This window comes from Rhodospirillaceae bacterium, assembly GCA_028819475.1.
GTDB lineage: Bacteria > Pseudomonadota > Alphaproteobacteria > Bin65 > Bin65 > Bin65.
Genome location: JAPPLJ010000042.1, coordinates 1 through 56309, shown reverse-complemented (window position 1 = coordinate 56309; position 56309 = coordinate 1). Strand labels below are relative to the sequence as shown.

The 56309-nt window shown below is 66.3% G+C and carries 58 protein-coding genes and 2 tRNA genes; 32 read left to right on the top strand and 28 right to left on the bottom strand.

The window, feature by feature from the left end; genetic code table 11:
- The first annotated feature begins 25 nt into the window (after positions 1 to 25).
- Complete coding sequence (locus OXM58_13410) at positions 26 to 262, top strand: hypothetical protein (protein MDE0149361.1); 237 nt, start codon at positions 26 to 28, stop codon at positions 260 to 262.
- Between the two features lie 663 nt (positions 263 to 925).
- Here OXM58_13410 and OXM58_13405 read toward each other — a convergent pair.
- The 4 genes from OXM58_13405 to OXM58_13390 all read right to left on the bottom strand — a co-directional run bounded on the left by OXM58_13405 (position 926) and on the right by OXM58_13390 (position 3927).
- The gene (locus OXM58_13405; protein MDE0149360.1) at positions 926 to 1147 is read right to left on the bottom strand and encodes a hypothetical protein; all 222 of its coding nucleotides are present in this window, start codon (positions 1145 to 1147) and stop codon (positions 926 to 928) included.
- A 142-nt stretch (positions 1148 to 1289) separates the two neighbouring features.
- Positions 1290 to 2342 (bottom strand): ankyrin repeat domain-containing protein, encoded by a 1053-nt coding sequence (locus OXM58_13400; GenBank protein ID MDE0149359.1) that lies wholly within the window; start codon positions 2340 to 2342, stop codon positions 1290 to 1292.
- A gap of 105 nt (positions 2343 to 2447) precedes the next feature.
- Positions 2448 to 3110 carry a hypothetical protein gene (locus OXM58_13395; GenBank protein ID MDE0149358.1) on the bottom strand — a complete coding sequence of 221 codons (663 nt, stop codon included), beginning with the start codon at positions 3108 to 3110 and terminating at the stop codon, positions 2448 to 2450.
- A gap of 97 nt (positions 3111 to 3207) precedes the next feature.
- Positions 3208 to 3927 (bottom strand): SIMPL domain-containing protein, encoded by a 720-nt coding sequence (locus tag OXM58_13390; GenBank protein MDE0149357.1) that lies wholly within the window; start codon positions 3925 to 3927, stop codon positions 3208 to 3210.
- Positions 3928 to 4257: 330 nt separating this feature from the next.
- On the opposite strand from OXM58_13390, the gene OXM58_13385 reads away from it, so the two are divergent.
- Positions 4258 to 4608, top strand: coding sequence for a hypothetical protein (locus OXM58_13385; GenBank protein MDE0149356.1), 351 nt, complete (start codon positions 4258 to 4260; stop codon positions 4606 to 4608).
- Here the strand turns inward: OXM58_13385 and OXM58_13380 are convergent.
- Entirely contained in the window at positions 4577 to 5029 is a 453-nt protein-coding gene (locus OXM58_13380) for a hypothetical protein (protein ID MDE0149355.1), read from the bottom strand. The genes OXM58_13385 and OXM58_13380 overlap by 32 nt on opposite strands.
- Before the next feature lie 686 nt (positions 5030 to 5715).
- Between OXM58_13380 and istA the strand changes: the two genes are divergently transcribed.
- The 4 genes from istA to OXM58_13360 all read left to right on the top strand — a co-directional run bounded on the left by istA (position 5716) and on the right by OXM58_13360 (position 9780).
- Positions 5716 to 7230, top strand: coding sequence for an IS21 family transposase (gene istA, locus OXM58_13375; protein ID MDE0149354.1), 1515 nt, complete (start codon positions 5716 to 5718; stop codon positions 7228 to 7230).
- The gene (gene istB / locus OXM58_13370; protein ID MDE0149353.1) at positions 7217 to 7945 is read left to right on the top strand and encodes an IS21-like element helper ATPase IstB; all 729 of its coding nucleotides are present in this window, start codon (positions 7217 to 7219) and stop codon (positions 7943 to 7945) included. Before istA ends, istB begins: the two co-directional genes overlap by 14 nt.
- A gap of 221 nt (positions 7946 to 8166) precedes the next feature.
- Positions 8167 to 9159, top strand: coding sequence for an ankyrin repeat domain-containing protein (locus tag OXM58_13365; GenBank protein ID MDE0149352.1), 993 nt, complete (start codon positions 8167 to 8169; stop codon positions 9157 to 9159).
- A gap of 273 nt (positions 9160 to 9432) precedes the next feature.
- Positions 9433 to 9780 (top strand): hypothetical protein, encoded by a 348-nt coding sequence (locus OXM58_13360; protein ID MDE0149351.1) that lies wholly within the window; start codon positions 9433 to 9435, stop codon positions 9778 to 9780.
- Between the two features lie 18 nt (positions 9781 to 9798).
- Here the strand turns inward: OXM58_13360 and OXM58_13355 are convergent, their stop codons facing one another.
- Positions 9799 to 10470, bottom strand: a complete 672-nt coding sequence (locus tag OXM58_13355) for an SH3 domain-containing protein (protein MDE0149350.1) — start codon at positions 10468 to 10470, stop codon at positions 9799 to 9801.
- A gap of 134 nt (positions 10471 to 10604) precedes the next feature.
- On the opposite strand from OXM58_13355, the gene OXM58_13350 reads away from it, so the two are divergent.
- The gene (locus OXM58_13350; protein ID MDE0149349.1) at positions 10605 to 10892 is read left to right on the top strand and encodes a hypothetical protein; all 288 of its coding nucleotides are present in this window, start codon (positions 10605 to 10607) and stop codon (positions 10890 to 10892) included.
- Positions 10893 to 10998: 106 nt separating this feature from the next.
- Positions 10999 to 11766, top strand: coding sequence for a glycosyltransferase family 25 protein (locus OXM58_13345; GenBank protein MDE0149348.1), 768 nt, complete (start codon positions 10999 to 11001; stop codon positions 11764 to 11766).
- Between the two features lie 94 nt (positions 11767 to 11860).
- On the opposite strand, the gene OXM58_13340 is transcribed toward OXM58_13345, so the two are convergent.
- The 6 genes from OXM58_13340 to OXM58_13315 form a co-directional block, all read right to left on the bottom strand.
- Positions 11861 to 12376 (bottom strand): IS66 family transposase zinc-finger binding domain-containing protein, encoded by a 516-nt coding sequence (locus OXM58_13340; GenBank protein ID MDE0149347.1) that lies wholly within the window; start codon positions 12374 to 12376, stop codon positions 11861 to 11863.
- Between the two features lie 74 nt (positions 12377 to 12450).
- The gene (tnpB, locus tag OXM58_13335) at positions 12451 to 12798 is read right to left on the bottom strand and encodes an IS66 family insertion sequence element accessory protein TnpB (protein ID MDE0149346.1); all 348 of its coding nucleotides are present in this window, start codon (positions 12796 to 12798) and stop codon (positions 12451 to 12453) included.
- Complete coding sequence (locus tag OXM58_13330) at positions 12795 to 13139, bottom strand: transposase (protein ID MDE0149345.1); 345 nt, start codon at positions 13137 to 13139, stop codon at positions 12795 to 12797. The genes tnpB and OXM58_13330 overlap by 4 nt, the downstream gene beginning before the upstream one ends.
- A gap of 1998 nt (positions 13140 to 15137) precedes the next feature.
- A complete protein-coding gene (locus OXM58_13325; GenBank protein MDE0149344.1) occupies positions 15138 to 15407 on the bottom strand; it encodes a hypothetical protein in 270 nt (89 codons plus the stop codon).
- On the bottom strand, positions 15404 to 15964 hold the full coding sequence (locus tag OXM58_13320) for a hypothetical protein (protein ID MDE0149343.1): 561 nt from the start codon (positions 15962 to 15964) through the stop codon (positions 15404 to 15406). The genes OXM58_13325 and OXM58_13320 overlap by 4 nt, the downstream gene beginning before the upstream one ends.
- A 574-nt stretch (positions 15965 to 16538) precedes the next feature.
- Positions 16539 to 16670, bottom strand: a complete 132-nt coding sequence (locus OXM58_13315) for a hypothetical protein (GenBank protein MDE0149342.1) — start codon at positions 16668 to 16670, stop codon at positions 16539 to 16541.
- A gap of 891 nt (positions 16671 to 17561) precedes the next feature.
- On the opposite strand from OXM58_13315, the gene OXM58_13310 reads away from it, so the two are divergent.
- The 3 genes from OXM58_13310 to OXM58_13300 are packed head-to-tail and all read left to right on the top strand — an operon-like array spanning position 17562 to position 19524.
- Positions 17562 to 18230, top strand: a complete 669-nt coding sequence (locus OXM58_13310) for a hypothetical protein (protein ID MDE0149341.1) — start codon at positions 17562 to 17564, stop codon at positions 18228 to 18230.
- A complete protein-coding gene (locus tag OXM58_13305; GenBank protein ID MDE0149340.1) occupies positions 18227 to 18535 on the top strand; it encodes a hypothetical protein in 309 nt (102 codons plus the stop codon). Before OXM58_13310 ends, OXM58_13305 begins: the two co-directional genes overlap by 4 nt.
- Positions 18532 to 19524, top strand: a complete 993-nt coding sequence (locus OXM58_13300; protein ID MDE0149339.1) for a tyrosine-type recombinase/integrase — start codon at positions 18532 to 18534, stop codon at positions 19522 to 19524. The genes OXM58_13305 and OXM58_13300 overlap by 4 nt, the downstream gene beginning before the upstream one ends.
- A gap of 70 nt (positions 19525 to 19594) precedes the next feature.
- Here OXM58_13300 and OXM58_13295 read toward each other — a convergent pair.
- From OXM58_13295 to ilvC, 7 genes are all read right to left on the bottom strand, one after another.
- Positions 19595 to 19670: transfer RNA gene (locus tag OXM58_13295), tRNA-Lys, on the bottom strand.
- Positions 19671 to 19813: 143 nt separating this feature from the next.
- Complete coding sequence (rodA, locus tag OXM58_13290; protein MDE0149338.1) at positions 19814 to 20956, bottom strand: rod shape-determining protein RodA; 1143 nt, start codon at positions 20954 to 20956, stop codon at positions 19814 to 19816.
- A gap of 13 nt (positions 20957 to 20969) precedes the next feature.
- Entirely contained in the window at positions 20970 to 22904 is a 1935-nt protein-coding gene (gene mrdA, locus OXM58_13285) for a penicillin-binding protein 2 (protein ID MDE0149337.1), read from the bottom strand.
- 16 nt (positions 22905 to 22920) lie between these two features.
- Positions 22921 to 23436 carry a rod shape-determining protein MreD gene (gene mreD / locus OXM58_13280; protein ID MDE0149336.1) on the bottom strand — a complete coding sequence of 172 codons (516 nt, stop codon included), beginning with the start codon at positions 23434 to 23436 and terminating at the stop codon, positions 22921 to 22923.
- A complete protein-coding gene (mreC, locus tag OXM58_13275; GenBank protein MDE0149335.1) occupies positions 23433 to 24362 on the bottom strand; it encodes a rod shape-determining protein MreC in 930 nt (309 codons plus the stop codon). Before mreC ends, mreD begins: the two co-directional genes overlap by 4 nt.
- A 24-nt stretch (positions 24363 to 24386) precedes the next feature.
- A complete protein-coding gene (locus tag OXM58_13270; protein ID MDE0149334.1) occupies positions 24387 to 25427 on the bottom strand; it encodes a rod shape-determining protein in 1041 nt (346 codons plus the stop codon).
- Positions 25428 to 25838: 411 nt separating this feature from the next.
- Entirely contained in the window at positions 25839 to 26858 is a 1020-nt protein-coding gene (gene ilvC, locus OXM58_13265; protein ID MDE0149333.1) for a ketol-acid reductoisomerase, read from the bottom strand.
- 253 nt (positions 26859 to 27111) lie between these two features.
- Here ilvC and OXM58_13260 point away from each other — a divergent pair, with 253 nt between their 5' ends.
- On the top strand, positions 27112 to 27420 hold the full coding sequence (locus tag OXM58_13260) for a DUF1778 domain-containing protein (GenBank protein MDE0149332.1): 309 nt from the start codon (positions 27112 to 27114) through the stop codon (positions 27418 to 27420).
- Entirely contained in the window at positions 27410 to 27973 is a 564-nt protein-coding gene (locus OXM58_13255; protein ID MDE0149331.1) for a GNAT family N-acetyltransferase, read from the top strand. Before OXM58_13260 ends, OXM58_13255 begins: the two co-directional genes overlap by 11 nt.
- Positions 27974 to 28021: 48 nt before the next feature.
- Here the strand turns inward: OXM58_13255 and ilvN are convergent, their stop codons facing one another.
- The 3 genes from ilvN to miaA all read right to left on the bottom strand — a co-directional run bounded on the left by ilvN (position 28022) and on the right by miaA (position 31563).
- Positions 28022 to 28519 (bottom strand): acetolactate synthase small subunit, encoded by a 498-nt coding sequence (ilvN, locus tag OXM58_13250; protein MDE0149330.1) that lies wholly within the window; start codon positions 28517 to 28519, stop codon positions 28022 to 28024.
- 61 nt (positions 28520 to 28580) lie between these two features.
- A complete protein-coding gene (locus OXM58_13245; GenBank protein ID MDE0149329.1) occupies positions 28581 to 30341 on the bottom strand; it encodes an acetolactate synthase 3 large subunit in 1761 nt (586 codons plus the stop codon).
- Positions 30342 to 30573: 232 nt separating this feature from the next.
- Entirely contained in the window at positions 30574 to 31563 is a 990-nt protein-coding gene (gene miaA / locus OXM58_13240; protein ID MDE0149328.1) for a tRNA (adenosine(37)-N6)-dimethylallyltransferase MiaA, read from the bottom strand.
- A 64-nt stretch (positions 31564 to 31627) separates the two neighbouring features.
- Between miaA and serB the strand changes: the two genes are divergently transcribed.
- Complete coding sequence (gene serB, locus OXM58_13235; GenBank protein ID MDE0149327.1) at positions 31628 to 32539, top strand: phosphoserine phosphatase SerB; 912 nt, start codon at positions 31628 to 31630, stop codon at positions 32537 to 32539.
- 50 nt (positions 32540 to 32589) lie between these two features.
- Here the strand turns inward: serB and OXM58_13230 are convergent, their stop codons facing one another.
- Both OXM58_13230 and OXM58_13225 read right to left on the bottom strand, forming a co-directional pair.
- The gene (locus OXM58_13230) at positions 32590 to 34104 is read right to left on the bottom strand and encodes a Do family serine endopeptidase (GenBank protein ID MDE0149326.1); all 1515 of its coding nucleotides are present in this window, start codon (positions 34102 to 34104) and stop codon (positions 32590 to 32592) included.
- Positions 34105 to 34739: 635 nt separating this feature from the next.
- Positions 34740 to 35618: a TIGR01459 family HAD-type hydrolase gene (locus OXM58_13225; GenBank protein ID MDE0149325.1), complete on the bottom strand. Its 879-nt coding sequence runs from the start codon at positions 35616 to 35618 to the stop codon at positions 34740 to 34742.
- 329 nt (positions 35619 to 35947) lie between these two features.
- On the opposite strand from OXM58_13225, the gene dksA reads away from it, so the two are divergent.
- Both dksA and OXM58_13215 read left to right on the top strand, forming a co-directional pair.
- Positions 35948 to 36313 (top strand): RNA polymerase-binding protein DksA, encoded by a 366-nt coding sequence (gene dksA / locus OXM58_13220; GenBank protein MDE0149324.1) that lies wholly within the window; start codon positions 35948 to 35950, stop codon positions 36311 to 36313.
- Positions 36314 to 36684: 371 nt separating this feature from the next.
- A complete protein-coding gene (locus OXM58_13215) occupies positions 36685 to 37383 on the top strand; it encodes an AbiV family abortive infection protein (protein MDE0149323.1) in 699 nt (232 codons plus the stop codon).
- A gap of 749 nt (positions 37384 to 38132) precedes the next feature.
- On the opposite strand, the gene OXM58_13210 is transcribed toward OXM58_13215, so the two are convergent.
- The 3 genes from OXM58_13210 to OXM58_13200 all read right to left on the bottom strand — a co-directional run bounded on the left by OXM58_13210 (position 38133) and on the right by OXM58_13200 (position 40112).
- A complete protein-coding gene (locus tag OXM58_13210) occupies positions 38133 to 38573 on the bottom strand; it encodes a hypothetical protein (protein MDE0149322.1) in 441 nt (146 codons plus the stop codon).
- A 164-nt stretch (positions 38574 to 38737) separates the two neighbouring features.
- Positions 38738 to 38812, bottom strand: a tRNA-Val gene (locus tag OXM58_13205).
- A gap of 856 nt (positions 38813 to 39668) precedes the next feature.
- Positions 39669 to 40112, bottom strand: coding sequence for a MucR family transcriptional regulator (locus OXM58_13200; protein ID MDE0149321.1), 444 nt, complete (start codon positions 40110 to 40112; stop codon positions 39669 to 39671).
- Between the two features lie 435 nt (positions 40113 to 40547).
- Here OXM58_13200 and rpiB point away from each other — a divergent pair, with 435 nt between their 5' ends.
- From rpiB to OXM58_13150, 10 genes are all read left to right on the top strand, one after another.
- Positions 40548 to 40994, top strand: a complete 447-nt coding sequence (gene rpiB, locus OXM58_13195; protein MDE0149320.1) for a ribose 5-phosphate isomerase B — start codon at positions 40548 to 40550, stop codon at positions 40992 to 40994.
- A gap of 33 nt (positions 40995 to 41027) precedes the next feature.
- Positions 41028 to 42338, top strand: coding sequence for a serine hydroxymethyltransferase (locus OXM58_13190; protein MDE0149319.1), 1311 nt, complete (start codon positions 41028 to 41030; stop codon positions 42336 to 42338).
- 114 nt (positions 42339 to 42452) lie between these two features.
- Positions 42453 to 42929 (top strand): transcriptional regulator NrdR, encoded by a 477-nt coding sequence (gene nrdR / locus OXM58_13185; GenBank protein MDE0149318.1) that lies wholly within the window; start codon positions 42453 to 42455, stop codon positions 42927 to 42929.
- Positions 42926 to 44074 carry a bifunctional diaminohydroxyphosphoribosylaminopyrimidine deaminase/5-amino-6-(5-phosphoribosylamino)uracil reductase RibD gene (gene ribD / locus OXM58_13180; protein ID MDE0149317.1) on the top strand — a complete coding sequence of 383 codons (1149 nt, stop codon included), beginning with the start codon at positions 42926 to 42928 and terminating at the stop codon, positions 44072 to 44074. Before nrdR ends, ribD begins: the two co-directional genes overlap by 4 nt.
- Positions 44056 to 44682, top strand: a complete 627-nt coding sequence (locus OXM58_13175) for a riboflavin synthase (GenBank protein ID MDE0149316.1) — start codon at positions 44056 to 44058, stop codon at positions 44680 to 44682. The genes ribD and OXM58_13175 overlap by 19 nt, the downstream gene beginning before the upstream one ends.
- Positions 44683 to 44720: 38 nt before the next feature.
- Positions 44721 to 45860: a 3,4-dihydroxy-2-butanone-4-phosphate synthase gene (ribB, locus tag OXM58_13170; GenBank protein MDE0149315.1), complete on the top strand. Its 1140-nt coding sequence runs from the start codon at positions 44721 to 44723 to the stop codon at positions 45858 to 45860.
- 14 nt (positions 45861 to 45874) lie between these two features.
- Positions 45875 to 46309, top strand: a complete 435-nt coding sequence (locus tag OXM58_13165; protein MDE0149314.1) for a 6,7-dimethyl-8-ribityllumazine synthase — start codon at positions 45875 to 45877, stop codon at positions 46307 to 46309.
- Between the two features lie 4 nt (positions 46310 to 46313).
- Entirely contained in the window at positions 46314 to 46991 is a 678-nt protein-coding gene (nusB, locus tag OXM58_13160; protein ID MDE0149313.1) for a transcription antitermination factor NusB, read from the top strand.
- A 4-nt stretch (positions 46992 to 46995) separates the two neighbouring features.
- Positions 46996 to 47991, top strand: coding sequence for a thiamine-phosphate kinase (gene thiL / locus OXM58_13155; protein MDE0149312.1), 996 nt, complete (start codon positions 46996 to 46998; stop codon positions 47989 to 47991).
- A 244-nt stretch (positions 47992 to 48235) separates the two neighbouring features.
- The gene (locus OXM58_13150) at positions 48236 to 50323 is read left to right on the top strand and encodes a sodium-translocating pyrophosphatase (GenBank protein ID MDE0149311.1); all 2088 of its coding nucleotides are present in this window, start codon (positions 48236 to 48238) and stop codon (positions 50321 to 50323) included.
- Between the two features lie 77 nt (positions 50324 to 50400).
- Here the strand turns inward: OXM58_13150 and bamE are convergent, their stop codons facing one another.
- Positions 50401 to 50898 (bottom strand): outer membrane protein assembly factor BamE, encoded by a 498-nt coding sequence (bamE, locus tag OXM58_13145; protein ID MDE0149310.1) that lies wholly within the window; start codon positions 50896 to 50898, stop codon positions 50401 to 50403.
- Positions 50899 to 51126: 228 nt separating this feature from the next.
- On the opposite strand from bamE, the gene OXM58_13140 reads away from it, so the two are divergent.
- The 6 genes from OXM58_13140 (at position 51127) to OXM58_13115 (ending at position 56131) form a co-directional block, all read left to right on the top strand.
- Positions 51127 to 51684, top strand: a complete 558-nt coding sequence (locus OXM58_13140; protein MDE0149309.1) for a ubiquinol-cytochrome C chaperone — start codon at positions 51127 to 51129, stop codon at positions 51682 to 51684.
- A complete protein-coding gene (locus tag OXM58_13135) occupies positions 51681 to 52253 on the top strand; it encodes a hypothetical protein (GenBank protein MDE0149308.1) in 573 nt (190 codons plus the stop codon). Before OXM58_13140 ends, OXM58_13135 begins: the two co-directional genes overlap by 4 nt.
- A gap of 150 nt (positions 52254 to 52403) precedes the next feature.
- The gene (rpmF, locus tag OXM58_13130; GenBank protein MDE0149307.1) at positions 52404 to 52586 is read left to right on the top strand and encodes a 50S ribosomal protein L32; all 183 of its coding nucleotides are present in this window, start codon (positions 52404 to 52406) and stop codon (positions 52584 to 52586) included.
- A 96-nt stretch (positions 52587 to 52682) separates the two neighbouring features.
- Positions 52683 to 53777: a phosphate acyltransferase PlsX gene (gene plsX / locus OXM58_13125; protein ID MDE0149306.1), complete on the top strand. Its 1095-nt coding sequence runs from the start codon at positions 52683 to 52685 to the stop codon at positions 53775 to 53777.
- Entirely contained in the window at positions 53774 to 54751 is a 978-nt protein-coding gene (locus OXM58_13120; GenBank protein MDE0149305.1) for a ketoacyl-ACP synthase III, read from the top strand. Before plsX ends, OXM58_13120 begins: the two co-directional genes overlap by 4 nt.
- Positions 54752 to 54799: 48 nt before the next feature.
- Entirely contained in the window at positions 54800 to 56131 is a 1332-nt protein-coding gene (locus tag OXM58_13115) for an FAD-binding oxidoreductase (protein MDE0149304.1), read from the top strand.
- The last annotated feature ends 178 nt before the right edge of the window (positions 56132 to 56309 follow it).

Genomic DNA, 56309 nt, shown 5'->3' with positions numbered 1-56309 from the left:
TCGGGAACGCGCCATGCACAGGGGCATGACCATTCTTCTCGCGAACCTGATGCTCGCGCACATTGCAGCGGGGCCCATTTCATGGAGCTTGCCGGACGAATATCTCTCGCTTTCGGTCGCCACCATGTTGTTCCACGTCGTGGCGGCCTGCCTGCCGTGGTTTGTGTGGCGATGGTACCGCCACAGACCGCGCATCCTGTTGCCGACGTCCATCCAGGCGTTGCTGAGCGGCGGGTTCGTATTCGCGTTCTGGTGGCCCTGAACGCTTCTTCCGGAGAAGCCGGTCACCCGGTGCAGACGGGCGAGCCCGCACGCGGCCACATCGTGTTCGACGGATCGGTCGGACGGCCCGCTCAACCCAGGCTAACCCTTCCCCCTGGCCGTCCATCACCCCCAGCTGACCACGGCCAAGGCGTTTTATGTCGAGAAATCGCGCGCGCGACAACGCGGAGCTCGTGACCAACGACGCGCAGGAGCCCGAGCAGTTCACCCGAAGGGCCGTAGCGGACTCGACGACGACCACTTGCACCGCACCACCTCCGATTCACCAGCTTCGGAGTAGCCCCTGCGCAATAATCGACCAGGCCAGCAAGTGCCCGGAACTGAAGAACGCACACTCGCGCCATACGCGCCAGCCGGCACAGCGCGTCCGCATGGAACGACCGGTGCGCCATGCCATTTGCCGGAAAATGGACACAGAGGGTCCGTACAGTAACCCGATCCGGCCGATTGCGAGCAGCATCCGAGCGAATTACGCTATGTCGTCAATTGCGAGGGCAGCGTCCTGGTTGTCCACAGCCCCTGTCATCCCGGCTTCAGGGCGTCGGTCGTTCCTGCCGAGCGACGACGCCCGCTGAGCAAGAAGCGCCAGGGGTCAAGAACGAATATCGGAACTATCGCACACCTCCCGAAAACAATCACCGGTTCAGGCCCATTCGATGACCAGAAAGTTCAACGCGCCGAAGAGTGCCACGAGTCCGACTTGCCCCGCCATGCGCAGCCGCTGGTTCCTGCATGATTTGCGGAACCACAATTGCAGAAAAAAGAATGTAGACGACAGGCCCCATCCCGCAAACAGCCCCAGCGCAATGTAGGTCTCCTTGAGGTCCTCGAGCCTGGTCAGAAAATCCTTCGCAGTGTCTTCCATCGGATCGTCACCCTTCTTGCGCACGTCCCGCCGATCGGATTGCGAAATCGAGTCCGGGGGACATCGGCCGCGATGAGCGGTAGCCAGGACCGCAGATGCCGCATTGCCGTCCGATGCCCGGCCGGCGCCGGACGCAGATCCCTCACTCCCGCGCGCCGGTCCCCGCCAGTGCGTCGAGCAGGGCCTTTTCCACGATCGCGTTGCCCGACGCCCGCGCCGCCTGGAGCGGAGTCCGGCCGTCCCGGTCCCTCGCGTCGGTCGTCGCGCCCGCCGCAAGCAGGACCTTTACCGATCGCGCGCGGTACAGATGGTCATAGACGGCCCAGTCCAGGTCCGCCACCCGTGCGGCGGCGTGGAGCGGGGTGCCGCGGCGCTTGTCCCGCGCCTCGACCTGCGCTCCGGCGTCGATCAGGGCCTTCGCCACCATCGCATTGTCCGATGCCGCCGCGACGTGAAGCGGCGTCCGGCCGCCGCCGTCCCGCGCCTCGACCTGCACCCCGGCAGAGAGCAGCAGATCCACGATCCTTTCGAGGTAGGCAGCGTCCCAGCGTGTCCCATCCGTGCCCCGCGCCAACGCATGCAGCGGTGTCTCTCCGCGACGGTCCCGCGCATCGGGTCTCGCTCCGGCGGCGATGAGAAACCGCACTGCCGAGGCGCCGGCAAACTCTGCGGCGCGGTGCAACGGGGTCATGCCGCGCCGGTTTCTTGCCTCGATGTCCGCACCGGCGGCCAGCAGCACGGCCGCGGTATCGGCCGCATCCGAGATTGCCGCCGAGTGCAGGGGGGTGTCGCCGTCCTCGTCCTGCGCTCCGACCGCCGCTCCGGCCGCGAACAGCAGCCTTGCGGGCGCGGTATCCGGGTTCGTCGCCGCCCAGTGCAGGGGGGTGCCGCCGTCTTCGTCCTGCGCGCTTATGTCGGCCCCGGCCGCGAGCAGGATCTTCACCGTCAGCGCCGGATGCCGCCCGGCCGCGAAATGCAACCCGGTCGCGCCCCATTTGCCCCGGAAATTGACGTCCCCGCCCGCGGCGAGGCAGCGCCGGACCTCGGACGGGGCCGTCAGGTGCCAGAAGTCGGGATGTCCCCAGCCCGAACAGGGCGCCTCGGCTTCGCCGGCCTGCAAGGCGCCCGGCGGAGCGGCAGCCAGCAGGACGGCGACGACCATGCCGCCGAGCGCCCGGCGCCCGATGCGCCGCACGGCGCTGCCGCACCATCCCGCGACACGGACGGAAGCTGTCGGGAATCGTATCATCTTGACCTCGCTTGCTCCCCGACCGATGGCGACGCGTCGACGACCGCCGGGCTACCCGCAGCGGCGCGCCGGCTTCCCGAACCGGTCGCGCTCCCGGTACGCCACGAGTTTCCGCGCCACCGCTTCGCCGAGGGGCCGGAAGATGCCTGCCGCCGAAGCCCGGTACATGGTCTTGAGACACACACCCGGCGGACAATAGGACGGGAGAGGAACTTCGGCATTGTCGGCGGCCTCGCCGATCCGCTCGCCCGAACCGGTGTCGTATATCCGGACCCACGGCTCGACATTGAGGTATTGCGGCCGGTTGTGCCAGATCCGGACATAGACCCTGGCGGTGACCAGGAAGGGAAAACAGGCGCCGGAACCGTCGGCGGAGAGGCGCTTCGCCCCGGCGACGAAGTCCGCGTCCAGCCACCGGCCCCAGGGGCCTGCCCCGCCGCGGTTCAGGTCGAACCTGCCCCGGAACGCTTCCTCGCCGACTGCACGGAAGCCGTGTTTCGCCAGGACCGATTCGAAATTGGCGAAGACGGTCTCGCGGAACAACGGCGAGTCGCGCACGACGAGATTCGGGTTGATGGCCGCTTCGTTACCCACGACGAGGACCGGAACCGCCGCATGTTCGTTGTCCGGAGCAAGGGCCGCGCAGGCGGACAGGAGAAACGCCAGCCCGATAATGGCCGCGGCAACAGAAGCGCATTGTCTTCGATCGGCCAATTCACGACCTCTTCACGAACATCCGCTCGGCCCGGCGGTTCGACGCGTTTCGGCGGGTCGGCCCATGCGATCCGCCGAATTCAGCGGCAGCCGGGGCTCAGCCGCTCCTGCCGATGGCAAAGCGTATCGTTACAGATGCCCCGAATTCCAGCGAGCCGGGCGCCACGGGGACCGCCGCCTTCTCTTTCCGGCCCAGATATCTCCGGTCCCGGACCGGCAGGCTCATCCCGGTTTCGGCGATATGAACGACCCGGCCGAGCGCGACGCCAGCCGCCTCTGCGTAAAGCGCCGCCCTGGCTCGGGCGTCGGCGACCGCGCGGCGGCGCGCCTGGCGCAGCAGCTTTTCCGGATCGCTCACCCCGAAACGAAGGCTGCCGATCCTGTCGGCGTCGGCGGCCGAAAGCCGGTCGAGAAGGTCGCCCAGCCGGTCCAGCTTCCGCACCCGGATCGTTACCGAGTTGGAGGCCCTGTAGCCGACGATCGCGGGCAGCCTGGAAGCGCCGCGCGTGTCCTCGTAAACCGGATGAACGGATACATCCTCGGTCCGAACGTCCGATTCCGCGACGCCCAGGGCCTTGGCCAGGGCAAGAATCTTCGCGACCTTTTCGCTGGTTTGCGCCAGCGCCGCGGAGACCTGCTCCGACTGGCTGACGGCGCCGGTCGAAACCATCGCCATGTCGGGCCGCGCTTCAACCGTTCCCGCGCCGTTGACGGTGATCGACGGCAGTTCTTCGGCGTTTGCAGTCGCGCCGATCCAGAACGGCGCCAGGAGCAGGGCGGACAGGAGGGCCGCGGTGCGCAATCCGGGAATCGTCATGTGTCGCTCGCTTTCAGGGTGGAGGATGCCGCGAACATTCCATCTCTTTTGGGCGATTCAGCGTCGGCATTGTGGAGAGGATGAGGCGCTTCGCGCGTCTTCACCGCGACTGTCCCCATCCCAAGTCACCGCCAGATCTTGGGCAGGAGTAAATACACTGAAATCGGTATTCTCAAGGCGTGAGCGTATCTGCGACCGTACAACCGGAGGCAGCCGCGACGAGACAAGCGTCGGTGTTCACCCGTCTCGCGCTGCCGGAGCAAGGCGCGGAGGTTGCATCGGAAACAATGCTCATACAGCAGCAGCCGGCGCGACGAGGATGCCGACGACATGCTGCGCCTGCTCGAGGATGTCGTGCAGTCGGGCCGCCATGTCGCGATCATGGCGCATTTCAACCACTGGCAGGAGTTGCAGACCAACGTGGTGCGCGAAGCGATCCGCCGGATCCGCGATACCGGCGCGGTCATCCGCGGCCAGGCGCCCTTGCTCGCCCATATCAACAACGATCCCGACATCTGGGCGCGCTTGTGGCGCGAGCAGGTCCGCCTCGGCATCATCCCCTATTACATGTTCGTGGAGCGGGACACGGGCGCGAAGCGGTATACGGCCACGGCAAGGAGCGCCGCGACCGCCAATATCGTTCCCGGTTTCATATGTCTGACTCTTCGTCTGGGTCGGTAAGGATCCGGGAAACCAGCTCGTTCAGCTTGTCGGAATAGCCTTTGACCGCGGTCTTGTTGGGCAAACTCCACTCCGACACCTTCGCATTATCGCGCGCCCACATCAGATCGTCGGTGAGGCGATCAATCGCGAGAAAATCGCTGCCGACACATTCAATGAAGATGTGGAGCATGGTGTCCGCTGCCTCTGCCTGGCCACGTAACCGGTCGTTCATGGCGCTGAGCAGCGCAAAGTCGATTGCCGGATCGTGCGGCGCCGGGTCGGACTTCTCCAGTTCCTTCGCCCTGCGCTTCGCCTTCTCCGCGAGCCGGATCAGCGCGCGCATTTCCTCCGGGTCCGACTCGATCTTGGCCTGGGAGCGGTACGCCTTGGCGAGCGCCCGGAGAACCCGCGCGTCCTTGTAGCTGAGGCCGCTGGTCATTTAAGCTGACACGCGTCGTCGTTCACGCGTAGGTATTCTTCGATAAAGCTTTCCACAGATAGTTCAACGATTCTCATGGCCATCGAGTAGTCTCCGCCATAATCCCAAACCGAAAATACTGGGTGGGCGTAGCCCAGCCCGTGTATCCGACGTTGAAGTTTTTGCCTTGTTTGCCTTGGCCGCGCTCATTATGGAGCAACTTGCCATCCGACAGTGCCTTGTAGAGAGCGACCCCGACCGCAAGAGCATGGCTGTGACACTTCACTCGAATTCGTAAGCGAGTAAAGGGACTGTCGGGAGAATACAGCCGTGCCAAGCGGAGCTTTCTAACAACCGCATCCAAAACATCTTGTTTGTTCGGCGGAGACCATCCTTCAGGGACTTTGCGGTGATTGACGCTGACAACGGGCGTTACCGGCGTGCAAAATGCTCCCATGCGAAACCGGTCTAGGGTCGTTACCTTTCTGTCCTCTGCTCTAGCTGGTGTGTACCAAGAGACAGCAAGCAGCATTGCCGCGGCCAACGCGACCGCGGGCACGCATATCCGAGTTTTCATGTCTTTCTCCCGCTGTAATTCGGCGTGGAATATTGACCCCCTTTCGGGGGTGATCGGCATCCAAAATTGACCCCCCGACATCGTTGTCCTTTGAACCCGCCTCTTTTTTGGATGGAGGGGTTGGGGGGAGATGTTGGTTGTGGAGACGATCGCGCGTATCCGTCGGGAGCATCTGGGCAAGGGTGTCCCGATCAAGAAGCTGGTCCGGGAGCTGAAGGTATCGCGGAACACGGTTCGCAAGGCGGTCCGGAGCGGGGAGACGTCGTTCAGCTACGGGCGGAAGGTTCAGCCGCGGCCGAAGCTGGGTCCGTGGATCGAGGTTCTGGACGGTTATCTGGAGGCGAACGAGAAGAAGCCTCGCCGGGATCGCCTGTCGCTGATGCGGATGTATGAGGAGCTGGCGGCGCTGGGTTACTTCGGCGGTTATGACGCCGTTCGTCGCTATGCCGGCGTCTGGAGCAGCGAACGCCGAGCCTTGCCGGCTTCGCAGGCTTTCGTTCCGCTGAGCTTTGCCCCCGGCGAGGCCTACCAGTTCGACTGGAGCCACGAATACGCGGTTCTGTCGGGCGTGACGACCCGGGTGAAGGCGGCTCACATGCGCCTTTGCCATAGCCGCATGATGCTGGTGCAGGTCTTCCCGCGCGAAGGCCAGGAGATGGTCTTCGAGGCGCACGAGCGGGCGTTCCGGTTCTTCGGCGGATCGTGCCGCCGGGGGATCTACGACAATATGAAGACGGCGGTGAGCGCGGTGTTCATCGGCAAGGAGCGCGCCTACAACCGTCGCTTCCTGGAGATGTGCTCCCATCACCTGGTGGAGCCTGTGGCCTGCACCCCTGGGGCGGCATGGGAGAAGGGCCAGGTCGAGAACCAGGTGGGTTACGCCCGTGGCCGCCTGTTCGTGCCGCGCCCGCGAGGCCGCTCCTATGAGGAGCTGAACGCGTGGCTCATGGACGCCTGCATCCGGGACGCCAAGCGCCGCGCGCATCCATCGATCGCGGGCAAGACGGTGTGGGAGGCGTTCGAGGAGGAGAAGCCGTTCCTGGTGGGGTATGGCGGCCCGTTCGACGGCTTCCACGCGGTTGAGACGGCGTTCTCGAAGACTTGCCTGGTGCGCTTCGACAACAACCACTACAGCGTCGCCGCCCGCGCCGTTGGCCGGCCGGTCGACGTGCGGGCCTACGCGGACCGGATCGTCATCCGCCAGGATGGCGAGACGGTTGCCGAGCACCCCCGGAGCTTCGCGCGCGGCACGGTCAGCTACGATCCGTGGTACTACGTGCCGATCCTGGCACGCAAGCCCGGCGCGTTGCGCAACGGCGCGCCCTTCAAGGACTGGTCGTTGCCCGACGCCCTCGGTCGGCTGCGAGCCCGACTGTCCGGCCATGACGATGGCGATCGGCAGATCGTCCGGATCCTCGCGGCGGTTCTGGAGGATGGGCTTGAAGCAGTCGAAGCCGCCTGCGCCGAGGCGCTCGCCAGTGGCGCCTGCAGCGCCGACGTCGTGCTCAACGTCCTCGCCCGGCATCGACAGCCGGCGCCGGTGCCATCCATCCCGACGCCCGAGGGCTTGCAGCTCCGCCATCAGCCGGTAGCCGGCTGCCACCGCTACGACCGTCTGAGGGAGGCCGACCATGGAGCGTCATGACGTGCTGGCGATGATGACCGCCCTCAAGCTGTCGGGCATGAAGGCCGCCTACGACGATATCCTCGCCGACGGCATCAAACGCCGTCATCCGGTGCCGAAGATCATCGCCGCGCTGCTGCAAGCCGAGATCGCCGACAAGACGGCGCGCTCGATCAAATACCAGATGGCGAGCGCAAAGCTGCCGATGGCCAAGGAGCTGGCGGACTTCGACTTCTCGGCCTCCCCGGTCAACGAGGCCCTGATCCAGGAACTGGTCACTGGCGCCTTCCTGGAGGGCAAGCGCAATCTCGTCCTGGTAGGCGGAACCGGAAGCGGCAAGACCCATCTTGCCGTCGCCATCGTGCGCGCCTGCATCCGGCAGGGCTGCCGCGGGCGTTGCTACAACACCGTCGACCTGGTCAATCTGCTCGAGGCCGAACATCGGGCCAGGCGCCAGGGGCGTATCGCCGAGCAGATCGCCCGGCGCGACTTCGTCGTCCTCGACGAACTCGGCTATCTGCCCTTCGCCCAGGCCGGAGGGCAGCTGCTGTTCCACCTGATGAGCCGGCTCTACGAGCGCACCTCGATCATCATCACCACCAACCTCGCCTTCGGAGAATGGCCCTCCGTGTTCGGCGATCCCAAGATGACCACCGCGCTCCTCGACCACCTGACCCATCATTGCGAAATCGTCGAAACCGGCAACGAGAGCTGGCGCTTCAAACATCGATCGTGACCCGGCGATGCCGTGCCGGCGGCCCGGTTGCCCAGGTGGGTCAACAGGCACCTCCCACGCGGCTCCGCTCCACGTATCGCGAGGCGCTACGCGGAGCCGCGCGGGGCCCTCCTGTTGACTACCGGGACAACCTCCAGAGGGGTCAATATTCGACGCCGATCAGGGGTCAACTTTGAACGCCGATTGACAAAGCAGCGGCGGAGCACGGCAGTGCGGAAGCGGTGAAAGCGCTCCTTGTGGGCGGTGCGGATTTTGCGGCGAGGACAGAGGATAACCGAACCGCGCTGAGCATCGCGCAGAAGAAAGGGAACGCCCGGACGGCAAGCGTCCTGATGGCCGCCGGCGCGAAGGCGCATGTCAGCTGCGAAGACTTGGACGGCATTGGTTTTGCTGGTGATTTTCGCGAATTCTGGAAGCGGGCCGGCGCAGCGGACGTGCGGCGCTGCCTCGCATACAGGGTGAAGAAATATCGCAAGAGCGGCATCCAGAGGTATACGCTGCATGTAGCGGCGGTTTACGGCAGGCCGGAAGCGGTGAGGGCGCTGATCGACGCCGGTGCGAAAGTCGATGCAAAGAGCGATTGCCAACGGTGCGGACGTATGCATCGTGACATGGGAACGGCGCTGCATTCGGCGGTATTGGCCGGAAAGATCGGAAACGTGGAGGCTCTTATCGCCGCCGGCGCGGACATTACCGCCCGAGATCGATACCAACGGAACCTACTAGAAATCGCAACGGCCAATGGCAACGCGGAGATAACCAAAATCCTGTCGGACGCCCGAAAGAAGCTGTATGAGCGGATGGGCTCCGTGGCGCGGGATTGCGCGAACTGGATGGAGAGGAATTTTTGGAAGTACGGGACCGCTGCCGACGTGAAACGCTGCGTCCGCAGCGGGAAGAAGGTCGACGCCCGCAGCGACAAAGGCTGGACCCGTCTGCATTTTGCGGCGGCTTACGGCAACGTCGAGATGATGAAAGCCTTGATCGCGTCCGGCGCCAAGGTCGACGCCCGCGAGGAGAACGCCGGGACTCCTTTGCACATCGCCGCGGCAGCCGGCACGCCGGGCGCGGTGCATGTCCTGCTCGATGCGAAGACGAACGCCAAGGCGAAAAGCAAGAACGGCCTTACGCCGTTCGACGTGGCAAAGAAGCGAAATAAGAGAATCCAGGGGACCGACGCCTACTGGCGGTTGAACGAGGCCTTGCACGAATAGGGGCGGCGCGCGGGCGAAAATCGGCGATCATGCCCTTGAGCGCGGCGGACGCCATCATCCGTTTTGCCGCCGCTCCGCCCGACTACCGGCAGCGAAGGTATCCTAAATCGGAGGATCTCCCTCGCATGGTAAGGCTGTTCGGGTTCCGAAACTCGATCGTGAGTCCCGAAGCAAATCTCCCGGTACTGTCCCCGGTGATTGTAAACGATATCACGCTGCGCCTCCCATCTCTGGAAAGGAAAAATCGAGCGGAAAGCCGCCGGACCGGACCGGGTGCTGGCCGTCGCCAACAAGACCGACCTCGCGCCGCCACCGCCCGGCGCCGATCTCGGCGTCAGCGCCCGGACCGGGGACGGCATCGGCGGGCTGCTGGCGGCGATCGGGGGCCGGGTGACGGCGGCGATGGGCGCGGCCGAACACCCGGCCCTGACCCGGCTGCGCCACCGGCAATGCCTGGAGGATGCGTCGGCCGCGCTGGAGCGCGCGCTCGCCGCCACCGAGGCCGAACTCACCGCCGAAGACCTGCGCCTTGCGCTCCGCGCCATGGACCGGCTGATCGGCCGGACCGACGTCGAAGACCTGCTCGACCTGATCTTCTGGGATTTCTGCATCGGGAAATAGCGCGCCGGGGCCGCGCGGTCAGCATTTGGAGGACCGCCCGCTGCTCTTGCCGTGGCTATAGCGATTGACCATGCAATCACCGTCGGGCCAGCGGGAGACCCACCGGCCGTGCGCCTGGCCGTTCACATAGGGACCTTCGGCGGTACTCCCGTCCTTGAAGCGGAAGACCCACCTTCCATGCCGCTTGCCGCGGACCAGCGTGCCCGTCAATTCGGTGAGATAGCCGCCGGATGGTTTCCATCTCCACGTTCCCCGTCCGACGGCGACGCCACCGGAACAGGCCCCGGAACAGGTCACCCTCTGCCCCGGCCTGTAAGAGCCAAGGAAAACACGGCAGCCGGGCTTGTTGGCGAGTTCGAGCCAGCACTTCGCGCCCTTGCCCATCCCGGCGCATTTCGGCGACGGGCCGGCGGCGACCCCGCGGCCCTGCTGCGCCGGGGCCTGAGAGCCCGCCGACGCGACCATGAACCGACCGTGCACGAAGGCGGCGCCCCCGCCCGGCCTTGCGATGCGCAGCCAGGCGCCGGTGCGGCCGGTCGCCTGCACCGCTTGGCCGGCTAAGAGCGACCCGACGACCCGGTGGTTCGTGCCCGGCCCGGCGCGCAGGTTGACGCGGGTGCGCGCCGCCATGCGCCGGTCCAGCGGTGCGATGCCCGGCCCGCCGCCGTCCTCGACCACCGTCTTCGTCACCGCGCAAGCTGTACCGGGACACTGAGTCCGGCGCCGCCAACGCCAAGGCGGCTTTCGACGCGGCGAAGGCGGCGGTCGAGGCTGTCAGCCCGCTCAACACGCCTGTCGTCACCTACGGCATCAGCGGCCGCACCGTGACGCTCCGCGCCGAGCACCCGGAAGCCGATATGGAGATTCCCGGCCCGGTCAGCGCCGACCACGGCATCGCCAGTTTGGACGGCTCGAGCCTCGTGGGTCAGGTGTTGGCCGCCAGCGTGCTCCCGGCCGACGATGAAGACCCCATGATTATCCGCTTCAAGTTTGCCGACGCCTACGCGGGCCGCGTGCAGCTGACGATAACGACGCGCAACCTGTGCGGCCCGACGGAATTTGCGGTCGATCTCGACGTGGCTGCGAACGGTTCAATCTCGGTCGAGACATAGAGGCCGCCGCGACCGCGGAAAAATATTGACCGCTCGTCGCGCGCCGTGTGAATTCGCGCGAACTGAGCGCAGCGGGGATGCTCAGCGGCTCGTTACGGCTGTCTCAATGCAGTTACCGGTATTTGTCATTAACTTGGAGCGCCGGCCGGACAGACTTGCGACCATAACCGGCGCCCTGGATCGGATCGGCTTGGCGTTCACCCGCATCCCGGCCATCGACGGACAGGCGCTTGATGGCGATCCGGCAATCCTGAGAATGGGGGCAGGCCACGTCGCCTGCGCGCGCAGCCACTACAAGGCAATGGCGGCCTTCCTCGATACCGGCGCAGCGGCGGCGCTTATTCTGGAAGAAGATGTTGAGGTCAGCCCCACCGTGTCAGCCCTGATTTTTTCGTCTTTGGATTGGTGGCCGAAGGGTCACGGCCTAGTGAAGCTGGACAGCACGATCCAGGAGCACAAGCGGATATGGTTGGGCCGCCCGGTCGGCTGCACACCGGATGGACGGGAGTTAAAGCCAATTTTACGCTCCCATCTTGGGGCCTACGGCTACATGGTCGACCGCCGCACCGCCGCAGAGGTCTCAGCCTTGGCACCGGAAACGCCGTTGCCGATAGACCACCTGTTGTTCAATCTGACGAACTCCGCCTTCGCGCGCCGTATTAAGCCGCTGCAAGCGGTTCCGGCCGCGATCCGGCATTTGCCTTATGAGCAGGTAGGGAGCGACACCGGGAGCAGCAGGGTTGACGGTGAGAAGCGCTGGAAAGGAAACAGGATTGCCCGCTTGTTGCCGACGCTCGGGGTAGTAGCGTGGGCGTTGGCAGGCCGAGCGCGTCGGCGCTTGGTATCGTTCGGCGCGCCTTTAAATTGGCGCTGATGCCGGACGATATTAAGCGCCGACGAAGATGGGCGCTGAAGCATCTTTCAAATGGACATTCACAGCCGCTTCCCACTCCAGGGTTTCGACTCGGTTATCTGCGATTCGCTAGCAACGACTCCAGGGTTTTGGCTTCCGACTCCAAGTATTTCGACTCGCTACACAGGCGCGGACGGACGATGCGCTTCACCACGAAGCGGCCGGGGATGTACTCCAGCTCCTCCGTCACGTCCTCGCCGAGCCGCTTGAGGCGGCCGCCGTAGTCGGTGCAGCGCTCGCCCGGCGCGAGAACTGTCTCCTCGCGCGGCAGGTGGTCCGGCAGGGGACGGCGCTTCGGTTGCTTCTTCGAGGCGGGAGTCGGCTCGGGCGGCGCCTCGGCCGCCCGCGCGATCTCCTCGTCCTCCGGCCCGAGCTCGAGCTGGTCGAGGGTCTCAGAGGCCGTCCCGAAGCGCTGGCGGCGCAGACCCGCAAGCTGGTGCTTGAGCTTCTCGATCAACAGATCGCGGTTGCGCAGCTCGGCGTCCCGCGCCGCCAGCTCGGCCCGCGAGGCCAGCACCATCGCCTTCAGCGCGGCGATGTCGTCGGGCAGGGAATGCGCCGCTTCGAGCATGGCCGCATCCTACCCGAAAGGGCTGCCGAAGGAAAGCCAAAATGACAGTCAACTCATTGTTATTAAACGATGAATCATCCCGCGGCCAATGGCCTCCAGGTGCGAACCGGCGCCCGCCAGTCGATCCCTTCCAGCAGCATCGACAGCTGTGCCGGCGTCACCGTCACCTTGCCGCCGGACGCCGCCGGCCACACGAAACGGCCGCGCTCCAGACGCTTGGCGAACAGGCACGCCCCCTGGCCGTTCCACCAGATCATCTTCACCAGGTCGCCCCGGCGTCCACGGAACGCGAACAGATGCCCGGAATAAGGATCCGCCTTGAGCACCCGTTCGGCCTGCGCCGCGAGGCCCGGGAAGCCCTTGCGCATGTTCGTCACGCCGCTCGCCAGCCATACCCGGGTCGAGGATGGGACCGGGATCATCCGCCCAGCGCCCGCACCACCCGGCACAGCGCGTCCACGTCGAACGACCCGCTCGCGCTCACCCGGTGACCGCTCGGCAGCGCAATCTCGATCGAACCGTCCGACGCCGGGTGCGGCGCCGCAGCCGGATCCGCCACCACCTCCACCGGCAGGAAGGATGGCGCGTTCTCGCCGCCTTCCATCGGCCGGTAGCACGGATCGCGGCGCCACTTGAAGATCAGATTGGCGTTGACGTCGTAGCGGCGCCCGACCTGGGATACCGAAACGCCCGGCGCATAGGTCTGCGCCACAATCCGGCGCACCTCATCCTTCGACCAGAAACGGCGTGTCCGACGCGCCACCGCAAAGCCTCCTCCGATAGTGTCCACTAACCGATGGTGGACACCATCGACCTTCGGAACATCCCATCGGAAACTGCGGCTTCGCATAGACCCGCCACAAGGCCAGTCAGGCCGGACGCTTACCCGGCGTCCATCTTCGGGACATCCTCGCACGAGGGGGGTCCTGGGGTGCACACCCCCGCAAGGTGTGCACTTGGAACGGGTGCAGGTGTGCACCTTGCGGGCGGGAGAATTTTTTGGTGGCGATAGGCTCTGACAGGACCCGGCTATCCTTGACGCTTCCGGCGGCGATGGCTTCTCGTCTTGAGGCGGAAGCATCGGGGTGTGGGGTCTCGAAGTCGGCGCTTGTTGAGGGGGTGCTGGCGGATCATCTGTCGGGGTTTGCGGCGTCGGTCCGGCGATCGGGCGGGGTCGTGCAAAAGGACAAATTGTCCGTTTCGGGGGAGAGCCGGGATGCTCGGACGGCGCGGTTACAGCGTGAGGGTCGGTAGGCTCAGGCGAGTCGGGATGCTTTGATCGGGGGCGGCAGTTGAGTTCGGTCCGGTCTTGGTCGGTTGTGACGGAGGTTGCGGAGGACGACCCGCGATCGGGTTCGGGTTCGCGGGGTGCCTGGGTTCCGGGCCGGGCGGCCCTCCGGAGGCGCAGCCCAGGCGGGAAAGAGGCGCGACCGCAGACAATGGAATCGAAACGGCGGAGAATTGCCGTTACCTGTTCGACCGGCGCTGGCCGTCGTTCTGCCGGACGTGCGGATCGCCAGCCTCGGGATCTTCGGAACCAGAGACCGCCCCGCCTATACGGGACACAATCCACGCACGGGCGAACCGGTGTCGATTGCGACGTCGACCCTTTCGGTGTTCAGGCCGCGCAGGACGTTCAGGGACGCCGTGAATGCGAGCGGCAGGTCGTGAACTCGGCCTGGCCGGTGGATGGCGACAGCCGGGAACACGGGCGGACCCGATGTTGAAACCGCGCGATTGCGGTGCGATGACGGCGGTCCGGTCCAGCGGTTTGAGTTGCCGGAAGAAATCAAGCGGCGCCAGCGGGTTGACGCGAGACCGGTGCTCCCGCTATGGGCGAGATGACGACACCCGCAGATACAGCACGCACGGGGTTCGGCCGGGATCCCGGGACATACGAAGCCAGCGAGGGACAGCAGGTTGAACTCACGCGCTTTCGGTGCGAATACCGGCGACGCCCGCCGCTTCTTCGGGCTGATCGGAGAATCGAGGCCCTGCCGAGGATTGCGACGGTCAGCCCGGCCGCGGACAAGGCGCCACGGCGGAACAGGCAGAAGCGCGACAGAGAGACTGTGAACAGTTGTATTTGGCATGAGCCGAGTCGACCTTGTGTCGGTTCCTGTGAGCACCGGATCGTTGTAGATCGGGATGGCCGACGCCTTGTACGCGGCAGACTTTGAATCCAACCAATTTCGACTCGATGGCGGACCAAGAATGCGCTGTCTTGTGACTAGCTAGGTAGCAGTATCCGATCCTGCGGCCGTATCGGCCTGTCTCTGGCTCGAAGTCGCACCGGACACCGCCAGCCGACATCATCAGCCTGAGCGCCGCTGTGGCGGTCGCCCCGCAGGGATACGAGCGATCCCGTGCGTTCCGACATGACTGGCCGGACTCCGGCGCGTCGATGCCCTGCAAGCGCACCGTGACGCCGTTGAGGGTGAGCGTGTCGCCGTCCTTTGCCCGCGTCGCGGGCCTAGCGCTCCGCTTCCCGTCCTTGGTCTTCCCGGCCGGCGCCGCCTTCCCGCAATCGCCCTGACCGCGCTTTGGGTGCCGGCCGCCGCTGTCCAGGCACGCCTTGACGGAATTGAACGGCGTGAAGCTCTTCGTCTTGCCGTAATACTGCCCGCCCGGGCAGTGGCAGATGCCCGACCTAGACTTCTTGACTGGGGCGCTTTCGGCTGCCGCCGGGGCGTCAAGGAGTAGGGCGATCGCCAGCATCGCGACCAGCCCGAAGGCTTGTCTTGTCATGAACGGCCTCCTCTCAGGCGTCCAACAGTGATTTAATGACTTTGGGGAGGAGCACCTCGATCGGGCACACGAGAATGGATAGTTTCTCAAGGGCATCCCGCTTCGCTTCCTCGTCCGACAAGAAAACATCCGGGCTCACAACGATGGATTCGGTGGACGTCATCGCAGAACCGACCGACGTCGTCCTGACGAGCACCCAGGCAGCGCCGAATCGCTTTTCGTCGCCCGGATAGATCCGCACATCGTTGACGATCTCGATGCGGTACGTCCAGTCGTCGATCATTGACTTGCGGAACCCCTCAGCTTCGAAACCCATGGTTTCGACGGTGCATCCCATTCCGTAAATCTCGCCTTGCATATCACGCCCCGAGAACGATTCCCCCCGACATCCCCGATGACCGTTGCTTCGACGAAAAACATTCTCGCCAATTTGGCCTCCAGTTCTTTATCCCGAAGTGTGCTTTGATATCCGACATGAGAAAACCAGTGGCGGATCGCGCCGTGCACTGCCGCTGCAAGTTCTTTGGGCGACGGGGCTGATGGGGGAGTGAGAATGGAAAAGAGCCAATTATTGCCTGTCAATTCGCCCAGGAAAAATTGGCGGACGGTATTGCAGATTTTGTGATCCGATGGTTTCGGTGGCTGCAATTCTGCGAAGGGAAAAAAATGTGTTCTCGTTTGGATCAAGATTTCATTGTTTTCCCAATTCAACTTTGTCGACCCAGAAAAATACACTTTCTTTCCAGGAAATTTGATGCCAAGGCGTCCGGTCAAACGCTGAGAACGATACTCCCCTAGACTGTCGGCAGCACGGTCTACTCCCTTGTCCATCCGTTCCATGCCGCGGTCCCAAAGGGAAACGGGCTGATTCATGAGCCACCTTACGACGGGGTTGAACTCTGCCTGTGCGGGCCAAGCCAACACAATCGCAACCGCCACTGCGATTACGGGCATGCATCTACGAATTGTCATTGGGACTCCGCTCCCCCGTGTGCGGTCCGGCTGGCCAGCGTGGCGCCGGGCCGTTGCAACTGCCAGCGCGTAGAGCACGGGAGTCCCGCCTATTCACCGGGCTGGGTAGCTACTCCCTGCCGGGTCTAAGGGCTGTTGTATTCAGCGGGCGACCCGACAGAGCGGGACGCGCTAACAGTTGCAAGAAACAGCGTGCGGCGGTTGCCACGGGGAGTCAAGCGCGGTAGGGCGCTGACCTAGCCTTTTCGGACAGCTTGGCGGCTCGGGTAGGGTGTGATCCGGTTGTCTCCCAGGCCGCCAGGATCCCCATGGACCGATCTTCCTGCTGCTGTGCCTGTGAGGATGTGGGCAAGGCTCGGAGCAACTTGTCCATCACATCCACAGGCGTCTCGATCTGGTAGGCCTCAGCCGGGGTCCTTCCGTCCGGCATTGTGTGCAGCCTTTAGATGTCGCAAAAGACGACCCGATCGCGGATCGGGCGCCGGCCCGTGAAGCCGACCGCGCTTCCATGCAGGGAGATCGCCTCGTATTTGAGCGAGAGCCACAACGGCTCGATGAGGATGCTGGAGCCCATCGGCTGGCCCGCAAACACATTCGGCAAGAGCCGGAACGGGTCAACCGCGCCGACCGCCTCATCGACGCGATCGTTCGAATTTCTTTTTCCGATCTCAGGAAGTCTGAATCCTAAGTTACCCCACCCTGAAAGAACACCTGCAAGTCGAGCGAAAACTGGGCAAATCACCGTAGAACACAGTGCTGGAGGGCTCTCACACGCGCGAGGCTGCCGATACCGAAATGCGCCACGGCCCGGTTGAGGCCGGCAGCTTATGCGGCCTGACGGCAGACACCACCTAAGGCGTTGTCGTTTCCCTCTGGCAGGACCGCGCCTACGGGATCGCCGTGCCGTCGCCCGTGTCGCCGTCCAAGGTCGCTGGCCTCGAACGGACAGGAACCGCCAACCCCGGCGAACGCGCCCAGCCAAGCCGCAACAGCCCGGACCCGAAGCGCCCACCGCGCCCGTACACCAACTGCGACCGGCGCTTCCGGCCGACATACCGCCGGCGGATGCTTTGCGAACCCTGTTTCGGCAGCGCGGACGACGACAAATGACCGTCGGCAAATCCACCATGTGGCGGATTTGGGAGGGATGGCCGCGCCGGCCTGTCCGACCCCAGAGGCCCACTTCGAAAGGGGGCAATTTTCCACGCCGAACAACATCAAGGATCGACACCCGGCGCTGGCGACCGTCGTCGCGGCGCCTTACCCGTGCAGCGGCCCGGCGGCAGGCATCTCCGGGGCCGCGCGTCGCGCCCGCCCGATCGCGTTCCTACGGGCGGGCACCCTGCGTTCCGGGAGGACTTGTCCACAAGAATTTGGTCTCGCTTGACAAGCGGCGAGATTTTGCAACGCTTGAAACGCGCGATATATAGGGATTAGCAGCCCCTTGGCCCACTGACCCGGGCATTTGACCAGCAGCAAGATACCTGGCCCGGCGCGCGGCGCAAGAAAATTTCTCCTGTGCCACCGAATTGGCGATGTTGACATTCTTGGAATACGAAATATTATTGTCCTGCCTGTTATCGAGGGCAAAATGACAGAAAAAAAGGCCAAACCATTCGCAATGCCGCTCGACCTGCACCAACAAGCGGTGCGTTTGAGTGGGCCCGCCGTTGAGCGCTTCGGAAAACCCGCGAATTTTCGCGGCATCCATGGACCGGGGGTTGCGGTCCGCGTCGGCATCGGGCTGCTGGACGACGTTATCGGAGACCGGAAGGCCGTCATCGCTGCGGATGAACTTCGGCGTTACGAAGCCGCTGTCGAATTGGTCGGCCGGCTCGAGACCGAGGTCGCGATCCTGCTTGACATCCTTGAGCGCTTCGCGCGTGAGATAGCGGCGGAAGACCCTTCGGGCAGCGTCGATAATACCGGGAAGCTGATAACGGGCGGCGTATTTTTCGAGGCAGTAGCCGCCGAGCCGGAGGATGCGTCGGCTGTCCGCATGGCGGCGTATAGCACCTTGGCCGGCAAGATCCACGACCGGCTTGCTCCGGTTCCGGCTGACCTGGAGGCACCCGAGAAGCCGATTTATGGCGCGGATGGCTCTGCCACAGCGGACGGGAAGACCGCGCCATGATCGAACTCAAACGGCCGTCGCCGCTCCGAAAGTACCGCGACCTGCCGGACTGGCCGGCCCTGCTTTCGCTAGACTTGGCCGCGGCCTTCGTCAGCCTGTCGACCACAGCCTTCGAGGCGCGGGTTGGCACCGACTTTCCTGAACCTATCCGGCTGGGCAGCCGGAAGCTCTGGCACAAGGAAGTGTTGCAACGCGCCATCGACCGCCTGAACGACCACACCGACGCCGACGTCGGCCAGCCGGCCGAATCTATCGGGGACCTGATAGCGGCGCACCGGCAGCACAGAAAGAGGCCGTCGCCATGATCGTGAAGCTGAAACACGTCCAGCGTATTCGGTCGAAAGGCCGAGCCTACTGGTATCACCGGCTCACCAAGGAACGGCTGCCCGATAACGAGGAGGAGCGGATCGCCCGGGTTTTGCACGTCAACGCTACCTTAGACGGGTGGCGCCGCGACACGATCCCCGGCACGCTCTCCGACATCATCGCGCGCTATTCCGCCAGCCCGGACTTCAAGCGGCTCGCACCGTCGACTCGCCGGTCATATCAGGCCCAACTCGACTTGCTGGATGAAACGGCCGCCGATACGCCGATCGCGAATATCGACGCCCGCTGGCTCTACGAGGTCCGGGACGCGATGGCCGACACCCCCCGGTCCGCGGACATGATGCTGTCGGTCGCGTCGATCCTGCTCAACTTCGCCGTCGCGCGCGGCTATCGCCAGGACAACCCGGCGCGCCACGTCAAGAAGCTGCGCGCCAGCACGTCTTACGAGCCGTGGCCGGCGGTCGCCATCGAGCGGTTCCGGGCCGACGCCAACCCCCGCCTGGTCTGGGCGATGGAGATCGCGCTCTATACCGGCCAGCGCCAGAGCGACGTGCTGGCGATGCAGTGGAACCACATCGCCGACGGCATGATCGAGGTCGCGCAACAGAAGACCGGCGAGCGGTTACAGATCCCGATTCACCCGGACCTTGCCGTTGTCCTGGAATCGATCCCGCGCGTCGGTATGCGGATCGTTCATCGCCGGGACGGCCGGGCCTACACACCCAGCGGTTTCCGGGCGAATCTCCGCAAGGAAATGAAACGCCTCGGCTTGCAGGGGCTTCAATTCCACGGCCTGCGCCACACGGCCGGCCAACTACTTGCCGAGGCCGAATGCAGCGACCGCGAAATCATGGCCATTCTCGGTCACCGGACGGCTTCAATGGTGACTCGCTACACGCGCCGCGCCGACCAGAAGCGGCTCGCCAAATCGGCCATCGTCAAGCTCAAACCGGGAACCAAAGTGTAAAACCCGGTGACCAAACTGTAAAACTCGGCGCTCAACAGACCATGAAAACCGGCCAACCCATTGAAATCATTGGAGGGCGATCGGGGACTCGAACCCCGGACCCGCTGATTAAGAGTCAGCTGCTCTACCAACTGAGCTAATCGCCCCTCCGGCGGGCGCCGCGCGTGCCCCTTGCGGGCTTCGCCGGCGCCGGCATTCGGCACGCGCAGATATGGGCCAGCGGCCGCGGCCTGTAAAGGCGCTGCCGGCCGGCAATGCCGCCGCAGGCCCCGCGTCCCTCGATGCCCCGCTAATCCTCGGTCAGCGGCTCGTCGGCGGTGTCGCCGGCCTGGGCGACGCTCATCGCGAGGCCGAAGCCGAACATCAGGGTAAGCATCGAGGTGCCGCCGTAGGAGACCAGCGGCAGCGGCACGCCGACCACCGGCAGCAGGCCGAGCACCATCGCCAGGTTGATGAAGGCGTAAAGGAAGAAGGTGAAGCCGATCCCGGCGGCGACGAGGCGGCCGAACTGGGTCTTCGTGCGCATCGCCGAAGCCAGCAGGTGGAACAGGATCAGGCCGTAGATTGCCAGCAGGCCCAGCGCGCCGACCAGGCCGAATTCCTCGGCCAGCACCGCGAGGATGAAATCGGTATGCATCTCCGGGACGAAATTGAGATGGATCTGCGTGCCGTTCAGGAAGCCCTTGCCGAACACGCCGCCCGAGCCCAGCGCGATCTTGGCCTGGGTGATATGGAAGCCGGCGCCCAGCGGGTCCGACGACGGATCGAGGAAAGTCAGCAGCCGCTTCTTCTGGTAGGTCTGGAGGCCGTAGGTCCAGATCAGCGGCACGGCGGCCGCCACGGCGACTCCGACCAGGGCGAATTTCCACCAGCGGACGCCGGACAGGAAGAAGATGATGCCGGCGACGGCGATCAGGATGACCGTCGTGCCGAGATCGGGCTGCTTGAGGACGAGCGCGGCCGGGATCACGAGCAGCAGCAGGGGCGGCACCAGCGTGCGGATCCGGCGGACATGCTCGAAGCGGACGGCGTGGAAATAGCGGGCCAGCACGAGCACCAGGGCGATCTTCATGACCTCGGACGGCTGGAGCCGGAACGGGCCGAGGGCGATCCAGCGCTCGGCGCCGCCGCCCTCGACGCCGCCGAACTCGGCGGCGAGCAGCAGCAGGACCGACAGGCCCCACATCCAGTAGGCCAGGCGGTACCAGATCCGCGGCGGGATCATCGCGGTCACGATCATCACCAGCAGCGCCACGCCGAACCGCCCCATCTGGGCTGCGGCCCAGGGGAAGAACTCGCCGCCTGCCGCCGAATAGAGCAGGACGAAGCCGACCGCGGCGGCGAAACAGACCGACAGGGTGAGCCCCCAGTTGACCAGGCCCAGGCGGCGGAGGACCGAGGTCCGTTCCTCCGCAAGGTTCATCGTCCGCATCGGGGAACCTGTATCATCGGGTCCGGCGCCCCCGGAGGGTGTCCGGGCCGCGCCGCAGGAGGTCGATGTCCAGCCCGGCCCGTTCGGCGGTGCCGCTGTAGCGTTTCTGGGTCTTGAGCAGGATTTCCCTGGCGACCGGCGCTGCGACCCGGGACCCGCCGCCGCCATGCTCGACGATCACGCTGCAGGCGAACCGCGGCGTGTCCAGCGGCGCGTAGGCGACGAACAGCGCGTGATCGCGCCGGTGCCAGGGCAGGTCTTCGTTCTTGACGATGCCGCGGGCGCGCTCGGCCGCCGTGATGCGGCGCACCTGGGAAGTGCCGGTCTTGCCCGCCATTTCCATGCCCTTTTCGGCGATCCGGGTCCAGAAGGCCGTGCCGCCGGCCTCGTTGGTCACCGCCGTCATGGCGTCAGCGATCAGCTTCAGATTCGCTTCCCTGAAGCCCAGCGAGCGGAATTTGGCCGACGCCTGCCGATAGCCCGTTCGAAAGCCGGCCGGCTGTTCGGCGACCAGGCGGGGCGTCACGGCGAATCCGCCGTTGGCCAGCCGGGCGGTCATGACGGCGAGCTGGAGCGGCGTCGCCAGAACATAGCCCTGCCCGATGCCGGCGATCACGGTCTCGCCCCGGAACCAGGCCTTGTTGCGCTTGTCCCGGAAATAGCCGCGCTTCCACGCCTTGGTCGGCATGATGCCGAGCTTCTCGGCCGGCAGGTCGATCCCGGTCGGAACCCCGATCCCCAGCTTGCGCGCCGTTTCGGCGATCCGGTCGATGCCGAGGCGCAGCGCCAGCTCGTAAAAATAGACGTCGCAGGATTGCTTGATCGCGTCGCGCAGCGCGACGTGGCCGTGGCCGCCTTCTTTCCAGCAATGGAATTTCGCCCGTCCCAGCTGGAAGACGCCGGGGCAGATGAATCCGGAGTCCGCGTTGATCGCGCCGGATTCGAGGCCGGCCAGGGCCACCAGCATCTTGAAGGTCGATCCGGGCGCGTACTGGCCGGAAACCGACTTGTTGAGCAGCGGCCCGAGCCGGTTCGTCTGCAACGCCCGCCAGGTCTTCGGGCGCAGGCCGGGAATGAACAGGTTCGGGTCGTATCCCGGCGTCGACGCCATGACGAGGACATCGCCGGTATGAATGTCCATCACGACGACCGAGCCGGCACGGTGCGGCCGGATCGCTTCCAGCGCGGCCTGCTGCAGCTCCATGTCGATCGTCATGTGAATGTCGTCGCCGGGCCTGCCCTCCTTGCGGCCGAGTTCGCGCTGCACGCGGCCGGAGGCGTTGATCTCGACGCGCTGGGTGCCGCCGCGGCCGCGCAGCCGTCGGTCGTAGGTCTTTTCGAGACCCTGCTTGCCGATCCGGAATTCCGGAATTTTCAGCAGCCGGTCCGGGTCGTCCTTCTGCTCCCGTTCGGTGACCGGGCCGACATAGCCGACCAGATGGGAGACCAGTTCGCCGTAGGGATAGAGCCGCGTGTAGCCGCGCTCGGTCAGCACGCCGGGCAGGTCCGGCGCATTCACCTCCATTTGCGCCACTTCCTCCCAGGTCAGGTTGCCGGTGATCGTGACCGGCAGGAAGCGCCGCCGCCGGCGAACCTCGCGAAGCACCTTCTCGCGCTGTTCGCGGCTCAACTCGACGATGCCGGCCAGGCGGTCGAGCGCCCGCTGCACGTTGCCCGTCTTTTCCGCAACCATGACGACCCGGTAGTCTTCCTTGTCGACGGCGACCCGGCGGCCGTGCCGGTCGTAAATCTGTCCGCGGATCGGAAGCAGCAGGCGGGTGTTGATGCGGTTTTCTTCGGCGAGAGTCGTATACCGTTCGGAGTCGCTGACCTGAAGCTGATACATGCGGGCGATCAATCCGCCCAGGGCAAGCCCCTTGACCCCCATCAGCAGGATCAGCCGGCGCGTGAATTTCCGGTTCTGCTCGATATTTTCCGATATCGGCATGGTCTACACGTTCTGCCTAAACGTTCTGCATGCCGCTGCGCTGAACGACGAACAGCACGGCGGCGCCGACCGGCAAAAGGCCGAAGGTTGCAACATAACGGAAGGCGGCGGCTTCGGGGCTGAGAACCTGCCCGAGCAATATCGACATGGCCATCCATTCGACGGCCATCCAGACGATCGTCAGCAGGCCGAACACCAGCCAGAACACGGTAATCGACCGTCCGAAAACGAAGGCCCGCTGGCTCTGCACGAAACCGGCCGCCGTCAGCAGCATCAGGGCCGTCAGGCCGAGCGGCAATCCCCGCAGAAGATCCTCGAACAGGCCGATCAGGAAAACGCCGGCGAGCGGCAGGAGATCCGGCCGCCAGACCGACCAGCAATAGACCGCGATCAACGTGAAGGCGGGCGCAATCTGGCTATAGTCGGCGACCGGGACGGTAACCAGTCCGGCGAGCGATGCGACCGCGGCGGTCGCCATCGGAAACGACCGGCGCACGGCCCGGTCGATGGCGCGCTGAATCGGTTCGCTCATGGCGTATCCGTGCGCCGGCCCGCCTCCTGTTTCCTGAGGTCGTCCGGCGAATCCTGGACCAGCCCGGGTGTGCCATAGTCGACGATGCGCACGAAAGTCAGCCGGTTCCAGTTCACCAGCGGGCGGACCAGAATCGCATCGCGGCCGACGCTGTCGACCCGGCCGACCGGGAGACCGGGGGGCAACACGGCGCCATGGCCCGAAGTGACGATCAGCGCGCCGACCGAAATGCTGACATTGGGCGGGACGTAGTTCAACTGCATCCGCCGGCCGTTCGTGCCCGCGAGCAGCGCCCTGAGCCCGGATGCGGCCAGCTGGACCGGAATGCGGGAGTTCAGGTCGGTCACCAGCAGCACCCGTGAGGTATGGCGGCCGACTTCGACGATCCGGCCGATGAAGCCGTCGGCGTTGATCACCGCCATGCCGCGCCGCAGGCCGTCGGCCGCACCCGCGCCGACCAGCAGCGACCGCACATAGGGGCCGCCGGTGTCGGCGAAGACCGCCGCGGTCAGGTGGCGGCCCTTGATGCGGTTGCCGGCGTTGACGAGGGCGCGCAGCCGCCGGTTCTCCTCGTCGACCGCGGCCAGGTCATGAAGGGAGAGGCGGAGGCGTTCGATTTCCCGCTCGAGTTCCGCGTTGCGCTCGCGCACGGTCGCGTTGGATTCGAAGGCGTCGAACCAGTCGGCCGCGGCGTGGAACGGCGCCGAAACGGTCGCGACGAGGGGTGCGAAAAAGTCGGAGACGCCGGCCCGGAATTCGCGGATCGCCGGCGTTTCGAACCGGTCGATGGCGATCAGCGCTCCGGCGAGGAGAACCATGATTGCGACGGCGAAGCGGCGCATCCACACGCGCAGGTCGCCGAGCAGGCTGCCTTGACGGATGGGACGGCCGCGGCCTCTGGGCTTCTGTCTGCGCTTGCGGAACACGCGATCCTGCCCGCCCCGCTGCCGCTACGGCGATGTCGCGAGGACCGACTTGAGGCTGCGCAGGTCTTCGAGGCAGCGGCCCGTGCCCAGGGCGACGCAGGAAAGCGGATCGTCGGCGATGGAGACCGGCAGGCCGGTCGCCTGGCGCAGGACGATCTCCATATTGCCCAGCAGGGCGCCGCCGCCGGTCAGCATGATGCCCTTGTCGACGATATCGGCCGCCAGTTCCGGCGCCGTATGTTCGAGCGCCGTCTTGACGGCCTCGATAATCTGCCCGACCGGTTCGGACAGGGCCTCCGCGATCTGGGCTTCCGAGAGAATCAGTTCCTTGGGCACGCCGTTCATCAGGTCCCGGCCCTTGACCGACAGCATCTTGCCCTCGCCGTCTTTCGGAACGGTGGCCGAACCGATCTCCTTCTTGATCCGCTCGGCGCTGGATTCGCCGATCAGGACGTTATGGTTGCGGCGGATGTAGCCGATGACCGCTTCGTCCATCTTGTCGCCGCCGACCCGGACGGAGCGGGCATAGACGATGCCGCCCAGCGCGAGGACAGCCACCTCCGTCGTTCCGCCGCCGATGTCGACGACCATCGAACCGGTCGGCTCGGTCACCGGCAGGCCGGCGCCGATCGCGGCCGCCATCGGCTCTTCGACCAGATAGACCCGGCTGGCGCCGGCGCTGGTGCAGGACTGGTGGATCGCGCGCCGTTCCACGACCGTCGAGCCGGACGGGACGCAGACGATGATCTGCGGCGCCGCAAAGCTGCGCCGGTTGTGCACCTTGCGGATGAAGTGCTTGATCATTTCCTCGGCGACGTCGAAGTCGGCAATAACGCCGTCGCGCAACGGACGGATCGCCTGCAGGTTGCCGGGCGTGCGGCCCAGCATCAGCTTGGCTTCGTCCCCGACCGCGAGGACTTCCCGCCGGCCCTTGACTTCCCTGAGGACGACGACGGAGGGTTCGTTCAGGATGATGCCCCGGCCCTTGACATAGACCAGCGTGTTCGCCGTTCCCAGGTCGATGGCCATGTCGGCGGACATGAGGCCGAGCAATCCTGTCAGCATATTGGTCTTTCTCCTCCGGCACCTTGGCCACGGTCGCCGCCCGCCGGGTGCGGGCAGCCGGTTTTCCGGTCTGCCGCCCGCCGCCGGCGCTGCCGCGGCGGAACGGAAAACCGGCGAATGTCAGTCGTAACGGCCCCGATCAAGACAACCAGGATACAGTATAACAAGCCGTCGAAACAGGACCCGTTCTCCGAAACGCGGTTTCGCATCCCGATTCGCCGGTGCGCCTCGCGCCCGGCGGCGCACAGCTCCCGTTCTGCGCGCTATGCTGCCGGCGGGCAGCGGCCGTCCGATTCGGACAGCCGCCGGATTTTTACCTAAAATCCGTCAAATCCGCAAGGCGGGACTCAGGATTTCAGGCGTATCGGCGTGTCTTCCGGCGGACCCTGCCAGCTTCGGGCCAGTTCCGGGCTAGTTCTTGCTCTTGTCGACCAGCGCGCCTTCGGAAATCCACGGCATCATCGCCCGCAGTTTCCGGCCGACCTCCTCGATCGGGTGGGCGTCGTTGCGGCGCCGGGTCGCCTTGAAGCTCGTCTGGTTGACCCGGTTCTCCAGCATCCATTCCCGGGTGAAGCGGCCGCTCTGGATGTCTTCGAGCACGCGCTTCATCTCGGCCCGGGTCTCGTCGGTGATGATGCGCGGACCGCTGCGGTATTCGCCGTACTCTGCCGTATTGGATACGGAATAGTTCATGTTGGCGATGCCGCCCTCGTAGATCAGGTCGACGATCAGCTTGACCTCGTGGAGACACTCGAAATAGGCCATCTCGGGCGCATAGCCGGCCTCGACCAGCGTGTCGTAGCCGCCGCGGATCAGTTCGACCAGGCCGCCGCACAGCACGACCTGCTCGCCGAACAGGTCGGTCTCGCATTCTTCCTTGAACGTCGTCTCGATGATGCCCGCCTTGCCGCCGCCGATGGCCGAGGCATAGGACAGGGCGAGTTCGAGCGCGTTGCCCGAGGCGTTGCGCGCCACGGCGACCAGGGTCGGCACGCCGCCACCGCGCTGATATTCCGAGCGCACCGTGTGGCCCGGCCCCTTCGGCGCGATCATGAAGACGTCGAGGTCGGCGCGCGGCTCGATCAGGTTGAAATGGATATTGAGGCCGTGGGCGAAGGCGAGCGCGGCGCCGTCCTTCATGTTGCCGTGCAACTCGTCCGCGTAGATGTCGCCCTGGAGCTCGTCCGGGGTCAGCATCATGACGACGTCGGCCCAGCCGGCGCCTTCGGCCGGCGTATGGACTTTGAAGCCGGCCTCCTCGGCCTTCTGGCGGGTCGCCGAGCCCTCGCGCAGGGCGACGGCGATGCCGGAGACTCCGGACTCCCGCAGGTTGATGGCATGGGCATGGCCCTGCGAGCCGTAGCCGACGATCAGGACGTTCCTGCCCTTGATCAGGTTCACGTCGGCGTCGCGATCGTAATAGACGCGCATCGTCTATTCTCCCTTGGGTGTTCCCCGCTCATGTCCGGGGCGAAGGTCGGAATTCGGGTTCCGGCATCGTCCGCGGCGCTGGTCCCTCTGCGCCGGCCGCCGGTTCCGTGTTGCGGGCTTCTTCTATAAGGCGCCACGGCGCCGCGCAACGCGGCGTTCGGGCGCGACGTAGGCGCCGATCCGGTGCCGTCAGTTCACGCTTGATACGTAGTGCAGATCGCACTACATGAAACCATCTCGCAAGGAGGCGGGCATGTTGAATTTCAAGGCTGCATCGGGCGACCCGGCAAAGCGGACGAGGACAACCCAGATACGCCACGACGATCGGCTGGCGGAGCTGATCGAGCATGCCGCGCTCGCGCTGGCCGTGGACAAGTCTGCGTTCCTGCGGGCCGCGATCGAGCGCGAGGCCACGCGTGTGCTCGACCAACAGTCCCGGCACACCCTGACGCCCGAAGACGCCGGGATATTCGCTGCCGCCCTTGACGCTCCACCCGCTCCGACCCCGCGCGCGCTTGCGGCTGCCCGAAACTACAGGGCGCGCGTGGTTCATGCCGACTGAGCATCCGGCCTGCCGTATCGAGCGTTTCGACCCGGCGCGGCACGACCGCGCCGATTTCGACTGCGGCGTCGGCCGTCTGAACAACTTCCTCAAGCTGAGCGCCAGGAAACAGCAGAAGGACGACATGACCCGCGTCTATGTCGTCGTCGAGGAGGGCAGCCCGCGGATCCTGGGCTATCATGCCGTCAACCTCGGCATGATGAACGTGGACGAACTCAGGCGGCGGCCGCGGGGGGCGCCCGATCATGGGGAAATCCCGGTGCTATTCCTGGGTCAGGTCGCGGTCGACCGGGCGGCGCAGGGCAGGGGCCTCGGCGGCATCCTCATGCACCATGTTTTCGAAAAGGCATGCGTGATCGCCGACTTGGCCGGGTGCCATGCCATTCTTCTCGATGCGATTTCGGACGGCGGCGCGGCGGACCTTGCCCGCCGCAAGGCGTGGTACGAGAGCTTCGGTTTCGCGGCGTTCGCGAGCGACCCCGGGCGCATGTTTCTCACAATGAAGCAGGTGCGCGCGGCGGTTCGGGCAGGCTCCGGAGACGCGGAGGCGTAGGGAGCTGCCGCGCGATGGCGGGTCGATGGGGGAGGGCTCACCGTCCCCTTAAATGCCTTCCGTCCCCCGGCTGATCGCGACGGCGCCGGTGCGGGCGACCTCGACGAGGCCGAGGGGTTTCATCAGGTCGATGAAGCGGTCGACCTTGTCGGACTGGCCGTCGAGCCGGAAGATGAAGGATTCCAGCGTCGTATCGTCGACCTTGGCGCCGAAGATGTCGGCGATGCGCAGGGCCTCGACCCGCTTGTCGCCCTGGCCGGCGACCTTGACCAGCGCCAGCTCGGTCTCGACATGGGGCCCTTCCTCGGAGAGGTCGCGGACCGAATGCACCGGCACCAGCCGGTCGAGCTGGTTCTTGATCTGCTCGATGATCATCGGCGTGCCGATGGTCACGACGTTGATGCGCGACAGGCCGGCCTCGGCGTCGACCTCGGAGACGGTCAGGCTCTCGATATTATAGCCGCGGCCGGAAAACAGGCCGATGACCCGGGCGAGCACGCCGGGTTCGTTGTCCACCAGCACGGCGATGACGTGCCGTTCGGTCATGGCTTTTCCTGCCTCGGTCTTTCTGGGGATTCGTAGGGGGTCTTTTTCCGGGAGGCGGCGCCTAGACCAGCACCATGCCCTCTTCGGAAATCGGCTCGGCGGCCTGGTCGTCGGGGCCGAGCAGCATCTTGTGGTGCGCCGCGCCGGACGGGATCATCGGGAAGCAGTTCTCCGCCTTGTCGACCAGGATGTCGGCGATCACCGCCTTGTCGACCGCGATCATCTCCTCGATCACGCCGTCCACGTCCGCGGGCTTCTCGGCGCGCAGGCCGACGGCGCCGAAACTCTCCGCCAGCTTCACGAAATCGGGCAGCGAATCCATGTAGCTTTCCGAATAGCGCCCGCCGTGCAGCAACTCCTGCCACTGCCGGACCATGCCCATATACTCGTTGTTGAGGATGAATATCTTCACCGGCAGGCGGTACTGCGCGACCGTGCTCATCTCCTGGATGTTCATCAGGACGGAGGCTTCGCCGGCGACGTCGATCACCAGCGCATCGGGGTGCGCCACCTGCACGCCCATCGCCGCCGGCAGGCCGTAGCCCATGGTGCCCAGGCCGCCCGAGGTCATCCAGTGGTTCGGCTTCTCGAAGGGCAGGAACTGCGCCGCCCACATCTGGTGCTGGCCGACCTCGGTGGTGACGAACAGGTCGTCGCGGCCCTTCGTCAGCTCGCGCAGCCGCTCCAGCGCGTATTGCGGTTTGATCAGCGTGTCCGACGCCTGGTATTTCAGGCAGTCCCGGGCGCGCCACTCGTCGATCTGCGCCCACCAGGCGTCCAGCTTCTTGCGGTCGGCGCGGTACTGCCGGGCCTTCCAGACCTTGGTCAGGTCCTCCAGCACATGGGCGGCGTCGCCGACGATCGGAATATCGGCCCGGACATTCTTGTTGATCGAGGACGGATCGATGTCGACGTGGATCTTGGTCGAGTGGGGCGCGAATTCGTCGAGCTTGCCGGTCACCCGGTCGTCGAACCGCGCGCCGATATTGATCATGAGATCGCAGTGGTGCATGGCGAGATTGCTCTCGTAGGTGCCATGCATGCCGACCATGCCGAGGAACTGCCGGTTGGAGGCGGGCAGGGCGCCCAGGCCCATCAGCGTCAGCGTGCAGGGAAAGCCGGTCAGCTTGACCAGCTCGGTCAGCAGGTGCGCGGCCTTCGGCCCGGCGTTGATGACGCCGCCGCCGCAGTAGAACAGCGGGCGCTCGGCCTGCGCCATCGCCGCGGCGGCCTTCTCGATCTGGCCGATGTCGCCCTTCTTCCTCGGTCTGTAGGACCGGTGGCCGTTGACCGACGGCGGCGTATAGCTGCCCTTGCCCTGCAGGATGTCCTTGGGCAGGTCGACCACGACCGGGCCCGGCCGGCCGCTGCGCGCGACGTAGAAGGCCTCGTGGACGACCCGCGCCAGGTCGGCGATGTCCTTCACCAGATAGTTGTGCTTGGTGCACGGCCGGGTGATGCCGGTCGTATCGGCCTCCTGGAAGGCGTCGTTGCCGATCAAATGGGTCGGGACCTGGCCGGTCAGGCAGACCACGGGCACGGAATCCATCAGCGCGTCGGTCAGCCCGGTGACCGCATTGGTCGCGCCCGGGCCGGAGGTCACCAGCACGACGCCGACCTTGCCGCTCGAGCGCGCGTATCCCTCGGCGGCATGGACCGCGCCGCCCTCCTGGCGCACCAGGATGTGCCGGATCGAGTTCTGGACATGCAGGGCGTCGTAGATCGGCAGCACGGCGCCGCCGGGATAACCGAATACCGTATCGACGCCCTGGTCCGCCAGGGCGCGCAGGACGATTTCCGAACCTGTCATCTCTTGCGACATCGATCCGTCTCCCGGGATCCGTCTCCCCGAATGCGCCGCCCGGACTCGTCTTGGGGCCGGGCGTTTCCGGTCGGGCGTTTCCGGCCACCGGCCAGGCCGTCGGACAACATAGTCCGTCCCGAAGCGAAAAAAATCGCCGCTCGCGGCGGCGGCGCTTCCGGCAAAGGCCCTGCAAACCCGCCCGGCGGCGGCAAAAGCGGTTAATCCAGACTTCGGAAATACGGGCCGCGATTCACCCCGTCAACCGGAATTGACGAATTTTATTAAACATTTCGTCGCGCATCCTTTCCGAAAGTTGCGCAAAAACGGCATCTGGCGAACGATATTGACGCCGGAACCAGGTGAACTGCCGCTTGGCATACTGCCGCGAGGCGGCCTGGCCCTGCGCGATCATCGTGGCGCGGTCGGTCTCTCCGTTGAGGTGGGCCCGGATCTGCGGCACGCCGACCGCCTTCATCGCCGGCAGCGACGGATCGAGGCGCAGCGCGTCGAGGCGCCGGACCTCGTCGATCGCGCCGGCCTCCACCATGCGGGCGAAGCGGGCGTCGATGCGCCGGTACAGTTCTTCGCGCGGCGGCATGACGGCGATCCTGAAGGCGCGGAGCGGGGCCGCGCCGTTCCGGTCCGCCGGCCAGGCGGACAGCGGCCGGCCGCTATGCTCGAAGACCGACAGGGCGCGCACCAGGCGCTGGCGGTCGATCGCGGCCAGCCGGCCGGCGGTCGCCGGATCGACGGCGCGCAGCCGCGCGCGTCCCGCATTGAGGCCGGCCTCGTCCAGCCAGGCGGCAACGGCCTGCACCGCCGCTTCCGGAACGTCGGGAACCTCGGCGATGCCGTCCAGCAGCGCCTTGAGATACAGGCCGGTGCCGCCGACCACGACCGGCAGCCGTCCGGCCTCCACCGCGGCGGCGATCTCGTCCAGCGCCAGGCGCCGCCAGCGCCCGGCCGAGCAGCGCTCCCGCGCCGGGAGGACGCCGTACAGCCGGTGCGGCGCCGTCGACAGCGCCGCGTCATCGGGCCGCGCGGTGACGATTTTCAGTTCCTGATACACCTGCATGCTGTCGGCATTGATCACCGCGCCGCCGAATTCCCGCGCGATCTGCAACGCGATTTCGGACTTGCCGCCGGCGGTCGGACCGCCGATGACGACGATGTTTTCTCGTCGGCCCGGGTTTTTCCGTCGGCCCGGATCGCCCGCCGCCCGGTTCGCCGGTGCGCTCAAACCCGTTCGCTCCCCGAATACGCCGACCGGACACCCTTCATCGGCGCAACCGATTTCGCCCGCAATGAGCCACTTCGTGACGCTGATTGCCAATCCGGCCCTGCCGCGCCTGTCCGACGGAACGGTCACGTCGGCGCGCTGGGCGCTGGAAGACGCCGGCGCCGAAGGCGGCGAGCCGGACTGGCTGTCGCCCCAGGTCGCCTGCGATATCCCGTTTGCCGGCGGCGATCCCGGCGCGGCGCAGGAAGCGGTCAGGCTCTCGGTCGGCCGTTTGCCGGTCGATGTGGTCGTCACCGGCGCAGACAACCGCCGCAAGCGGCTGCTGGTCGCCGACATGGAGTCGACGGTCATCCGCAACGAGATGGTCGACGACCTCGCCGATCTCCTGGGCGTGGGCGACACTGTCCGGCGGATCACGCAGCAGGCGATGAACGGCGAAATCCCGTTCCGCGAGGCGCTTGCCGTGCGCGTCGAACTGCTCGGCGGCCTCGAAAAGGAATTCCTGCAGGCCTTCTGCTACCGCATCGAATTCACGCCCGGCGCGCGAGCCCTCGTGCGCGCCATGCGCAAGGAAGGCGCCTTGGCCGCCCTGGTCTCCGGCGGATTCCGGATCTATTCGGAATTCGTCCGCCGCGAATGCGGTTTCGACATCGACGTCGCCAACGACGTCGTGGTGGACGGCGGCGTGCTGACCGGACAGCTGGTCCATCCCGTGCTCGGCGCCCAGGGCAAGCTGGAGGCCATGGACGCGTTTCTCGCCGACCGCGGCCTGTCCCGGCAGGACGCCCTGGCGGTCGGCGACGGCGCCAACGATATCCCGATGTTGCAGGCGGCGGGCGCCGGAGTCGCGTTCCGGGCCAAGCCCGCCGCCGCGGCGGCGGCGCAGCACCGCATCGAGCACGGCGATCTGACCGCGCTTCTGTATCTTCAGGGCTATCGGCACGATGAAATCGCCGCCGCCGCGTCCGGGGACTGAGTTCCCGGGGGCGCCGGCCCCTTCCGCCACAGCCCTTTCCGCCACAGCCCTTATTGCAGCTTGAACCGGAGCACGACGAAGCGCCGGTCGTCGCCGCGTTCGATCAGCAGCAGGGCGGAGGTCTTGCGCGCGCTTTTCGACTCGTCGACCAGTTTCCTGACGGCCTCGGGCGTTGCGACGGCGGTATGCTCCATCTCGACGATGACGTCGCCCGGCTTGACACCCTTGCGATCCGCGTCGCCGTCCGGCTCGACGCCCAGGACGACGACGCCCGCCCTCGTCTCGATCCCGTAACGGTCCGCAAGTTCGGGGGTGATCTTGCCGAGCCGCAGGCCGAGTTCGGGAAACAGGTCGGGCCGGATCCCTTCGGTGTCGAGCTTCTCGGCGGCGCCGGTCTGCACAGCCTTTTCCAGTTCGCCCAGGGTGACGGTGAGCGTGACGGTCCGTCCGCGCCGCAGCACGGAGATACGCACGCTCTTGCCGACCGGCGCGGCCGCCACGATCTGCGACAGGCGCGCGGCGTTGGGCACCGTCTTGCCGTCGAACTCCAGGATCACGTCGCCGGAGACGAGGCCGCCTTCGGCCGCCGGGCTGCCGCTCACGACGTTGGCCACCAGGGCCCCGGTCGGCGTCTCCATGCCCAGCGTCCGGGCCAGCTCGCCGTCGACCGACTGGATCTGCACGCCCAGCCAGCCGCGCCGCGTCCGGCCGTAGAGCTTCAGCTGCTGGATGATCGGCGCCGCAAGGTTCGAGGGTACGGCGAACGCGATGCCGGCATTGCCCTGGCCGCGCGAAAAGATTGCGGTGTTGACGCCGATGACGTCGCCGGCGCGGTTGAACAGGGGGCCGCCGCTGTTGCCCCGGTTTATGGCCGCATCGGTCTGCAGGAAATCGACGAAGGAACTGCCCAGGAAACCGCCGAAATTCTGCAGATGCCGGCCGCGCGCCGAAAGGATGCCGGTGGTGACGGTCTGGCTGAGGCCGAACGGGTTGCCGATGGCGACGACCGCCTGGCCGATCCGCATCGTGTCGGAATTGCCCCATTTCACGAAGGGCAGGGGGGCCTTGGGCTTGACCTTGAGCACCGCCAGGTCGGCCCTGGGGTCGCGGCCGACGACCCGCGCCTCGAGCTGCCGGCCGCCGTCCAGCACCACATGGACGACCGTCGCCCGGCTGATGACATGGTTGTTCGTGACGACGAAGCCGTCGGCGCTGACGATGAAGCCGCTGCCGACGTTCGAGCCGCGCTGCCGGTTGCGGCGCTTGTTGAAATACTCCCGGAAATACTCTTCGAAGGGCGAGCCCTCCGGCGCCGGGCGCCCGGCCGCCGGCTTGCCGCCCTGGGTCGTCGTGATGCTGACCACGGAGGGCAGCAGCCGGGCGACAAGGTCGGGCAGGGAAACGCCCCGGGCATCGGCGGCTTGCGGGGCCGAGGCGCGGGTCTTGCCGGTCTCCGCCTTCGCGGCGCTCGCGCCCAGCACATGGCCGGCGGCGGCAAGGCATGCCAGAGCGGCCAGGGTGGTCGGTACGATCCGGGCGTGGTGCGGCGATCTCGGTTTCTTCATCCGGTGCATCCGTCCTGCGAGGCCGTGGCGGTTCCGGAACCGGCGCCGTCCGGGAAGATTCCGTGCACCGCTTCCAGCCGCTTGCCGATACCGACTATACCCGAATTCGGGCAAAATTCTGCCGCCAATCGTCCAAAACGTCACGCAGGTTCGTTTGTCGGTAACGGGTCAGTTTGAAATTGTCCGTCGCGCCGGAACGCCCGACGTTCCTCCGACGGCGGAGGGAAGTCGGTAATAACTGCAAACGCCGCCGGTTCGTCGATGCCCGGAAACCTGATTTTGCCGCCCCGGACTTGATCCGGGGCCCAGAGCTTGCCCTGAGCGAAGTCGAAGGGGCCGACCCGAACGGTCTCAGCCGGTGGCTCCTGGGCCCCGGATCTCCGCTGCGCTTCGTCCGGGGCGGCAAGGGAGGGACGGGCAACGATATCGGCCATCGGAACGGCCGAGGACCGCGGACGCATGGTTACAGATATAATCCCCAAAATCTCTCGCCTGCTGAGCCTCGTTCAAAGCACTGTTCCGGAAAGATTTCTCCACTCCGCGGCTGCGCCGCTCCGGTCGAAATGACGGAGAGGGGGCGGCTGCGCCGCTCCGGTCGAAATGACGGATAATGGGATCGGCGCTGCCCGGTGCCCCTACCAGCGGAAGGCGGCGGCGGCCCAGGTCGGCCGTTGCCGGTATCGGGCGTAAAGCGGCGGCAACGCGGCGGGCGGCGGGTCGCCCAAGGGCGCGATGCCCAGTTCCTCGGCCAGCAGGCCGCCGGTGATGAACAGCGAATCGATGCCCGCCCCGTTGGCGCCGGCGATATCCGTGCGCAGGGAATCGCCGACCGCCAGGATGCGCGCGGGCGGGATGCCGGGAAACCGCGCGAAGCTCAGCGTGTAGATCGGCCGGTGCGGTTTGCCGTGATAGCCGACGTCGCCGCCGAGCGCGGCGTAGCGCGCAGCGATGGCGCCGGCGCAGATCTCCCGCACCGGCCCGCGCAGCACTTCCAGGTCGGGGTTCACGCACAGCATCGGCAGGTTTCTTGCCCGCGCCTCGGCGAGCAGGGCCGCATAGTCCGCGACCGTATCGGTGCGCAGGAACGCGCCGACGCACAGCAGGAAGGTCGCCCGTTCGAGCGAGCCGGCCTCTTCGACCGCCTGGTCCTGGAGGACGGATTCGTCGCCGGCCTCGCCGATCAGGAAGGCGCGGTCGCCGAGTGCGGCATGCCAGGGGTCGGCGCGCGCGCGCAGGGCCAGCCAGCCGGCCTCGCCGGACGACAGGACGGGGCCGTAACAGTCCCGCGGAATGCCCACGGCATCCATCCGGCCGACGACCGCGGCCGAGCGGCGGGGCGCGTTGGACAGGATCAGGACGGACTTGCCGCGCTGCGCCAGGGCGCGCAGGCAGTCGACGGCGCCGGGCAGGGGCTCGACGCCGTTGTGGATCGTGCCCCAGAGATCGAGGATGAAACCGTCATACCGGCCGGCGACCGCGGACAGGCCGGCGATCACATGGTTCGGTTCCGTCATGGGCCTCCCGCTGCGCCGCTGCCGCGCGATCTCCCCGATTGGCTCCGCGAATGGCTCCCCGAATCGCGGGATCCCGAATCGTGGGATCGCGGAACCGCCATAGCATCCGGCGCTCCGGCGCACCGTCCGACAGTCCGCCGCATGGATCCGGGTTCGGGGCTCCGGGCGTCCCGAAAATCCGCAGCTTTCGCGGCTTGCCGGCTTTCGGCGCCGCCCGTATAGTCGCCGCCGCTTCACCCATATTTCGTCCATTTTCCGACGGTGGCGCAATGAGCCGAACACGGCCGGCCGTTCCCGGATCGTATCGTCCCAGCCGGGACGAGCCGTTCATGAATCCGGTGATGACCGCCTATTTCCGGCAGAAACTGGAGCGCTGGCGCGACCGGCTCCTCGGCGATGCGGAGGAGACGATTCACACCATGCAGGCGGAGAGCCTGAACGAGGCCGACATGGCCGACCGGGCGACCCTGGAATCGGACCGCAGCCGCGAGCTGCGCGCCCGCGACCGGCAGCGCAAGCTGATCGCCAAGATCGACGCCGCCATGCAGCGGATCGAGGAAGGCACTTACGGCTATTGCGAGGAGACCGCCGAGCCGATCGGCGTCGACCGCCTCGACGCCCGTCCGATCGCCACGCTGAGCATCGAAGCCCAGGAACGCCACGAACGCAGGGAGCGGACGCAAAGGGCGGATTGAAGGGGTGGGGGCGGGCGGTGCCGGAATCTCCTTTTGAAGAATAGGGTGAAGCGGAGGCTCACGGTGCGCCTCTAGCTGGCCTGCGCGTCCACAAGCTGTGTACCTATGCCCGTCACGCCGAAAGACAGCACAGCGGGTCGCCGCTCCGCCGTAGCGGTTCGATACGGTCACAGTCCGGCCGGCCGGCGTTGCCGCACAGAACGCAGTGCCAACTGTCGTACTCGAAGACGGTGTAGCGGGCTGTTGCCTAATGGCGCGCATTCACGTGGGTGTGGTGGTGACTCATATCCTTCTCCTGCGACACCGGTGTCCAAGTTTCCGGCCGGGCAGGATGATTTAGGGTAGAAAACTTTCTTACGAGCAGGGGAACGATGTTGAAGTCAGATTTTTCAAAGTATAGAGGTGCACTGAGACCTCCTCAGATCGCTAGCGGGATAAATGCGGCGCGGCGCAATGCGCGTCGATTGGCAGATGACGCCAAGCTCTTGTTAGAGGCGGACCGTTATCCAACTGCCGCCGCAATGGCAGTGCTTTCTATCGAAGAGAGTGGGAAAATAACCATCCTTCGCCAGTTTGCGTCCATCCCGGACACCGAGCGAAAGCGCCTTTGGCGAGAGTACCAAAGTCATCAAAAGAAGAATGTGATGTGGATATTGCCCGATCTGGTCGCCTCTGGTGCACGCGATCTGGACTCGCTCGCACCGGCAGCGGACACATCAGGAGAACACACAGCTCTGCTCGACCAAATCAAACAGATTAGCCTTTACACCGACTGCTTGGGCAATGCTCACTGGACGGAGCCTGAGAAGGTTATTGACCGCGAAGTAGCGAATCGCTTGGTCAGTACTGCCGACCTCTTGGCGCGAAGTTCCTTTACAACTGAAACGGAAATAGAACTTTGGAAAAAGCACATGGCACCCGTTTACGGAGCGCCGATGGATGTGCAGAAAGCCGCGCTCGTAAATTGGTTCTCCGCGATGAAGGAGAATGGATTGCGGGACAAAGATGACACCCCGCCCACTATAGAGGAATTCCTTTTTGGTGAGGCCGCACCGACGGCAGACGAATAGTCAAATTTTCTGTAAAGTCTTGCCCGATACTCATAGACATTTTGGCTACGCGCCCAAGCCGTTATAGCGCCAGCGCCGTAGCGGCTTATCCGGCCAGCGCGAAGCGGACCCAGTGGTATGCCCGGAGCGGGCTTCGATAGCCGGCGTTAACGGCTAGAATATCCGTCGCGGCTACATCATCCTTGGCGCGGGCCCGCCAACCGGCTCTGCGAAACCGTCGGGCCGGATAAGTGAGCGAGTAGGGTTTTCATGCTTTATTGAAACCTAATCCGCTTCCACTTGAACGACGGTTTCCGCCGTTTTTCCCAGAATTCCAACCAAATTGTGCCGTCCGGCTCGGTGCCAAAAGACAGTATGACAGCTTTCGGTCTCTGGTCTTCTCCCAACGTGGCAAAGCCAATACCGAGACACCAGATGAAATTCCGGTTTGGCACATGGTCTCGAACCAAAGGCTCACGTGTGGGGCTAACGTCAACAGGAGACAACTCGACAACGCGCTTTTGCAACTCTGCACAGCGCAGTTCTGACCGGCGATCCGCAGCTAAAGCTGATCCAGAGAGCACTGACAATCCCAACACGACTGTAGATGTTAACTTCCTCACCAATCTTTCCCTTCTATGGAGACCGTTACTCCCCACATCGATCCGTTCCCCTGCAGGGCAGGCCGGCGGTGCCATCACGGGGCCAGCCATCAACCGTGTAAAGTCTTGTGTACCTTCCTACGTTGTCTGTCCGTGAAAGCTGGTGTTTCACTCACACTTTCCCACGAAAGCATGTGTCACCTTGATCAGTCCGGACTTTTGGGAGACGAGCGAGAGGCTCTTCTTCTCCGTGTCAAGCGCATATAGCTCCGTCACCGGTCCCCATAGGATCAGGATGTGGCGGATTGAACCCTGTCTGGCGACCTCGTACACTTGAGCGCCGTAGTCGCTGGTGCTTCTCGTCCAATCTTGCCCTCTGAGCGTGCTCTTCAGGACTACCTCTTTGACCTTGTCGGTTCCCAAGAAGATCGTTGTGGTCTTCAGTGATCCTCGTTCCCATCCGGGAGAATTGCCAGCAAGCTCATTTCGAAAGAAGTAACTGTATCCTTTCATGAAGCCACACGAAGCGATTACCGCTGCATTTGCTGACATGCCGCCTCCGCCGATTGCGGCTGCCAAATACAAAATCCCTGCGAAGAAAAATCTCATTGGACCGCCTCCCTTGTTCGGGTTAGCCCGTGCCAGAGCAGCCATCGCGCCGCACCCGACTGCACCTTTGCCAAGGCGGCCGGGTCTTTACGGGTTTCTGTGCGATCGCACAGTAATTCGGGAAAGTCGGGAGCCGCGGATTTCCGCTAACCCCTTGAAAAACTTGGTGGGCGCGGCTGGGTTCGAACCAGCGACCCCTGCCGTGTGAAGACAGTGCTCTCCCGCTGAGCTACGCGCCCTGATTTGCCGGCCCGCCGCGCCGCCTGCGCGGGGGCCGGGTTCCGCCGGCAAACGCCCGCGGCCCGGCGCCGCCCGCCAGTGTCGTCCGCCCCAGTGTCGTCCGCCAGCGTCGCGTGCCGGAGGCGCTATGTATGGAGTGCGCCGTGCGGCTGTCAAGACGGCGGCGTCCGGCAGCCGGCCGGTCCGCCGGGCAGCCGGCCCAAGGCATTGAAATTCCGAGGGAAATCGCGGGGAAAATCGCGGGAAAACCTGCAATATAATAATTTTTTCCGAAAATACGATTTTTCTCTTGACAGGCACGATCACATTTCCTATATGGCGCGCACCGACACCTGAGGTGTGTGCCTGCCGCAGTCTGCGGGCGCCCTCCGGATATTCCGAATGTCGATTCCTCCGCGGTCCCGAATCCGGTGGCCCGAGGCAGCGACTGCCTTAGTCCGGCCGGTCGGGTCTATCGACCCGGCAGTCGCCTTCCGTTCGGGATGTCAACTTCGCAATCTGCGGGGCCGGGGCGAGTGGCGCAAAAAAAAACGCGGAAGACAGACCGGTCCGTATAGCGGTCCGGCCTGCGGCAAGCGGCGCGGTGTGCGGCCGAAAGCGCGGTTTTCCGCCATTTCGGCCGGCGCAGCGCGACCGCATAGCGAACAAATGCGATGGAATAAAGTCCTTCCCGAGTCGCATTTGCGCAACAAAGAAGGGCCGCGGGGCGGACTCCGTCCGCTCCGCGAACCCTTCGGCCATCCTCCGGGGCAAACCGGGGGCAACCCGGGGCAGGCCGCTCTGCGGCCCGCTCCGGCAACGGCGCCTGGAAGCGAAGGGCCCGGCGGTTTCCCGCCGGGCTCCTTCAGCGCCGGATCAGTTGGCCACCCGGGCTTCCGGCTGTCCGCCGCGGCCCCGGCGGCCGAGCCCGATGCGCTTGGCGAATTCCGAACGGCGCTTGGCGTAGTTCGGCGCGACCATCGGATAATCCGCCGGCAGCCCCCATTTCTGGCGGTAGTCGTCCGGCGACATGTCGTAGGTCGTCCGCAGATAGCGCTTGAGCATTTTCAGTTTCTTGCCGTCTTCCAGGCAGACCAGATATTCCGGCGTCAGCGACCGGCGCACCGGCACCGCCGGCTTGGGCGCCGATTCGGCCGCCTGCGCTTCGCCCAAGGCATTGAGCGAACCGTGGACTGTCCTGATCAGATCCGGAAGCTGGTTCGTCGCGGTCGTGTTGTTGCCAACATAGGCCGAGACGACATCAGTGGTCATCCGGAGCATCTCCTCACGGGAGATACGCTCCGTGTGCTCGTTACTCATACCCCGCGTCCTTTTGTTTTGCGCCTTGTTTGGCGCTTTGCTAGGCCGGCAGGCTCACCGTTTTTCCGGTGTTGACCTGCCGGCACGCACTTCACTCTATCGCACAGTATTGGCCGCAAGTCAATTCAACCGGTTTCGGTTTCTTTCAGACGAATCAAATCGTTACTCGATTATCTTAAAGCGATACTCATGTAGACCGGCTTTCCGGCGCCTGCCGGACGTCTCTATTTGGCGCCGTCTTGCCGGGGCCCCGGCCATCTCTCCGGCAGCATTGAAAGAGACAGTGCGATCCCCGAAAAGCGGCTGCCGGCCGGCGCGGAATTGCCTTCGGCCGGCGAACGGGATATACGAGATCGTGTCGTTGCACCGGCGCAATGCGCGATATCTGGTGGTTCGGGCGGAAATCGGTGGCGCCGGCTATCGAGGGAACCGCGATTGACTGCGAAAACCGTAGCCGTTGCGTCGGATCATGCCGGCTTCGCGCTCAAATCCGCCCTGGCCGACGACCTGAAGGCGCTGGGGCATCGGGTTCTGGATCTGGGGCCGGCCTCCGCCGAGCCGGTCGACTATCCGGATTTCGGCCATGCGCTGGCCCGGTCGGTCGCATCGGGCGACGCGGAGATGGGCGTGGCCGTCTGCGGCTCCGGAATCGGCATCAGCATTGCGCTCAACCGCCACCGGGGCGTGCGCGCCGCGCTGTGTCACGATAGCCTCTCGGCGCGCCTGTCGCGGCAGCATAACAATGCCAACGTGCTGGCGCTGGGCGGGCGGCTGATCGGTGTGGAGACGGCCCGCGATGCGCTGCGCATTTTCCTCGAAACGCCCTTCGACGGCGGGCGGCATGCGGCGCGGGTCGACAAGATCGACAGCGCCGCGGGTTGACCGGCCGTCCGCCGCCCAACGGAAGTTCTCGCGATGACACGCCCCGGCTCCGCAACGATCCTGCCCTTCGACGACGGCCTCTTCGCCGCCTCGCTGCACCAGTCCGATCCCGAGCTGTATGACAGCATCCGGGCCGAGCTGCGCCGGCAGCAGGACCAGATCGAGTTGATCGCGTCCGAGAACATCGTCTCCCGCGCCGTGCTGGAGGCCCAGGGCTCGGTGCTCACCAACAAATATGCCGAAGGTTATCCGGCGCGCCGCTACTATGCCGGCTGCGACCATGTCGATGTCGCCGAGAGCCTGGCGATCGAGCGGGCCAAACGGCTGTTCGGCTGCGCCTTCGCCAATGTCCAGCCCCATTCCGGCGCCCAGGCCAACACGGCGGTGATGATGGCGCTGCTCAAGCCGGGCGACACGATCCTCGGCCTGTCGCTGGCGGCCGGCGGCCATCTCACCCATGGCGCGGCGCCGGCGCTTTCGGGCAAATGGTTCAACGCGGTCCAGTATGGCGTGCGCGAGGATACCCACCTGATCGACTACGACCGGGTCGCGGCGCTGGCGGAGGAACACCGGCCGAAGCTCATCATCGCAGGCGGCTCGGCCTATCCGCGCTTCATCGATTTCGGCCGCTTCCGGGAGATTGCCGACAGCGTCGGCGCGACGCTGATGGTGGACATGGCGCATTTCGCCGGACTGGTGGCCGCCGGCGTGCATCCGAGCCCGGTGCCGGTCGCCGACATCACGACGACGACGACCCACAAGACCCTGCGCGGCGCCCGCGGCGGCATGATCCTGACGAACGACGAAGCGCTCGCGAAGAAGATCAACTCGGCGGTGTTTCCCGGCTCCCAGGGCGGGCCGCTGATGCACCAGATCGCCGGCAAGGCGGCCGCCTTCAAGGAAGCGCTGACCCCGGAATTCCGGACCTACTGCGAGGCCATCGTCGCGAATGCCAAGGCGCTGTCGGCCCGTTTGGTCGAGCGCGGTTTCGCCATGGTGGCCGGCGGCACCGACACCCACCTGATGCTGGTCGATCTGCGGCCCAAGGGGGTGACCGGCAACATCGCCGACGAGAGCCTGGAGCGGGCCGGGATCACCTGCAACAAGAACGCCATCCCGTTCGATCCCGAGAAGCCGACCGTTACGTCCGGCATTCGTCTCGGCTCCCCGGCCGCGACGACCCGCGGTTTCGGCGTTGCGGAATTCGAACAGGTCGGCGACCTGATCGCCGATGTCCTCGAAGGGCTGGCGGCCAACCCGGAAGACAATGCGGCGGCCGAAGCGGCGGCCCGGGAAAAGGTCCTCGCGCTGTGCCGGCGCTTTCCGGTCTATCCGGGGATGTAGGTGCCCGGCGCGGCAGCAGTCCTGCCGGCGGCGCGGCGTTTGACGTCGAGGACGGCGGGGGTCTAGCGGGGGTCGAGCCGGGAGTCGAGCCGGGAGTCGAGAAGGAGAGGGGCCATGCGCTGTCCGTTCTGCGGGGGTGACGACACCCAGGTCAAGGATTCGCGGCCGACCGAGGACGGCTCGTCGATCCGGCGCCGCCGGTTCTGCGCGTCCTGCGGCTCGCGGTTCACGACGTTCGAGCGGGTGCAGCTCCGCGACCTTATGGTGGTCAAGAAGAACGGCCAGCGCGTGCCGTTCGATCGCGACAAGCTGTTCCGCTCGCTCTCCATCGCCCTGCGCAAGCGGCCGATTGCCGAGGACCGGATCGATCGTATCGTCAGTTCGATCACGCGCCGGCTGGAGAGTTCCGGCGAATCGGACATTCCCGCCCAGCATATCGGCGAACTCGTGATGGAGGCGCTCGCCGGCCTCGACCAGGTTGCCTATGTCCGCTTCGCCTCGGTGTACAAGAACTTCCGAGAAGCCAAGGATTTCGAGCAGTTCCTCGGCAGCCTGGGCGAGCGGGAAGAGGAAACGGCGGGCGAAGATTGACCGACGGCGCTGCCGACCGCCGCTGGATGACGGCGGCATTGGACATCGGCCGGCGCGGCCTCGGAACGACGGCGCCCAATCCGTCGGTCGGCTGCGTTCTGGTCAGGGAGGGCCGCGTCGTCGGCCGCGGCTGGACCCAGCCGGGCGGACGGCCCCACGCGGAAGCCGAAGCGCTGGGCCGTGCCGGCGCCGAAGCCCGGGGCGCAACCGCCTACGTCACGCTGGAGCCCTGCGCCCACCACGGCCGCACGCCGCCCTGCGCCGAGGCGCTGATCGGGGCCGGCGTCGCCCGTGTCGTGACCGCACTGGAGGATCCCGACAGCCGCGTCGCCGGTTCGGGTCTGGCGCGGCTCGCGGCCGCCGGAATTGCTGTCGAATCGGGCGTTTGCGCGGATATTGCCGCCTGCGATCTCGGCGGCTATCTGATGCGCCAGCGCGCCGGGCGCCCGCGTTTCTCCCTCAAGCTGGCGACCAGCCTGGACGGGCGGATCGCCACCGCCGGCGGCGACAGCCGGTGGATCACCGGTACGCTCGCCCGGGCGCGCGGACACGCGCTGCGCGCATCGCACGACGCCGTCCTGATCGGCATCGGGACCGCGCTGGCGGACGATCCGATGCTGACCTGCCGCCTGCCGGGAGTCCGCCGGCAAACCCTTCGCATCGTCCTCGATTCGCAGGCCCGGCTGCCGGCTGACAGCCGCCTGGCGCAGACCGCCGCCGAACATCCCGTCTGGCAATTTACCACCGCCGGCGAAGCGGCCGGCGATACGACTGGCGAAGCGCCGGTCCGCCGGTTTTCCGTTGCTGCCGACAGCACGGGCCGGACCGATCCGGAGGCGGTCGCCGCGGCGCTCGGGGCCGAGGGGTTGAACAACGTTCTCGTCGAGGGCGGCGGGCAGGTGGCTGCGAGCCTGATGCGCGCCGGTCTTGCCGACCGGCTCTACTGGTTCCGCGCCGGCCTCGTGCTGGGCGGCGATGCCCGGCCGGCCGTCGGCGCTCTCGGCCTCGACCGGGTCGCCGACGCCGGGGGATGGCGCTTGCGCTCGCGCAAACCCTGCGGCGGCGACCTGCTGGAGACCTGGCATCGCGAGCGGGAGGCGGGCGGCAGCCCGGCGCAGTATCGCCCATGTTCACCGGCATCGTAACCGATATCGGCTGCATCCGCAGCCGCGCGCAGCCGGCGGGCGGCGACACGCGGTTCGAGATCGAAACCGGCTACGACACTGCCGGAATCGCCATCGGGGCGTCTATCGCGTGCAGCGGAGTCTGCCTGACGGTGATCGAGACCGGGTCAGGCTGGTTTGCCGTCCAGGCTTCGGACGAGACCCTGTCCTGCACGACGCTCGGCGACTGGCGCGCAGGCCGGCGCATCAACCTCGAGCGGGCCCTGCGGGCCGGGGACGAACTCGGCGGGCATATCGTTGCCGGCCATGTCGATACCGTGGGCCGGGTGGAGGCGCGCGACCCGGCATCGGGCAGCGAGGTCTTCCGTTTCGCCGTCGACCGGGCGTTCGGCCGCTACATCGCACCGAAGGGCTCGGTCGCCGTGGACGGCGTCTCGCTGACGGTCAATGCGGTGGAAGACGGCGCCGGCACGCGGTTTTCCGTCAACCTGATTCCGCACACGCTGGATGTGACGACCTTGGGCGATTTGCAGCAGGGCGGCGCGATCAATCTGGAAGTGGACCTGATGGCGCGCTACGTTCAGCGCATGTTGGCCCTTGAACCGGCGAGCGGGGAGTCCTCGGCGTGAGCGTTCGCGACCGTCTGAGCGTGGTTTCGAAGCAGGACGTGCGCCGCGCGGCCGACGACCTCGCCTTCCTGTCGCCGATCGAGGAGATCATCGAGGACGCGCGCAAGGGCAAGATGTTCATCCTGGTCGACGATGAGGACCGGGAGAACGAGGGCGACCTGGTCATCCCGGCAGAGAAGGCGACGCCGGAGACGATCAATTTCATGGCCAAGTTCGGCCGCGGCTTGATCTGCCTCGCCATGACGGGCGAACGGGCGGCCCATCTCGGCCTCCAGCTGATGCCCCAGAAGAACAACAGCCGGTTCTCGACGGCGTTCACCGTTTCGATCGAAGCGCGGGAAGGGGTGACGACCGGCATCTCCGCCCATGACCGGGCGCACACCATCGCGGTCGCGATCGACGAGGAGTCCGACGCCAGCGCGATCACGACGCCCGGCCATGTCTTCCCGCTGGTCGCGCGCGACGGCGGCGTGCTGGTGCGCACCGGGCATACCGAAGCGGCTGTCGACCTGGCGCGCCTCGCCGGCCTGCACGCCTCCGGCGTGATCTGCGAGATCATGGACGAGGACGGGTCGATGGCGCGCCTGCCGCAGCTTGTGGCCTTCGCGCAGTTCCACGGCCTGAAGATCGGATCGATCGAACACCTGATCGCCTATCGCCGGCGCTTCGACAAGATCGTCGAGCGGGTGGAGGAAGGCGATTTCACGTCCGATTTCGGCGGCGCCTTCCGCGCCATCGTCTACCGCAACCGGATCTCCGGCACGGAGCATATCGCGCTGGTCAAGGGCGATTTCGCCGACGGCGCGCCGGTCATGGTCCGAATGCACGCGCTCAACGTCTTCAGCGATCTCCTGTACCAGGCCGGCACGGGCAAGTCGGGCGAACTCCAGCGCGCCATGCGCATGATCGGCGAGGCCGGCCGCGGCGCCGCGGTGCTGATCCGCGAACCGCTGTCGCTTTCCACATCCGGGATTCTCGGCAATCGCGCGCCGGTCGGCGGCAGCGCCGGCGGACCGCAAGGCGAATTGCGCAATTACGGCGTCGGCGCGCAGATTCTGACCGACCTCGGCATCCGCGACATGCTGCTGCTGACCAACAGCAACCGCACGGTGATCGGCCTCGACGGCTATGACCTGTCGATCAGCGGCCGCATCCCCATACCCAAAACAGAACAATAGCCCAGCCCGTTCGAATGGCCTACCGCCCGCCCCACATCCTCATCGTCGGAGCCCGGTTCTACGGCGATATCGCCGATATGCTGGTGCAGGGCGCCGAGGCGGCTCTGACCGAGGTCGGCGCCACCTGGGAACGGATCGAAGTGCCGGGCACATTCGAAATTCCCGCGACCATCAATTTCGCCCTCGACCGGTTCGACGGGTTCGTCGCGCTGGGCTGCGTCATCCGCGGCGAGACGACCCACTACGACTATATCTGTTCGGAAAGCGCGCGCGGCCTGCAGGAACTCGCACTGTACAAACGTGCGCCCATCGGCTACGGCATCCTCACGACGGAGAACCGGGAACAGGCGGTCGTGCGGGCCGATCCGAAGCAAAAGGACAAGGGCCGGGATGCCGCCGTGGCCTGTTTGCGCATGATCGAGGTGAAGCGTCGCTTCACCGGCACCTGATCCCATGACGGCGGCCCGGGCGGGGACCAGCGGCGCTCCTCCTGAAGCCGGGTCCGGCCGCCCGGCCGTCCGGCGCGCCGACGGTCACCCCGGCGGTCACCCCGACCGGCGGACGCAAGCCCGCATCGCAGCCGTACAGGCGCTCTACCAGCTCAGCGCAACCGACGCCGCCCCGGACGAAGTCGTCGACGAATTCCACCTTCACCGGATGCGGGAGGCCGGTCCGGCCGCGATCGCCGACAAGGCGCTGTTCAGGGAGATCGTCCGCGGCGCCTGCGGCGACCGTGCCGCGCTGAACCGCATGATCGGGGAGTCGCTGTCCGAAAGCTGGACGCTGGAACGGATGGACCGCGTCCTGGTCGCGCTGCTCAATGCCGGGGCCTGGGAGCTGCTCGGCCGGGCGGAAACGCCGGCCCGCGTCGTCATCGCCGAATATGTCGACGTGGCCCGGGTCTTCTTCGACAAGCGCGAGCCGGCATTCGTGAACGGCGTGCTCGATCGCCTGGCCCGAACCTTGCGATCCGGGGAATTCGCCGAAGATCCCAATTCCTCCGATGCGGCGGAAATCGGGAATTTCGCGGAAGGGGCGGACAGGGTTGGGGCGGATAAGGTTGGGGCGGACAGGGCCGGGGCGGACAAGGTTGGGCCGTCAACAGGCGGGGCCGCCGAACCGGAGGCCTGAGGCTGTGGCGGCGCGAACCGTCCGATCGGGCGAATTCGACCTGATCGCCCGCTATTTCAAGCCCCTGGCGGCCGGCCGGGACGGTGCGTTCGGCCTGACCGACGATGCCGCCCTGCTCGGCGTCTCCGACGGCGCCGACCGGATCGTTACGACGGACGCCCTTGTCGAGGGGATCCATTTCCGGCCGGACGATCCGCCCGACCGGGTTGCGCGGAAGGCGCTGCGGGTGAATCTGTCCGATCTGGCGGCAATGGGGGCGGCGCCGGAGGTCTACACTTTGGCGCTCAGGATTCCGGACGAACGGGACGACGACTGGGTTGCTGCCCTGGCACGCGGCCTGGCCGCCGACCAGGCGCGCTACGGCGTCACCCTTATCGGCGGCGACACGGTCGGCGGCGGCGCTGACGGCGACTCGGGGCCGGCAATGCTCTCGGTCACGGCAATCGGCTGCCTCGCGCGCGGCCCGGCGCTGCGCCGCGGCGGCGCGGCGCCCGGCGACGACGTCTGGGTCTCGGGAACGATCGGCGACGGCGGCCTCGGCCTGCGGGTCTGCAAGGGCGAGGCGGCCGGGCTCGACGCCGCACAGCGCCGGTTTGCCATCGACCGCTACCAGCTTCCCGAACCCCGGGTCGAACTCGGCTCCGCCCTCGTCGGCACGGCGACGGCGTGCCTCGACATTTCCGACGGGCTGGTCGCCGACCTCGGCCATCTGGCGCGGGAGTCCGGCCTTGCAGCCGAAATTCTGCTGGCGGACGTGCCATGGTCCGATGCCGCCGAAGCATCCGGCTATCCCGAAATCGAGCGGATTACGGCGGGCGACGATTACGAGCTCGCCTTCACGGCGCCGCCGGACCGGCGCGATGCCGTCAGGGAAGCCTCCCGGACCACCGAAACGCTGGTCTCCCGGATCGGCATTATGCGTCCGGGCTCGGGCGTGCGGGTGCTCGACCGTAGCGGGTCGCCGATTGCCGTTTCGCGGACCGGATGGCGGCATCGCTAGGCGGCCTGCCTGCCCTTGCGCCGCAAAGTTGTCACATTGATAGCCCGAGCCTGTTTCGGCATGGTCCGGCCGCCTCACCGGCGTGCAGCGGCGCATTGTGAATAGTCACTGGAGCGCGTGCACGAGCCGGACCGGCAAGGGCCGAGAGCATTGCCGGAAGCCGCCTGGTCGAGGGTTTCCCGTCTCGCCGGGAAACCCGGAACAGACTTCGCAAAGAGAAGTTTGAAAAGGGGATACTCCTGAAATGGAATGGGTACCGTATTTCGCGCTCGTCTGCGCGCTGCTCGCGGTCGTCTACGGCATTGTCACCAGCCGCACGGTGCTTTCGGCCCCCGCGGGTAACGAGAGGATGCAGGAGATCGCCGCCGCCGTTCAGGAAGGCGCGCGCGCCTATCTGAACCGCCAGTACATGACGATTGCGATCGCCGGCGTCGCGATTGCCGTCATCGTGGCCTTGCTGCTCGGCGTATGGGTCGCCGTCGGATTTGCGATCGGGGCGATTCTGTCCGGCGCAGCCGGCTATATCGGCATGAATGTGTCGGTCCGGGCCAATGTGCGGACCGCGGAAGCGGCGCGCCAGGGCCTGGCGCAGGGCCTGAGGATCGCCTTCCAGGCCGGCGCCGTCACCGGGATGCTGGTGGCCGGGCTCGCCCTGCTCGCGGTCGCCGGCTACCTGTTGATCCTCCAGGGCCTCGGCACGGACCAGCGCGGCCTCGTCGATGCGCTGGTTGCGCTGGGCTTCGGCGCTTCGCTGATCTCGATTTTCGCCCGTCTCGGTGGCGGCATCTTCACCAAGGGCGCCGATGTCGGCGCCGATCTTGTAGGCAAGGTGGAAGCCGGCATCCCCGAAGACGATCCGCGCAACCCGGCCGTGATCGCCGACAATGTCGGCGACAATGTCGGCGACTGCGCCGGCATGGCGGCCGATCTGTTCGAGACCTACGCCGTAACGGTCGTCGCCACGATGGTGCTGGCGCTGATCTTCGGGATGGAGGCCGGCCTGATCTATCCGCTCGCGATCGGCGGCGTCTGCATCATTGCGTCGATCATCGGCACCTATTTCGTCCGCCTCGGCGCCTCGAACAACATTATGGGCGCGCTCTACAAGGGTTTCATCGCGGCAGCCGTCCTATCGCTTGTCGGCATCGCCATCGTCACCGAACTCGTCCTCGGCTTCGACACGGCCTTCAAGGCTGGCGGCACCGCCTTCACCGGCATGGACCTGTTCGTCTGTGCCGTGATCGGTCTGGTCGTCACCGGCCTGATCATCTGGGTGACGGAATACTACACCGGCACGGATTACCGGCCGGTCCGCTCGGTCGCCAAATCTTCGGAGACCGGGCATGCCACGAACGTGATTCAGGGCCTCGCCATCTCGATGGAAGCCACGGCCCTGCCGGCGATCATTATCTGCGTGGCCATCCTGGCGACCTACCTGGTGGCCGGTTTGTTCGGTATCGCCATTGCCGTTACCGCAATGCTTGCGCTCGCCGGCATGGTGGTGGCGCTCGATGCCTACGGCCCGGTGACCGACAACGCCGGCGGCATTGCAGAAATGGCCGAACTGGACGAAGACGTGCGCAACACCACCGATGCGCTGGACGCGGTGGGCAACACCACCAAGGCAGTGACCAAGGGCTATGCCATCGGTTCGGCAGGCCTCGGCGCGCTGGTCCTGTTCGCCGCCTATACCCAGGACATCGCCTACTTCAAGGCGGCGGAAGTGGCCTTCTTCAAAGATGTCGAGGTCAATTTCTCGCTGTCCAACCCGTATGTCGTGGTCGGGCTGATCGTCGGCGGACTGCTGCCCTACCTGTTCGGCGCACTGGGCATGACCGCGGTCGGCCGCGCGGCCGGAGCGGTCGTGCTCGAGGTGCGCCGTCAGTTCAAGGAAATCCCCGGCATCATGGAAGGCACCGGCAAGCCGGAATACGGACGCTGCGTCGACCTGCTGACCAAAGCGGCGATCAAGGAAATGATCGTGCCGTCGATGCTGCCGGTCCTGTCGCCGATCGTTCTGTTCGTGGTGATCTGGGGGATCGGCGGCAAGTCGGCGGCCCTGTCCTGCGTCGGCGCCATGCTGCTCGGCGTGATCGCAACGGGCCTGTTCGTCGCCCTGTCGATGACTGCCGGCGGCGGCGCCTGGGACAACGCCAAGAAATTCATCGAGGACGGCAACCACGGCGGCAAGGGCAGCGAAGCCCACAAGGCCGCCGTGACCGGCGATACCGTCGGCGATCCCTACAAGGACACCGCCGGGCCCGCGGTCAACCCGATGATCAAGATCACCAACATCGTCGCCCTTCTCATGCTGGCGGTGCTGGCGCACTGACCGACGCGCGCTATTCCGACGAAAAGCCCCCGGTGCACCGCGCCGGGGGTTTTTCGAGTTCGGAAGGCCGGGCCGGTTCAGAGCCCGTAGGCCTTCCTGCTCTTTCCGGTTACGGCGCGGCGCCGCACCAGCAGGTCGATCATGCTGTGGAAGAAGCCCGGCTCGCCGGCGTCGGCTTTCGTGGTGCGCGAAATCCGGTCCACCTTGCGCGCATCCTCAAGCCCGTAGGTCCGGATGCGCTTGACCACCTGCTTGTCGTCGAACAGCAGCTCGATCACCTGCTGGGTCTTGACCTCCGGCGCCAGGAAGGCAACCGTCTCTTCCCGCTTGCTGATGTAGTACCAGGTCTTGTTGTCGAAGGCGGAAACGGTCGACGGCGGACCGAGGACGCGCATCACGTCCGACGCCGACGTAACCCCCTGGCGGATGCGGATCATGTCTTCCTGCTCGGCGGCGTTGCCGCGAATGTCGACGCGCGGAGAACAGGCCGCCAGCGCCACCATTGCGCAGAGTCCGGCCGCCAGCAGCGCACGCCTTGCCGTCCAGCGCCTCTGCCCGCCCTGCATGTCTGCCATCGCGCCCTTCCGCTCGTTCTGGCCCGCAACGGGTACCGCTGCCGCGCGACCGGTTCGCCCAATGACTTGCCGGTTGCATCCGGGAAAATACCTGTCGGTATTCGACGATTCGATATGCCGCGCCGGTCGGGGAAGTCAATCGAACCCGCCGCCGCACCGGCCGCCCGGGAGAGGGGAGGCGTAACCGGAAACGCCGCCCGAACCGGGTTCGACCTGGAGCGTGGACCCATGACCCTGCTCGACCGCCTGGAAACGATCTTCGGCACGGACCGGCGCCGCGGCCGCGATGCCGCCCGCACCCTCTATGCCCGTATCGTCGAAGCGGCGCGCCACGATCATTTCTACCGGGCGCGCGGCGTACCCGATACGCTCGACGGCCGTTTCGAACTCGTCGCGCTGCACACCGTCCTGGTCTGCCGCCGCCTGGCCGCCGAAGGCGCGGACGGCGCCGAATCGGGGCAACATCTGTTCGACGTCATGATCGAAGACCTGGACGTCAACCTGCGCGAGCTCGGCGTCAACGATCCGTCGCTCGGCCGGCGGGTCAAGGAGATGGCGCGGGCCTTCTACGGGCGGCGCGACGCCTACGCCGGGGCGCTCGACAGCGGCGACCGGGCCGCCCTGGAACGGGCCGTTGCGCGCAATCTCTACGGTACGCTCGAACCGACGCCGGAAAATGTCGCCTGGGCGGCGGACTATATCGAAGCGGCGGCGCAGGGACTGGACAGCCTGCCTCTGTCCGCCGTCGCGGGGGCCGATGTCCGCTTCCCGGAGCCGGCATCATGACGGGAACGCGCCCCTGGACCGCGGCGACGGTCGATCTTGCCGCCGTGCCGGCCGCAGGCATGTCCGTGCGCCTGTCGGCCGGGGCCGAAGACCGGCGCGCCATCGCCGATCGCCTTCAACTCCCGGCCGTCGAGGACTGTACGGCGACCTTCAGGATCCGGCCCGAAGCCGGCCGTGACCGCACGACGATCGAAGGGCGGCTCACGGCCCGGCTGGTCCGCCGCTGCGTGGTTACGGACGATCCGTTTACGGAGGCGGTCGAGCAGACGGTCGAGTGCCTGGTCGTGGCGGAAGAGCCGGAGGCCCCGGACGACGGCGCGGACGAGCCGGACTGCGAGATTGTCCCGGACGGGGTGGTCGATCTGGCGGAACTGGCGATCCAGTATCTCGCGGTCTCGATGGCAGCCTATCCGCGCGGCCCGGATGCGGACCGGGCCCTCGCCGCCTTCCGCGCCGAAGCGACTTCCGCCGCCGGCGAACCGGACAGCCCATTCGCCGGCCTGGGCGGGCGCCTGGGCATGACGGCGGCGAAGCCGGTCGGTGAGGAAGGCGAAGACGGCGGCGCCTGATCTGCCGGCGCCGGAACTGCCGACGGGTGCGCAGGCGGCGGGCCGGTTGTGCGACCGTTGGTCCTTGTCGCCCAACGGGAAAATCGCTAAGTATCGGCCTCGACAGATACCGCCCCGGCCTGCGCCGGGGCGTCTTTCGTGAGCCGGATCATGGCCGTACCGAAATCGAAAATATCGAAGTCCCGCCGCAACATGCGGCGCGCGCATGACAGTCTCACGGCGGCCAATGTTGCCGAGTGCCCGAACTGCGGTGAGCTCAAGCGTCCGCACCATGTCTGCGCCGCGTGCGGATACTATGGAGATCGAGAGATCATCGACGCGGCGGAAGCCTAGGACTTTTCGGGCGCGCCTGTGCTATCAGTCGGCGACTGAGCGGCCGCCCCGATAATCGGTCGCCGCCGTCGAATTTGAATCGATACGGGCGGAACATTGAGCGAGCGGATCACCATCGCGCTGGACGCCATGGGCGGCGACAATGCCCCCAGGAGCGTGTTGCGCGGCGCGACCATCGCCAAGCGCCGCTATCCTGAGCTCGACTTCCTGATCTTCGGGGACGAAGAACGCCTGGCGCCGATGATGAAGCGGATGATCCGCGTGCGCCGCTCGTCCACGATCATCCACACGCCGGATGTCGTGGCGTCGGACGAGAAGGCGGCGACGGCGCTGAGGAGCGGCCGGAATTCCAGCATGCGCAAGGCGATCGACGCGGTACGGAACGGCGAGGCCGCGGGCGTCGTCTCGGCGGGCAACACCGGCGCGTTGATGGCGATGGCGAAGGTGGTGCTGAAGACCGTGCCGGGAATCGACCGGCCGGCCATGGCGTCGTTCTTCCCGACGCTGCGCGGCGAGACCGCCATGCTGGATCTGGGCGCCAATATCGAATGTTCGGCCGACAATCTGGTCCAGTTCGCCATGATGGGCGAAATGTTCGCGCGCACCGTTCTCGGTTCGCTGCGCCCGACCGTCGGCCTGCTCAACGTCGGCTCCGAAGAGGTGAAGGGCCATGAGGAACTGCGCGAGGCGCATGCAATCCTGAAGGATGGCGGACTCGCCTACAGCGGTTTCGTCGAAGGCGACGACATCGCCGCCGGCACGGTCGATGTGGTGGTCGCCGACGGTTTCAGCGGCAACGTGGCGCTCAAATCCGCCGAGGGCACGGCCAAGCTGGTCAACGAATTCGTCCGCCAGACCTTCAAGAGTTCGCTGCTCGCCGCGATCGGCTATCTCTTCGCCCGCCGCGCCCTGATCAAGCTGCGGGCCCGGGTCGATCCCCGGCGCTACAACGGCGCGACCTTCCTCGGCCTGAACGGCATCGTGGTGAAATGCCACGGCGGATCGGATGCCCTGGGCTTCGCGACCGGAGTCGGCGTGGCGCGCGACATGATCCGCAACGGCTTTATCGACAGGATGGCGGCGGAGTTCCACGGCCCGGCCGCTGCCGGGGCGGACAGGCGGCGCGAACCGGCCGAACCGGAACCGGACGCCGTTATCGGTCTTGGCGCCCGGGCGGTGTCCTCGTCATGACGGGCGCGATCGATGCGGTTGTGACCGGCGTGGGCGCCTACCTGCCTGAAAATGCCGTCAGCAACGCCGATCTTGAATTGCGGATCGAGACGTCGGACGCATGGATTCAGGCGCGCACCGGAATCCGGCAGCGCCACGTCGCAGCCGACGGTGAACTGACCTCCGACCTGGCCCTGCAAGCTGCCCGGGCGGCGCTTGACGATGCCGGGATCGACGGGCCGGAACTGGATCTCATCGTCCTGGCGACGACGACGCCGGATTCGACCTTCCCCGCGACCGCCACCAAAGTGCAGGCGGCGCTCGGCATGACGCACGGCGCGGCGTTCGACGTTCAGGCGGTCTGCGCCGGTTTCATCTATGCGATAAGCGTGGCCGCGAACGCGCTGGCCGCCGGCCAGGCAGCGAAGGCCCTGGTGATCGGCGCCGAGACGTTCACCCGCCTGCTCGACTGGAACGACCGCTCGACCTGCGTCCTGTTCGGCGATGGCGCCGGCGCCGTCCTGCTGGAGAGCCGGCCTTCCAACGGCGCGGACCGGACCGGCGTATTGTCGAGCCATCTGCATTCGGACGGACGCTACTACGATCTGCTGTATGTCGATGGCGGTCCGTCCTCTACCGGCACCACCGGCCATGTCCGCATGCAGGGGCCGGAGGTCTTCAAGCACGCGGTCAACAAGCTGTCGGACGCGGTACGCGAAGCGCTCTCCGCCAACGGTCTGGAATCCGGCGATGTCGACTGGTTCGTGCCGCACCAGGCCAACAAGCGAATCATCGACGGTACCGCGAAAAAACTTGGTATCGATCCCGACCGGGTGATCCTGACCGTCGACCGGCACGCCAACACCTCCGCCGCCTCGATACCGCTCGCGCTTCACCAGGGCGTTTCGGACGGCCGGATCAAGAAGGGCGACCTGGTCGTGCTGGAAGCCATTGGCGGCGGCCTGTCCTGGGGCGCCAGCGTCATCCGCTGGTAGGCGCCGAAATCCCGTCCGCGCGTCGGGCGGCCGCTATCGCATTTGCTCATGATCGGCGACGACACGCCCGCAATCTTTCGCGATCCTCTGCCTGAAGCGGTTGACGTCGCGGTCATCGGCGCCGGTATCGCGGGCACGGCCACGGCCTGGTTCCTGGCGCGGGCCGGCGTGTCCGTCCTGCTTTGCGAAAAGGGACGGGTTGCCGGGGAGCAGTCGAGTCGCAACTGGGGCTGGGTCCGGCAGCAGGGACGGGACGAGGCCGAACTGCCGATCATGATGGAGGCCAACCGCCTGTGGCGCGGCCTCGCGGAACAGACCGGCGAACCCGGCCTCGCCTTCACACCGTCCGGCTGTGTTCATGTCGCCCCGGACCGGCAGAAACTCGCGAAGTTCGAAGCGTGGTGCGAAACCGCCGGACGGCACCAGCTCGATACGCGGATGCTGACCCGGAACGAGGTCGGCGAACTGCTTCCCGGCGTTGCCTGCGACTGGATCGGCGGGATGGCGACGCCGAGCGACGGCCGGAGCGAGCCCGGTCTGGCAGTTCCGGCGCTCGCCCGCGCCGCGCACCGGTCGGGCGTCGCCATCGTCGAATACTGTGCCGTTCGGACCCTCGACCTGGAGGGCGGCCGCCTCGCCGGTATCGTGACCGAGCGGGGCCGGGTCCGTTGCGGCAGTGCCGTGCTCGCGGGCGGGGCGTGGTCCGGTCATTTTGCAGACAACGCGGGTTTCGGCCTGCCGCAGCTTCTCGCCCGCGCCACGGTCATGCGCACCGGGCCGGCCGCTCACGTCGTCCGCCCCAACGTATCGCTGGGCGGCCTCGCCCTGCGCCGGCGCGACGATGGCGGCTACACGGTTGCGACCGGACTTGTCGACCATTTCATCGGGCCGCCGTCCTTCCGCCACGCGTGGCGCTTCCGCCGGCTGTTGAAGCAGTCGGCGCGCGAACTCCGGCTGCTGCCCGCAGCGCCCCGGGGCTATCCCGGCGCTTGGGCTACGGCACGGCGCTGGACCGGGGGCGAGGAATCGCCGTTCGAGCGGGTTCGCGTGCTCGATCCGGCGCCATCGCCTGCGGCCGTCCGGCGTATCCGGGCCCGGTTGCCGCAGCAGGTTCCCGCGCTTGCCGACGCCGGATTGGCCGGGGCCTGGGCCGGCATGATCGACGTGACTCCGGATGCGGTGCCGGTCCTCGGCCCGAGCGACGCGATACCGGGCCTGTGGATCGCAACGGGATTCAGCGGGCACGGATTCGGCATCGGGCCCGCGGTCGGACGGATAACCGCCGATCTTGTGCGCGGACGCCCGCCCGGCCACGATCTCGGCCGGTTTCGCCCGGGCCGCTTCTTCGACGGCAGCGCCATCGTCCCGGGTCCGTATTGAAGCGGCCGGCGCCGGCTGTCCGGCGCGGGATGTGCCGGTTAATTCCGGCCTGCCGCAGATGCCCGGTGCCGCCGGGCGGGCGGAACCGGGCGCGTACGGAAAGAATTCTGGCGATTTTCTTGACCCCTGGTTCCCGGATAGGTTTCGATTTGGCTTCGGGGAAACGCGCACGCTGCGG

Excerpts from the sequence above, each read along its gene's own strand:
- OXM58_13410 (MDE0149361.1), top strand. The coding sequence starts at position 26 with ATGACCATTCTTCTCGCGAACCTGATGCTCGCGCACATTGCAGCGGGG.
- OXM58_13405 (MDE0149360.1), bottom strand. The coding sequence starts at position 1,147 with ATGGAAGACACTGCGAAGGATTTTCTGACCAGGCTCGAGGACCTCAAG.
- OXM58_13390 (MDE0149357.1), bottom strand. The coding sequence starts at position 3,927 with ATGACGATTCCCGGATTGCGCACCGCGGCCCTCCTGTCCGCCCTGCTC.
- OXM58_13385 (MDE0149356.1), top strand. The coding sequence starts at position 4,258 with ATGCTGCGCCTGCTCGAGGATGTCGTGCAGTCGGGCCGCCATGTCGCG.
- OXM58_13380 (MDE0149355.1), bottom strand. The coding sequence starts at position 5,029 with ATGACCAGCGGCCTCAGCTACAAGGACGCGCGGGTTCTCCGGGCGCTC.
- istA (MDE0149354.1), top strand. The coding sequence starts at position 5,716 with ATGTTGGTTGTGGAGACGATCGCGCGTATCCGTCGGGAGCATCTGGGC.
- istB (MDE0149353.1), top strand. The coding sequence starts at position 7,217 with ATGGAGCGTCATGACGTGCTGGCGATGATGACCGCCCTCAAGCTGTCG.
- OXM58_13345 (MDE0149348.1), top strand. The coding sequence starts at position 10,999 with ATGCAGTTACCGGTATTTGTCATTAACTTGGAGCGCCGGCCGGACAGA.
- OXM58_13340 (MDE0149347.1), bottom strand. The coding sequence starts at position 12,376 with ATGCTCGAAGCGGCGCATTCCCTGCCCGACGACATCGCCGCGCTGAAG.
- tnpB (MDE0149346.1), bottom strand. The coding sequence starts at position 12,798 with ATGATCCCGGTCCCATCCTCGACCCGGGTATGGCTGGCGAGCGGCGTG.
- OXM58_13325 (MDE0149344.1), bottom strand. The coding sequence starts at position 15,407 with ATGATCGACGACTGGACGTACCGCATCGAGATCGTCAACGATGTGCGG.
- OXM58_13320 (MDE0149343.1), bottom strand. The coding sequence starts at position 15,964 with ATGGAACGGATGGACAAGGGAGTAGACCGTGCTGCCGACAGTCTAGGG.
- OXM58_13315 (MDE0149342.1), bottom strand. The coding sequence starts at position 16,670 with ATGGGCTCCAGCATCCTCATCGAGCCGTTGTGGCTCTCGCTCAAATAC.
- OXM58_13305 (MDE0149340.1), top strand. The coding sequence starts at position 18,227 with ATGATCGAACTCAAACGGCCGTCGCCGCTCCGAAAGTACCGCGACCTG.
- OXM58_13300 (MDE0149339.1), top strand. The coding sequence starts at position 18,532 with ATGATCGTGAAGCTGAAACACGTCCAGCGTATTCGGTCGAAAGGCCGA.
- rodA (MDE0149338.1), bottom strand. The coding sequence starts at position 20,956 with ATGCGGACGATGAACCTTGCGGAGGAACGGACCTCGGTCCTCCGCCGC.
- mrdA (MDE0149337.1), bottom strand. The coding sequence starts at position 22,904 with ATGCCGATATCGGAAAATATCGAGCAGAACCGGAAATTCACGCGCCGG.
- mreD (MDE0149336.1), bottom strand. The coding sequence starts at position 23,436 with ATGAGCGAACCGATTCAGCGCGCCATCGACCGGGCCGTGCGCCGGTCG.
- OXM58_13270 (MDE0149334.1), bottom strand. The coding sequence starts at position 25,427 with ATGCTGACAGGATTGCTCGGCCTCATGTCCGCCGACATGGCCATCGAC.
- ilvC (MDE0149333.1), bottom strand. The coding sequence starts at position 26,858 with ATGCGCGTCTATTACGATCGCGACGCCGACGTGAACCTGATCAAGGGC.
- OXM58_13260 (MDE0149332.1), top strand. The coding sequence starts at position 27,112 with ATGTTGAATTTCAAGGCTGCATCGGGCGACCCGGCAAAGCGGACGAGG.
- OXM58_13255 (MDE0149331.1), top strand. The coding sequence starts at position 27,410 with ATGCCGACTGAGCATCCGGCCTGCCGTATCGAGCGTTTCGACCCGGCG.
- ilvN (MDE0149330.1), bottom strand. The coding sequence starts at position 28,519 with ATGACCGAACGGCACGTCATCGCCGTGCTGGTGGACAACGAACCCGGC.
- OXM58_13245 (MDE0149329.1), bottom strand. The coding sequence starts at position 30,341 with ATGTCGCAAGAGATGACAGGTTCGGAAATCGTCCTGCGCGCCCTGGCG.
- serB (MDE0149327.1), top strand. The coding sequence starts at position 31,628 with ATGAGCCACTTCGTGACGCTGATTGCCAATCCGGCCCTGCCGCGCCTG.
- OXM58_13230 (MDE0149326.1), bottom strand. The coding sequence starts at position 34,104 with ATGAAGAAACCGAGATCGCCGCACCACGCCCGGATCGTACCGACCACC.
- OXM58_13225 (MDE0149325.1), bottom strand. The coding sequence starts at position 35,618 with ATGACGGAACCGAACCATGTGATCGCCGGCCTGTCCGCGGTCGCCGGC.
- dksA (MDE0149324.1), top strand. The coding sequence starts at position 35,948 with ATGAATCCGGTGATGACCGCCTATTTCCGGCAGAAACTGGAGCGCTGG.
- OXM58_13215 (MDE0149323.1), top strand. The coding sequence starts at position 36,685 with ATGTTGAAGTCAGATTTTTCAAAGTATAGAGGTGCACTGAGACCTCCT.
- OXM58_13210 (MDE0149322.1), bottom strand. The coding sequence starts at position 38,573 with ATGAGATTTTTCTTCGCAGGGATTTTGTATTTGGCAGCCGCAATCGGC.
- OXM58_13200 (MDE0149321.1), bottom strand. The coding sequence starts at position 40,112 with ATGAGTAACGAGCACACGGAGCGTATCTCCCGTGAGGAGATGCTCCGG.
- OXM58_13190 (MDE0149319.1), top strand. The coding sequence starts at position 41,028 with ATGACACGCCCCGGCTCCGCAACGATCCTGCCCTTCGACGACGGCCTC.
- nrdR (MDE0149318.1), top strand. The coding sequence starts at position 42,453 with ATGCGCTGTCCGTTCTGCGGGGGTGACGACACCCAGGTCAAGGATTCG.
- OXM58_13175 (MDE0149316.1), top strand. The coding sequence starts at position 44,056 with ATGTTCACCGGCATCGTAACCGATATCGGCTGCATCCGCAGCCGCGCG.
- OXM58_13165 (MDE0149314.1), top strand. The coding sequence starts at position 45,875 with ATGGCCTACCGCCCGCCCCACATCCTCATCGTCGGAGCCCGGTTCTAC.
- nusB (MDE0149313.1), top strand. The coding sequence starts at position 46,314 with ATGACGGCGGCCCGGGCGGGGACCAGCGGCGCTCCTCCTGAAGCCGGG.
- OXM58_13150 (MDE0149311.1), top strand. The coding sequence starts at position 48,236 with ATGGAATGGGTACCGTATTTCGCGCTCGTCTGCGCGCTGCTCGCGGTC.
- bamE (MDE0149310.1), bottom strand. The coding sequence starts at position 50,898 with ATGGCAGACATGCAGGGCGGGCAGAGGCGCTGGACGGCAAGGCGTGCG.
- OXM58_13140 (MDE0149309.1), top strand. The coding sequence starts at position 51,127 with ATGACCCTGCTCGACCGCCTGGAAACGATCTTCGGCACGGACCGGCGC.
- OXM58_13135 (MDE0149308.1), top strand. The coding sequence starts at position 51,681 with ATGACGGGAACGCGCCCCTGGACCGCGGCGACGGTCGATCTTGCCGCC.
- rpmF (MDE0149307.1), top strand. The coding sequence starts at position 52,404 with ATGGCCGTACCGAAATCGAAAATATCGAAGTCCCGCCGCAACATGCGG.
- OXM58_13120 (MDE0149305.1), top strand. The coding sequence starts at position 53,774 with ATGACGGGCGCGATCGATGCGGTTGTGACCGGCGTGGGCGCCTACCTG.
- OXM58_13115 (MDE0149304.1), top strand. The coding sequence starts at position 54,800 with ATGATCGGCGACGACACGCCCGCAATCTTTCGCGATCCTCTGCCTGAA.